This is a genomic window from Micromonospora sp. NPDC002575 (assembly GCF_042889525.1).
GTDB classification, from domain to species: Bacteria; Actinomycetota; Actinomycetes; order Mycobacteriales; family Micromonosporaceae; genus Micromonospora; species Micromonospora carbonacea.
On record NZ_JBIARA010000002.1, the window covers coordinates 421,666 to 477,804 of the forward strand.

General features: G+C 75.0%; 50 protein-coding genes and 2 pseudogenes (1 of these 52 only partly in view). 19 read left to right on the forward strand and 33 right to left on the reverse strand.

The genetic code is table 11. The annotated features are described in order from the left end of the window. On the forward strand, positions 1-1,175 hold the 3' portion of the coding sequence (gene ctaD, locus ACFYWL_RS05350) for a cytochrome c oxidase subunit I (RefSeq protein ID WP_386967641.1). 829 nt of this gene lie to the left of the window's left edge; the window shows 1,175 of its 2,004 coding nt (coding positions 830-2,004); its start codon lies beyond the left edge, outside the window; the stop codon is at positions 1,173-1,175. 125 nt (positions 1,176-1,300) lie between these two features. Here ctaD and ACFYWL_RS05355 read toward each other — a convergent pair whose 3' ends face one another. The 4 genes from ACFYWL_RS05355 to ACFYWL_RS05370 form a co-directional block, all read right to left on the reverse strand. Further along, positions 1,301-2,155: a SigB/SigF/SigG family RNA polymerase sigma factor gene (locus tag ACFYWL_RS05355; RefSeq protein WP_074473317.1), complete on the reverse strand. Its 855-nt coding sequence runs from the start codon at positions 2,153-2,155 to the stop codon at positions 1,301-1,303. 278 nt (positions 2,156-2,433) lie between these two features. After that, positions 2,434-3,786: a hypothetical protein gene (locus ACFYWL_RS05360; RefSeq protein WP_386967803.1), complete on the reverse strand. Its 1,353-nt coding sequence runs from the start codon at positions 3,784-3,786 to the stop codon at positions 2,434-2,436. A 166-nt stretch (positions 3,787-3,952) separates the two neighbouring features. Then, the gene (locus tag ACFYWL_RS05365) at positions 3,953-5,713 is read right to left on the reverse strand and encodes a thiamine pyrophosphate-binding protein (protein WP_386967644.1); all 1,761 of its coding nucleotides are present in this window, start codon (positions 5,711-5,713) and stop codon (positions 3,953-3,955) included. Beyond that, complete coding sequence (locus ACFYWL_RS05370) at positions 5,706-6,830, reverse strand: Vms1/Ankzf1 family peptidyl-tRNA hydrolase (protein ID WP_386967647.1); 1,125 nt, start codon at positions 6,828-6,830, stop codon at positions 5,706-5,708. The genes ACFYWL_RS05365 and ACFYWL_RS05370 overlap by 8 nt, the downstream gene beginning before the upstream one ends. Before the next feature lie 189 nt (positions 6,831-7,019). Between ACFYWL_RS05370 and ACFYWL_RS05375 the strand changes: the two genes are divergently transcribed. Beyond that, entirely contained in the window at positions 7,020-7,556 is a 537-nt protein-coding gene (locus ACFYWL_RS05375) for a hypothetical protein (protein ID WP_386967649.1), read from the forward strand. A 35-nt stretch (positions 7,557-7,591) separates the two neighbouring features. On the opposite strand, the gene ACFYWL_RS05380 is transcribed toward ACFYWL_RS05375, so the two are convergent. Continuing rightward, positions 7,592-7,930, reverse strand: a complete 339-nt coding sequence (locus tag ACFYWL_RS05380) for a DUF3817 domain-containing protein (protein WP_386967651.1) — start codon at positions 7,928-7,930, stop codon at positions 7,592-7,594. Between the two features lie 182 nt (positions 7,931-8,112). Here ACFYWL_RS05380 and ACFYWL_RS05385 point away from each other — a divergent pair, with 182 nt between their 5' ends. Next, a complete protein-coding gene (locus ACFYWL_RS05385; protein WP_386967653.1) occupies positions 8,113-9,591 on the forward strand; it encodes a glutamate--cysteine ligase in 1,479 nt (492 codons plus the stop codon). A gap of 68 nt (positions 9,592-9,659) precedes the next feature. After that, positions 9,660-10,082: an SUKH-4 family immunity protein gene (locus ACFYWL_RS05390; protein ID WP_386967656.1), complete on the forward strand. Its 423-nt coding sequence runs from the start codon at positions 9,660-9,662 to the stop codon at positions 10,080-10,082. 80 nt (positions 10,083-10,162) lie between these two features. Here ACFYWL_RS05390 and ACFYWL_RS05395 read toward each other — a convergent pair whose 3' ends face one another. Both ACFYWL_RS05395 and ACFYWL_RS05400 read right to left on the reverse strand, forming a co-directional pair. Beyond that, the gene (locus ACFYWL_RS05395) at positions 10,163-10,735 is read right to left on the reverse strand and encodes a hypothetical protein (RefSeq protein WP_386967658.1); all 573 of its coding nucleotides are present in this window, start codon (positions 10,733-10,735) and stop codon (positions 10,163-10,165) included. Between the two features lie 145 nt (positions 10,736-10,880). Then, positions 10,881-12,647, reverse strand: a complete 1,767-nt coding sequence (locus tag ACFYWL_RS05400) for a pentapeptide repeat-containing protein (protein WP_386967661.1) — start codon at positions 12,645-12,647, stop codon at positions 10,881-10,883. 612 nt (positions 12,648-13,259) lie between these two features. Between ACFYWL_RS05400 and ACFYWL_RS05405 the strand changes: the two genes are divergently transcribed. Then, positions 13,260-13,775, forward strand: a complete 516-nt coding sequence (locus tag ACFYWL_RS05405; RefSeq protein ID WP_386967663.1) for an NUDIX domain-containing protein — start codon at positions 13,260-13,262, stop codon at positions 13,773-13,775. Positions 13,776-13,945: 170 nt separating this feature from the next. Here the strand turns inward: ACFYWL_RS05405 and treZ are convergent, their stop codons facing one another. The 3 genes from treZ to glgX are packed head-to-tail and all read right to left on the reverse strand — an operon-like array spanning position 13,946 to position 20,150. Then, complete coding sequence (treZ, locus tag ACFYWL_RS05410; protein ID WP_386967665.1) at positions 13,946-15,679, reverse strand: malto-oligosyltrehalose trehalohydrolase; 1,734 nt, start codon at positions 15,677-15,679, stop codon at positions 13,946-13,948. Then, positions 15,676-18,027 carry a malto-oligosyltrehalose synthase gene (gene treY / locus ACFYWL_RS05415; RefSeq protein WP_386967668.1) on the reverse strand — a complete coding sequence of 784 codons (2,352 nt, stop codon included), beginning with the start codon at positions 18,025-18,027 and terminating at the stop codon, positions 15,676-15,678. Before treY ends, treZ begins: the two co-directional genes overlap by 4 nt. Positions 18,028-18,029: 2 nt before the next feature. Beyond that, the gene (gene glgX, locus ACFYWL_RS05420) at positions 18,030-20,150 is read right to left on the reverse strand and encodes a glycogen debranching protein GlgX (protein ID WP_386967670.1); all 2,121 of its coding nucleotides are present in this window, start codon (positions 20,148-20,150) and stop codon (positions 18,030-18,032) included. A gap of 322 nt (positions 20,151-20,472) precedes the next feature. On the opposite strand from glgX, the pseudogene ACFYWL_RS05425 reads away from it, so the two are divergent. Continuing rightward, a pseudogene (locus tag ACFYWL_RS05425) lies at positions 20,473-21,892 on the forward strand (glycosyltransferase family 4 protein). 62 nt (positions 21,893-21,954) lie between these two features. Here the strand turns inward: ACFYWL_RS05425 and ACFYWL_RS05430 are convergent. The 4 genes from ACFYWL_RS05430 to ACFYWL_RS05445 form a co-directional block, all read right to left on the reverse strand. Then, positions 21,955-23,238: a citrate synthase gene (locus tag ACFYWL_RS05430; RefSeq protein WP_386967673.1), complete on the reverse strand. Its 1,284-nt coding sequence runs from the start codon at positions 23,236-23,238 to the stop codon at positions 21,955-21,957. 241 nt (positions 23,239-23,479) lie between these two features. Further along, positions 23,480-25,540 carry a sulfatase-like hydrolase/transferase gene (locus tag ACFYWL_RS05435; RefSeq protein WP_386967675.1) on the reverse strand — a complete coding sequence of 687 codons (2,061 nt, stop codon included), beginning with the start codon at positions 25,538-25,540 and terminating at the stop codon, positions 23,480-23,482. After that, positions 25,533-26,963 carry a class I SAM-dependent methyltransferase gene (locus tag ACFYWL_RS05440; RefSeq protein ID WP_386967678.1) on the reverse strand — a complete coding sequence of 477 codons (1,431 nt, stop codon included), beginning with the start codon at positions 26,961-26,963 and terminating at the stop codon, positions 25,533-25,535. Before ACFYWL_RS05440 ends, ACFYWL_RS05435 begins: the two co-directional genes overlap by 8 nt. Before the next feature lie 16 nt (positions 26,964-26,979). After that, entirely contained in the window at positions 26,980-27,129 is a 150-nt protein-coding gene (locus ACFYWL_RS05445) for a hypothetical protein (protein ID WP_386967680.1), read from the reverse strand. Between the two features lie 204 nt (positions 27,130-27,333). Between ACFYWL_RS05445 and ACFYWL_RS05450 the strand changes: the two genes are divergently transcribed. Continuing rightward, entirely contained in the window at positions 27,334-27,735 is a 402-nt protein-coding gene (locus ACFYWL_RS05450; RefSeq protein WP_386967682.1) for a VOC family protein, read from the forward strand. A 10-nt stretch (positions 27,736-27,745) separates the two neighbouring features. On the opposite strand, the gene ACFYWL_RS05455 is transcribed toward ACFYWL_RS05450, so the two are convergent. The 3 genes from ACFYWL_RS05455 to ACFYWL_RS05465 form a co-directional block, all read right to left on the reverse strand. Further along, positions 27,746-28,426 (reverse strand): helix-turn-helix domain-containing protein, encoded by a 681-nt coding sequence (locus tag ACFYWL_RS05455; RefSeq protein WP_386967806.1) that lies wholly within the window; start codon positions 28,424-28,426, stop codon positions 27,746-27,748. Between the two features lie 458 nt (positions 28,427-28,884). After that, the gene (locus ACFYWL_RS05460; RefSeq protein WP_386967685.1) at positions 28,885-30,375 is read right to left on the reverse strand and encodes an ATP-binding protein; all 1,491 of its coding nucleotides are present in this window, start codon (positions 30,373-30,375) and stop codon (positions 28,885-28,887) included. Beyond that, positions 30,353-31,093: a response regulator transcription factor gene (locus ACFYWL_RS05465; RefSeq protein ID WP_386967808.1), complete on the reverse strand. Its 741-nt coding sequence runs from the start codon at positions 31,091-31,093 to the stop codon at positions 30,353-30,355. The genes ACFYWL_RS05460 and ACFYWL_RS05465 overlap by 23 nt, the downstream gene beginning before the upstream one ends. 234 nt (positions 31,094-31,327) lie before the next feature. Here ACFYWL_RS05465 and ACFYWL_RS05470 point away from each other — a divergent pair, with 234 nt between their 5' ends. The 3 genes from ACFYWL_RS05470 (at position 31,328) to ACFYWL_RS05480 (ending at position 33,878) form a co-directional block, all read left to right on the forward strand. After that, complete coding sequence (locus ACFYWL_RS05470) at positions 31,328-32,302, forward strand: serine/threonine-protein kinase (RefSeq protein ID WP_386967687.1); 975 nt, start codon at positions 31,328-31,330, stop codon at positions 32,300-32,302. 11 nt (positions 32,303-32,313) lie between these two features. Further along, positions 32,314-32,739 carry an OsmC family protein gene (locus ACFYWL_RS05475; RefSeq protein WP_386967689.1) on the forward strand — a complete coding sequence of 142 codons (426 nt, stop codon included), beginning with the start codon at positions 32,314-32,316 and terminating at the stop codon, positions 32,737-32,739. Positions 32,740-33,035: 296 nt separating this feature from the next. After that, positions 33,036-33,878, forward strand: coding sequence for a hypothetical protein (locus tag ACFYWL_RS05480; protein WP_386967691.1), 843 nt, complete (start codon positions 33,036-33,038; stop codon positions 33,876-33,878). A gap of 6 nt (positions 33,879-33,884) precedes the next feature. Here the strand turns inward: ACFYWL_RS05480 and ACFYWL_RS05485 are convergent, their stop codons facing one another. The 5 genes from ACFYWL_RS05485 to ACFYWL_RS05505 all read right to left on the reverse strand — a co-directional run bounded on the left by ACFYWL_RS05485 (position 33,885) and on the right by ACFYWL_RS05505 (position 38,399). After that, positions 33,885-34,424: an ATPase gene (locus ACFYWL_RS05485; protein ID WP_386967693.1), complete on the reverse strand. Its 540-nt coding sequence runs from the start codon at positions 34,422-34,424 to the stop codon at positions 33,885-33,887. Between the two features lie 141 nt (positions 34,425-34,565). Further along, positions 34,566-35,012, reverse strand: a complete 447-nt coding sequence (locus ACFYWL_RS05490) for a response regulator (protein WP_386967696.1) — start codon at positions 35,010-35,012, stop codon at positions 34,566-34,568. A 68-nt stretch (positions 35,013-35,080) separates the two neighbouring features. Further along, on the reverse strand, positions 35,081-35,428 hold the full coding sequence (locus tag ACFYWL_RS05495) for an STAS domain-containing protein (protein ID WP_043968663.1): 348 nt from the start codon (positions 35,426-35,428) through the stop codon (positions 35,081-35,083). 87 nt (positions 35,429-35,515) lie between these two features. After that, entirely contained in the window at positions 35,516-36,565 is a 1,050-nt protein-coding gene (locus tag ACFYWL_RS05500; RefSeq protein ID WP_386967700.1) for a B12-binding domain-containing protein, read from the reverse strand. A gap of 94 nt (positions 36,566-36,659) precedes the next feature. Then, positions 36,660-38,399, reverse strand: a complete 1,740-nt coding sequence (locus tag ACFYWL_RS05505; RefSeq protein ID WP_386967703.1) for a SpoIIE family protein phosphatase — start codon at positions 38,397-38,399, stop codon at positions 36,660-36,662. Between the two features lie 266 nt (positions 38,400-38,665). Here ACFYWL_RS05505 and ACFYWL_RS05510 point away from each other — a divergent pair, with 266 nt between their 5' ends. From ACFYWL_RS05510 to ACFYWL_RS05535, 6 genes and pseudogenes are all read left to right on the forward strand, one after another. Continuing rightward, complete coding sequence (locus ACFYWL_RS05510; RefSeq protein WP_386967705.1) at positions 38,666-39,025, forward strand: STAS domain-containing protein; 360 nt, start codon at positions 38,666-38,668, stop codon at positions 39,023-39,025. A gap of 45 nt (positions 39,026-39,070) precedes the next feature. Beyond that, positions 39,071-39,265: a hypothetical protein gene (locus ACFYWL_RS05515; protein WP_386967707.1), complete on the forward strand. Its 195-nt coding sequence runs from the start codon at positions 39,071-39,073 to the stop codon at positions 39,263-39,265. 482 nt (positions 39,266-39,747) lie between these two features. Next, the gene (gene bla / locus ACFYWL_RS05520; RefSeq protein WP_386967811.1) at positions 39,748-40,716 is read left to right on the forward strand and encodes a class A beta-lactamase; all 969 of its coding nucleotides are present in this window, start codon (positions 39,748-39,750) and stop codon (positions 40,714-40,716) included. Positions 40,717-41,086: 370 nt separating this feature from the next. After that, positions 41,087-41,731 (forward strand): annotated as a pseudogene (locus ACFYWL_RS05525) (DUF2267 domain-containing protein); the annotation flags it as partial. Positions 41,732-41,801: 70 nt separating this feature from the next. Then, the gene (locus ACFYWL_RS05530) at positions 41,802-42,593 is read left to right on the forward strand and encodes a spermidine synthase (protein WP_386967709.1); all 792 of its coding nucleotides are present in this window, start codon (positions 41,802-41,804) and stop codon (positions 42,591-42,593) included. Between the two features lie 91 nt (positions 42,594-42,684). Further along, positions 42,685-43,719: an AI-2E family transporter gene (locus tag ACFYWL_RS05535; RefSeq protein ID WP_386967712.1), complete on the forward strand. Its 1,035-nt coding sequence runs from the start codon at positions 42,685-42,687 to the stop codon at positions 43,717-43,719. A gap of 35 nt (positions 43,720-43,754) precedes the next feature. On the opposite strand, the gene ACFYWL_RS05540 is transcribed toward ACFYWL_RS05535, so the two are convergent. The 8 genes from ACFYWL_RS05540 to ACFYWL_RS05575 form a co-directional block, all read right to left on the reverse strand. Then, the gene (locus tag ACFYWL_RS05540; RefSeq protein ID WP_386967714.1) at positions 43,755-45,056 is read right to left on the reverse strand and encodes an NAD(P)/FAD-dependent oxidoreductase; all 1,302 of its coding nucleotides are present in this window, start codon (positions 45,054-45,056) and stop codon (positions 43,755-43,757) included. Positions 45,057-45,158: 102 nt separating this feature from the next. Further along, positions 45,159-46,358 carry an alpha/beta hydrolase-fold protein gene (locus ACFYWL_RS05545; RefSeq protein WP_386967715.1) on the reverse strand — a complete coding sequence of 400 codons (1,200 nt, stop codon included), beginning with the start codon at positions 46,356-46,358 and terminating at the stop codon, positions 45,159-45,161. Positions 46,359-46,614: 256 nt separating this feature from the next. Further along, complete coding sequence (locus tag ACFYWL_RS05550; RefSeq protein ID WP_386967717.1) at positions 46,615-46,977, reverse strand: hypothetical protein; 363 nt, start codon at positions 46,975-46,977, stop codon at positions 46,615-46,617. Positions 46,978-47,089: 112 nt separating this feature from the next. After that, positions 47,090-48,247, reverse strand: coding sequence for a ThiF family adenylyltransferase (locus ACFYWL_RS05555; protein ID WP_386967719.1), 1,158 nt, complete (start codon positions 48,245-48,247; stop codon positions 47,090-47,092). Between the two features lie 138 nt (positions 48,248-48,385). Further along, positions 48,386-48,658, reverse strand: coding sequence for a DUF6510 family protein (locus ACFYWL_RS05560; RefSeq protein WP_386967722.1), 273 nt, complete (start codon positions 48,656-48,658; stop codon positions 48,386-48,388). A 19-nt stretch (positions 48,659-48,677) separates the two neighbouring features. Continuing rightward, positions 48,678-49,424: a ferredoxin reductase gene (locus tag ACFYWL_RS05565; RefSeq protein WP_386967724.1), complete on the reverse strand. Its 747-nt coding sequence runs from the start codon at positions 49,422-49,424 to the stop codon at positions 48,678-48,680. Further along, positions 49,421-50,011 carry a sulfite oxidase-like oxidoreductase gene (locus ACFYWL_RS05570; RefSeq protein ID WP_386967727.1) on the reverse strand — a complete coding sequence of 197 codons (591 nt, stop codon included), beginning with the start codon at positions 50,009-50,011 and terminating at the stop codon, positions 49,421-49,423. Before ACFYWL_RS05570 ends, ACFYWL_RS05565 begins: the two co-directional genes overlap by 4 nt. Positions 50,012-50,085: 74 nt before the next feature. Beyond that, positions 50,086-51,105 carry a TerC/Alx family metal homeostasis membrane protein gene (locus ACFYWL_RS05575; protein ID WP_386967730.1) on the reverse strand — a complete coding sequence of 340 codons (1,020 nt, stop codon included), beginning with the start codon at positions 51,103-51,105 and terminating at the stop codon, positions 50,086-50,088. 262 nt (positions 51,106-51,367) lie between these two features. On the opposite strand from ACFYWL_RS05575, the gene ACFYWL_RS05580 reads away from it, so the two are divergent. After that, entirely contained in the window at positions 51,368-52,567 is a 1,200-nt protein-coding gene (locus ACFYWL_RS05580) for a CaiB/BaiF CoA transferase family protein (RefSeq protein WP_386967733.1), read from the forward strand. Positions 52,568-52,652: 85 nt separating this feature from the next. Here ACFYWL_RS05580 and ACFYWL_RS05585 read toward each other — a convergent pair whose 3' ends face one another. Beyond that, positions 52,653-53,066, reverse strand: coding sequence for a DUF2267 domain-containing protein (locus tag ACFYWL_RS05585; protein WP_386967736.1), 414 nt, complete (start codon positions 53,064-53,066; stop codon positions 52,653-52,655). 184 nt (positions 53,067-53,250) lie between these two features. Between ACFYWL_RS05585 and ACFYWL_RS05590 the strand changes: the two genes are divergently transcribed. Both ACFYWL_RS05590 and ACFYWL_RS05595 read left to right on the forward strand, forming a co-directional pair. Next, on the forward strand, positions 53,251-53,520 hold the full coding sequence (locus ACFYWL_RS05590) for a DUF2795 domain-containing protein (protein WP_386967738.1): 270 nt from the start codon (positions 53,251-53,253) through the stop codon (positions 53,518-53,520). Between the two features lie 47 nt (positions 53,521-53,567). Then, a complete protein-coding gene (locus tag ACFYWL_RS05595) occupies positions 53,568-54,206 on the forward strand; it encodes a DUF1345 domain-containing protein (RefSeq protein WP_386967741.1) in 639 nt (212 codons plus the stop codon). 215 nt (positions 54,207-54,421) lie between these two features. Here ACFYWL_RS05595 and ACFYWL_RS05600 read toward each other — a convergent pair whose 3' ends face one another. Both ACFYWL_RS05600 and ACFYWL_RS05605 read right to left on the reverse strand, forming a co-directional pair. Continuing rightward, on the reverse strand, positions 54,422-55,084 hold the full coding sequence (locus ACFYWL_RS05600; protein WP_386967742.1) for a hypothetical protein: 663 nt from the start codon (positions 55,082-55,084) through the stop codon (positions 54,422-54,424). A 76-nt stretch (positions 55,085-55,160) separates the two neighbouring features. After that, on the reverse strand, positions 55,161-56,132 hold the full coding sequence (locus ACFYWL_RS05605; RefSeq protein WP_386967744.1) for a pirin family protein: 972 nt from the start codon (positions 56,130-56,132) through the stop codon (positions 55,161-55,163). Positions 56,133-56,139 lie beyond the last annotated feature (7 nt).

Sequence of the window (56,139 nt, forward strand, 5' to 3'; positions counted from 1 at the left end):
AGGTCTACATCGTGGCGTTGCCGTTCTTCGGCATCATCACCGAGATCATCCCGGTCTTCTCCCGCAAGCCGATCTTCGGCTACACCGGTCTGGTGCTGGCCACGATCGCGATCACCGTGCTGTCGATGAGCGTCTGGGCGCACCACATGTTCGCCACCGGCCGGGTGCTGCTGCCGTTCTTCAGCATCCTCAGCTACCTGATCGCGGTGCCCACCGGGGTGAAGTTCTTCAACTGGATCGGCACCATGTGGAAGGGGCAGATCACCTTCGAGACGCCGATGCTGTTCGCCGTCGGCTTCCTGGTCACGTTCCTGCTCGGCGGGCTCACCGGGGTCCTGCTGGCCAGCCCGCCGGTCGACTTCCACGTCACCGACACGTACTTCGTGGTGGCGCACTTCCACTACGTGCTGTTCGGCACCATCGTCTTCGCCGCGTTCGGCGGGGTCTACTTCTGGTTCCCGAAGATGACCGGGCGGCTGCTCGACGAGCGGCTGGGCAAGCTGCACTTCTGGACGATGTTCGTCGGCTTCCACGCCACGTTCCTGGTGCAGCACTGGCTCGGCAACGAGGGCATGCCCCGCCGGTACGCCGACTACCTGCCCAGCGACGGCTTCACCACGCTCAACATGATCTCCACGATCGGGTCGTTCGTGCTCGGCGCGTCCACGTTGTTCTTCATCTACAACGTGTGGAAGTCCTGGCGGTACGGGGCGATGGTGTCGGTCGACGACCCGTGGGGCTTCGGCAACTCGCTGGAGTGGGCGACGACCTGCCCGCCCCCGCTGCGCAACTTCGACCGGATGCCCCGGATCCGCTCGGAGCGCCCCGCCTTCGACGCCAAGTACGGCCGCCTCGTCGCCGACCTCGGCCGGGACCTGCCGCAGCGGACCACGAAGCCGCCGCAGAGCCTCGCCGAGGAGTTGCACCACGAGCGGCACGTGCCCGAGTCGCCGGCGGCCGAGGGCGCGCACGGCGCCCGGGAGGCCGTCGAGTACCAGCCGGCGCCGCAGTCGGGCGCGCGCCCGGTGGACGTGCCGGAGCCGGAGGAGGTCCGCCGGCCCAGTTTCGACGCCACCGACGAGCCTGAGGTGGGCGGGCTCGGCGCGGAGCGGGCCCCGCAGGAGAACGAGCGGTGGCGGCACCCGCACAGCCGCGGCGACTCCACGGAGCACTGAGCCTCCCCCCTCCCCCTCCCCCCTCCCCCTCCCCCCTCCCCCCGACCACGCGACAGGCTCCGGGGTGGTGTGAGAAGGGTGACCCTCTCTACCTCAGGCGTTAACAGGGGGCCCTTCCTTGCGCCTCAGCCGCGCTTCGTCACCGGTTCCGTCTCGGCCGGGCCGTTCTGCCACGGCGGCGGGGCGTCGGCCAGCATCGCCTGCCGCAGCCAGGTCAGCGCCCGCGACAGCAGCCGGGACACGTGCATCTGGGAGATGCCGAACCGGGCGGCGATCTCGGCCTGGGTCTGGTTGCCGTAGAAGCGCATCGCCAGGATCCGCCGTTCCCGCCAGGGCAGCCGGTGCAGCAGCCCGCTGACGGTCACCCGGTCGTCGACCGACTCCAGCGCGTTGTCGCTCTCGCCGACCAGGTCGCCGAACTCGGCGGAGCTCTCCCCGCCGACGGGCGCGTTGAGCGAGGCCGGGCTGTAGCCGGCCGCCGACTCCAGCGCCGCGAGGATCTCCTCCTGCGGGGTCTCCAGCCGCTCGGCCAGCTCGGCGACGGTGGGAGCCCGGGACAGCTCGCTGGTCAGCGCGGCGGTGGCCTGGCCCACCTCCAGGATCAGGTCGCGCAGCCGGCGGGGCACGTGCACCCCCCAGGTCCGGTCCCGGAAGTGGCGCTTGATCTCCCCGACGATGGTGATCGCCGCGTACGCGGTGAACGAGCCCCGCTCCGGGTCGTACCGGTCGACCGCGTTGACCAGCCCGAGGCGGGCCACCTGCTCCAGGTCCTCCAGCGGCTCGCCGCGCCCCCGGTAGCGGCGGGCGAGCCGGCCGGCGAACGGCAGCGCGAAGCGCACCAGGTCGTCGCGGGCCTCCTGCCGCCGCTCGGGGGGCAGGCCCTCGATCCGCGCCGCGTACGCCAGCGCCGCCGCGTCGAGGTCCTCCAGCCCCCGGTCGGTGGGGGGTGGTGCCGTGGTCGTGCTGGGCTGTCCGAACATCCGCGCCTCCCTCAGGAAGGTCCCCCGCCCGGGTCGGGAAACCGGACGTGCGCGTGGTCGAGCCACGCACCGGGCCGGAAGTGGGTCACCCGACGGGATCCGTCGAGGAGCGGCGACAGCGGGCTACAGCAGCCTGCCCGGCCGTCGCAGCCAGCGGTGTTCCCGCTCCGTAGGTACTCAATCACGCCGGGGCGGGTTCACGAGGATGTTTCGGCCGGCCGGTGCGGCCGGCGGCGGCGCGCCGGCCGGGGCTGCCGGCGGCGCGGCGGACGAACCGGTCAGCAGACCACCAGGCCCTGCCGGGCGCCGCCGACCCGGAACGCCTCGACGGCGGTCGCGGCGGGCAGCGGCGGCGGGGCCGGCAGGTCGTACGGCTGGGCGCGGAGCACCTCGGTGGCCCGGCGCGTGGGCACCGCCGCGACCGGGTAGCCCCGGGCGGCGGTGCGGTCCAGGGCCCGGCGGCGGCGGCCGAACGCGGCCACGGCCAGCCACTGCGGCAGGCCCGCGAGGGCCGGCGAGCGCATCCCCGGCGACTCCGGGAGCACGTCCACGGAGCTGAACGGCTCGCTGCCGGCCAGCCACCACTCGGCGGCGTCGACGCTGCGCCGGGTGGCGTTCTCGCACCAGTACGGCACCAGCCCCGCCCGCACCACCTGCCACGGGTCGAGCAGCCGCCCGCACTCCACGACGAGGCGGTCGCCCGTCTTGCCGGCCCGCCGCAGCCACCCCCGGTACAGGTCGGCGACGGCGGCGCTGAGCGCCTCCGGGCGGGGGAAGAGCACCCGGTGCACGCCGTTGCCGCGCCGGCCGGCCCAGTCCCGGACGGCGAGTTCGAAACCGGGCTCCACGCCGTGCTCGGCGTAGCCCTGTGGGCACGAGACCTCCGGGGGCTGCCAGCGGGCCCCGTCGCCGCCGACGGAACGGAGCACCTGGCGCAGGGCGTGCGAGTCCGGGTGGAAGTCCACCGGGTCCAGGCCGCTGGCCGGGGAGCCGGCCTGGAAGCTGTGCCCCCGCCCGGCGTCGTACACCGGCCAGGTGCGGGCGTCGCGCAGCAGCAGCACCGGGGCGTCGGGCGCGAGGCGGTCGGCCAGGAACCGGGCGTACGCCGTCGGCAGCGACTGCCAGCGCACCGTGAGGGAGACGGTCACCCCGGACAGCGGGCCCCGGCTGGCCGGGCAGTGCACCTGGCGCACGTGCACGTCCGGGTTGCCGGCCAGCAGCCGGCCGGCGAGCGCGGCGCCGTGGTCGAGGGCGGCGCCGGGGCGGTCGACCGCACCCCCGGTCCAGTGCACCGTCGTCTCGAACGCGGCGGGCAGCCAGGGCACCCCGAGCGCGACCGCCAGGTGCACCGCCGCCCCGTGCGGCGAGCCGAGCACCACCCCGGGGTAGCACCGGCGCGGGTACTGGTCGACGATCCACCGGGCGACCCGGTCGGCGTCGACCTCGGCCGCCTGGTCCGGGGTGAGGGCGACCCGCCCCGCCGCCCGCACGGCCGCGCCCCGGCGCACCGGCTCGGGGGCGCCCGTGAAGCGGGACGGCGCGCCCGTGGCCCGCAGGTCGGCGCAGTCCTCCCCGCGCAGGGCCCGCACCGTGGCGGCGACCATGATCCGGGCCGTGCTGCCCGCCGTCATCACCCGGTCGCCGGCAAGTCCGGCCCCGTCCGCCGTGAGGTCCGGGCGCACCGTGTGCGCCGGTCCCGACCCGCCTCGTTCGCTCACCACGCGGCCCGGCTTCCCGTCCCGATGGGGTCTAAACGGGGCGTCCGCCACCACGCGTGCCCGCTGGGCGGGTCGTCCGCTAAACGAGGTCCTCCGCCTCGACGGCGACCCGGTTGTCGAGCATCCGCCCGTAGACCCGCTGGGCCGCGTCCCCACCGGCGAACAGGCCACGCAGGTCCGCCAGGGCCGGTTCCGGAGGGCGCAGCGCGACGGTCGGGTCGACCACGGCCTCCAGCACGCTCGGCCGGTCCGCCGCGAGGACCTCGTCCCACGCCGCGCCGACCAGTTCCGGCCGGTCCACCCGCACCCCGTGCAGACCGAGCAGGCGGGCCCAGCCGGCGTACGGGACGTCGGGCCGCCGGTCGAGCACCCCGGCCGGCGGGCGGCCGTCGCCCACGCCCGAGCTGTCGCGGTTGTTGAGCACCAGCACGACCAGCCGGGGGTCGGACCACTCCCGCCAGTGGTGGGCCACGGTGATCAGCTCGGCCAACCCGTTGAGCTGCATCGCGCCGTCGCCGGCGAGGGCGAGCACCGGCCGGTCGGGGCTGGCGAGCTTCGCCGCCACCGCGTACGGCAGGGCGCAGCCGGTCGACCCGAGGGTGCCGCAGAGGTGCGCGGCCACCCCGGGCGGCAGCTCCAGGTGCCGGGCGTACCAGTAGACGACCGAGCCGACGTCGACGGCCACGGCCGCCTCGCGGGGCATCCGGGCGGAGAGTTCGTGCAGCACGAGCTGCGGGTTGATCGGCCCGGCGGGTTCGGCGGCGCGGGCCGCCGCTGCCTGCCGCCACCGGTCCACCGACGCCTCCACCGTCTCCCGCCACGCCCGCCGGGGCCGGTCCGGGACGCGGTCCAGCAGGGCTCGCAGCGTCTCGGTGGCGTCGCCCACCAGCGGCACGTCCACCGGGTAACGGTTGCCGATCCGCCGGCCGTCGATGTCGATCTGGACGGTGCGGACCTGGCCGGGCAGCGGGTAGTAGTCGGTCCACGGGTCGTTGGTGCCGACCAGCAGCAGGGTGTCGCAGCCGCCCATGAGCTGGGCCGCGGCGCTGGTGCCCACCTCGCCGAGCACCCCGGCGTGGAAGGGCAGCCGCTCGTCGAGCACCGGCTTGCCGAGCAGGCTGACGGCCACCCCCGCGCCGAGCCGGTCGGCAAGCGCCACGATCTCGTCGGCGGCGCCGTGACCGCCCTGCCCGACCAGGATCGCGACGCGCTCGCCGATGCCGAGCAGCGACGCGGCGGCGGCCAGGTCGGCGTCGTGCGGCAGCACCCGTGCCAGGGGCTCCCCCGGCGTCGCCGACATCACGCCGGCGAACTGCGGGACCAGGTCGGGAACCGGGGCCGCCTGCACTTCGCGGGGCAGCACCACGCAGGTGGGGCTGCGGGTGGCGGCGGCGGTGCGGAACGCCTGGTCCAGCACGGCCGGCACCTGGCCGGGGGTGCGTCCGTAGCGGACGAACTGGTTGCAGACGTCGCCGAAGAGGCGGCTCAGGCCGATCTCCTCGTGGGCGCCGCCGAGCGGGCCGACGACGTCCTCGCCGACGATCGCCACCACCGGCTTGCTGTCCAGCTTGGCGTCGTACAGGCCGTTGAGCAGGTGCACCGCGCTGGGGCCCTGGGTGGCCAGGCAGACCCCGATCTCGCCGGTGAACTTGGCGTGCCCGCTGGCCATGAACGAGGCCGTCTCCTCGTGCCGGGCGGGGACGAACTCCGGGTCCCCGCCCGCGCGGTCCAGGGCGGCGACCAGCGGGGCGACGGCGGCGCCCGGGCACCCGAAGGCGCGCGGCACCCGCCAGGCCCGCAGCCGCTCCACCACCAGGTCGGCGACCGTACGCTCAGCCATCTGACCGGCCGGGGGTGGCGGCGTCGACGTAGCGCAGCACCGCGCCCACCCCGTCGGTCAGCTCGGGCGCCTCGTCCGGCGCGAGCACGGTCAGCTCCGCGTCGGTGCCGACGAGCGCCCGGACCAGGGCCGCGTCGGCGCGTACCCGCTGCGGGTCGGCCACCGACACGGCGGTGAGCTGGCCCGGTTCGGTGGCGATGTCGGTCGGCTCGGGGCCGACCCAGAGCTGGGCCGTCGACGACGGGTCGTCCACGATCAGCATCGTGTCGACCTGGTTGCGGCGCAGCGCGGACACGACCGCGTCGAGGCCCGCCCCGACGTCCTCCTGGACGCCGAAGCGGTCCAGCGCGGCGGTGACCCGCTGGTCGGCCACCTCGGCGATGGTCTGCACCGTGACGTCGTCCATCAGCGCCGGGTCCGCCCCGGCGTGCCGCGACCCGGCGTCGGTGCGCACCAGCACGTCCTGCCAGCGCTCCGGCAGCTGGGCGGCGATCATGCCGGTGGCCCGCACGTCGCCGGCGACCACCACCACCTCCGCGCCGACCTTCTCGGCCAGCTCCGCGGTGGCCGCCGCGGCGTCGCCGGCGTTGTGGTGCCACGCCTCCATGGCGGCCCGCTGGTAGCGCGACTGCGACCAGCCGCCCGGGTTGACGCGGCGCAGCGGGAAGTCCTCCCGGCCGGTGACGTGGGCGCGGCGGGGCACCCCGCCGGCGCTGATGGCCACGGCGTCCGCGCCCCTGCGGTCGGCCAGCACCCGCACCCAGGCGACCTGCTCGCCGCGCTGGGCGAGCAGCGGCATGGTGTGCGGCAGCTCCGACACGGTCGCCAGGTCCCGCAGCGGCGGGGCGGACAGGTACTCGGTGAGCACCGCCCGGCCCCGGGTGGCGAACGCGGCGATGCCGTAGTCGCCCGGCATCGGGTCGTGGCCGCGGACGACCCGCTCGACGGCGTCCACGGTCTGCGCGTCGGCGTCCTGCTCCAGCAGGCGCCCCTTGAGTGCCCGCCAGCGCAGGTCCAGCGCGGGGCGGGCGTCGTGGGTGTCCCGGGAGGCGTCCAGATAGACCGAGCACCACGGCCCGGGACGGTCGTAGAGCGGGCGCAGGAAGGACAGCTGCATGCTCGACCCCTTTCCGGCTCGGCCCCCCGCTTACCCGCGCCGGTCGCCTTGTCACCTGACCCGGTGGTCCCGTGCGCGAGCGCGCCACGAACATGACTCGCGTTCATTCATGTCGTTCCGCCGCGCCGCCGGATACGATCGGTGTAGCGAATCGGACTCTCCGTGGTGAACGACTCTCGGTGGTGGACAATGGACGGCGACCTCGACTACCGGCGAATCGCTCGCCCGACGCAACGGATCGTCACCGGCCGCGTCGTCCGGTTGCTCGACGGCTACCCGCGTGAGCTGAAGATCGGCCAGCCCGTGCTCGTCGCCGTGGTGACGGCCGCCAGCGTGATGGGGCTGCTGCTGCTGGCGTTCCGCTCGCTGCTGTCCAGCGGCGGTGGCGGCGCCCGGCGCACCTGGAAGGAGCTGCGCAAGGGGCCGGAGTTCCTGGTCACCCCGCTGCGGCTGCGCGACTCCAACGACCAGCTGTGCGAGGTGGAGCTGCACGGGCACCTGGCGCAGAGCGCGCTGCACCCGGCCGACTGGGTGCAGATCACGCTCAAGCCGCAGGATCCGGACCTGCCGCCCCGGGTCGAGCAGATCGTCAACCTCACCACCGGGCAGCTGCTGCGTCCCCGCCACGCCACCGTGTGGAGCCACCTCGGGCCGCCGCTGCTGCTCCAGGCCATCCTGGGGGCGCTGCTGATCCTCGTGGTCGGCGCGGTCGTCCTGCTCACCTGAGGCCCGCGGCGGTCGGCACGACGCGCGCCGGGCGGTCAGCCGACCGGGATGCGGGGGCGGTCGGGTTCGGGCGCGGTGCGCAGCATGCCCCGGCGGGCAGCCCAGCGTTCGAAGACCAGGGTGGCGAACGGCGGCACGGAGCAGGCCAGCGCCACGAGGGTCGGCCACGTCCGCCACCGGTGCAGCCGGGCGACGGCCAGCACGAGCACACCGTACGCGACGAACAGGCCGCCGTGGATCGGGCCGAAAATCTTCACGCCGATCTCGTTGCCCGGCGGGCCGTACTTGACGGCCATGCCGACCAGCAGGGCCAGCCAGGAGCACGCCTCGGCGACCGCCGCCACGACGAACAGCTTGGTGATCTTCTCGCGCATCGCCACTCCCCCACCGGTTGCCGGTCATGCTAGCCAGCCCGACGGGCGGCCCGGCGGCGCGGGCGGCGGAGGCGACGGGGATCACGCGGCCCGCAGGTGGGTACGTAGAGGGACCTTCGGGTCTTCCCCGGGCCGCCGCCGCGTGCGAGGTTGGGGGAACCAACGGTGACAGGGCGGTGACCATGGGCGAGGAAGTCGCGGCGCGCACCTTCAGTCGGGAGGACCGGGCGCGCTATCGGGAGAAGGTGCACCGGTGCCTGGACGTCTTCGCCGAGATGCTCCGGGAGTCCCGATTCGACGTCGAACGGCCGATGACGGGCGTGGAGATCGAGCTGAACCTGGTCGACGACGGGTCCATGCCGGCGATGCGCAACGCCGACGTGCTAGCCGCGATCGCCGACCCGAGCTTCCAGACCGAGCTGGGGCAGTTCAACGTGGAGATCAACGTCGCGCCGCGCCGGCTGGCCGGCACGGGCACCGCCGCGTTCGAGGAACACGTGCGGGCCAGCCTCAACGCCGCCGAGACCAAGGCCCGGGTCGTCGGCGCGCACATGGTCATGATCGGCATCCTGCCGACGCTGCGCCCGGAGCACCTGACCGCCGAGACGCTGTCGGCCAACCCGCGCTACCAGCTGCTCAACGAGCAGATCTTCGCCGCCCGCGGCGAGGACCTGCGGATCTCCATCAGCGGGGTGGAGCGGCTCGCGGTCACCGCCGACACCATCACCCCGGAGGCGGCGTGCACCAGCACCCAGTTCCACCTCCAGGTCAGCCCCGCGCAGTTCGCCGACCACTGGAACGCCGCCCAGGCCGTCGCCGGCATCCAGGTGGCCCTCGGCGCGAACTCGCCGCTGCTGTTCGGCCGGGAGCTGTGGCGCGAGACCCGCATCCCGCTGTTCCAGCAGGCCACCGACACCCGGGCGGAGGAGATCAAGGCCCAGGGGGTACGCCCGCGGGTGTGGTTCGGCGAGCGCTGGATCACCAGCGTGTTCGACCTGTTCGAGGAGAACGTGCGCTACTTCCCCGCGCTGCTGCCGGTGTGCGACCCGGAGGACCCGGCCGAGGCCCTGGCCCGGGGCGACGTGCCGAAGCTCGCCGAGCTGCGGCTGCACAACGGCACCGTCTACCGCTGGAACCGACCGGTGTACGACGTGTACAAGGGCCGCCCCCACCTGCGGGTGGAAAACCGGGTGCTGCCCGCCGGCCCGACGGTGCTCGACACCGTCGCCAACGGCGCGTTCTACTTCGGGCTGGTCCGGGCCCTCGCCGAGTCGGACCGGCCGCTGTGGTCGCAGATGTCGTTCAGCGCCGCCGAGGAGAACTTCAACGCCTGCGCGAGGCACGGCATCGACGCCCAGGTGTTCTGGCCCGGCCTCGGCTACCTGCCGGTCACCGAGCTGGTGCTGCGCCGGCTGCTGCCGCTGGCCCACCACGGCCTCGACCGCTGGGGGCTGGACCCGGCCGAGCGGGACCGGCTGCTCGGGATCATCGAGCAGCGCTGCCTGACCGGCCGCAACGGCGCGACCTGGCAGGTGGAGACCCTGCACCGGCTGGAGTCCGCCGACCACCTGGACCGGCCCGAGGCGCTGCGCGAGGTCGTCCGCCACTACGTGGAGCTGATGCACAGCAACCGCCCGGTCCACGAGTGGCCGATCCCCTGACCGGCCGGGACCGGGACCGGGCCAGGAGCACCGGCCGGCGGGCCCGCGCCCAGCGCTAGGGTGAGGCGGTGCCGACCACCGACGCGGCGATCGACGCCGCCCTCGCCCGGCTGCGGTCCCTCGGGGAGCAGCTTCCCTACCCCGGCGTCTGGCTGCCGGCCGTCCGCGCCGAGTCGACCGGCCTCGTCCTCGCCGAGGACGAGGGACTGTCCCGCCTCGTCGTCGACCCGGCCACGGGCGTCGTGTCCCTCGTCGACGACGACGGCGCCGAGCCGGTGAACTCCACCCTGGACGCGCTCGTCGCCTGCGCCGAGGCGTATCTGGTAGCCCGTGTCGAGGCCGACGCGCTGCCCGACGACGCCGACGACGACCTCGAGGCGGTCGGCGAGCGGCTCACCGACCGGTTCCGGCAGCTCGACCCGGCGTCGGTGGGCCACGAGAACCGCTTCTGGTCGGTGGCCGCCGAGGAACTCGGCTACGGGATGACCTGACGGGTCGACCTCCCCCGGCGGCAACCCCGGCCTGCCGGGTCGGCGATCCGACGATCTGACGGGTCGGCGCCTCCTGCTCGCTACGCGACGGGCGCGTCGACCATCGGCTCGTACCGGTCGCCGGCGTCGCTGACCGGGCGGTAGTCCTCGTCGGCCGCCAGGCGGTGCAGCGCCTCCAGCAGCCCGTCGGCCTCCGGCAGGTCGAGCGCCTGCCGCAGCCGCGCCCGTTCCGCGTCCAGCTCCGGCCAGTCCTCGCGGATCTCCTCGTCGGCGCGGGCCAGCCACTCCCGCAGCCGCGCGCCGCCGTCGTCGCCGTACGGGACCGTCGTCGCGTCGTGGATGCTGGAGAGCCCGACGACGAGGGCGAGGGCGGCGCGCAAGTCGGCCGCGATCAACCCGCCCTCCCCCTCCGAGCCGACGTACAGCACGGGACGGTTGACGCCGGTGCCCACCAGCATGAAGGCCCCGCCCGTGGCATCCCCGGCGATCATCTCCAAGGGCTCGCCGCTGGGCAGGTGCACCGCCTCCGGCGGCCCGTCGGCCACCCGGTCCAGGTCGAAGTCGAACCGGCGCAGCAGGTCGACGATCCACGCCTCACCGGCGATCCGCCCCAACAACAGCCCCTCGGCCCCCACGGCCCTCTCATCCACCACGCCGAGACGATACCCACCCCGGCCCCGCCCCGGGGCGGGGCGGGGCGGGGCGGCGATCTTGCACTTGCGGCCCTCGGTTCGCCCGTTATCGCCGTTATGCGGGGGCCGCAAGTGCAAGATCGCTGAGAACGGGGGGGTGCGGGGGTCAGGACGGGGTGGGGGTGGGGGTGGGGGTGGGGAGGTCGTGGGTGGCGTGGAAGACGACCGCGCCGAGGACCTCCGCCGGGGCGCGGAATCTGTCGAGGCGTGCCCCGGCGAAGGTGACGTCGCCGTGGAACGAGGCGCGCCCCTCGGGGCCGCCGAGGCGGAACGCGGCGCCCTCGAACGTGGACCCGTCGAAGCGGGTAACGCCGTGGAACTGGGCGGCCGTGAAGTCCGCGTAGTCCACCAGGCAGCCGCTGAGGTCAAGGTCGACGAGGGTCGCCCCGCACAGCAACAGCCTCATGCCCGCCCAGTGCGCGGAGCTGGAAGCAGGACCGCCCGGCTCATCCGCCCTGCCCGCGCTGCCCACCCTGCCTGGCCCATCCGGCCTGCCCGCCCCGCCTGGCCCATCCGCCCTGCCCGCCCCGCCTGGCCCATCCGGCCTGCCCACCCCGCCTGGCCCCGGGCGCAGGCAGGCAGCCTCGCCCGGCCCCGGGCGCAGGCGCGCGGCGAGGAGCCGCTGCGCGGCGCGGCGCAGCTCCACCTCGCCGGCCTGCGCGGCGGTCAGCTCGCCGGTCACGGGGAACGGCAGCGGCGCACGCAGGTAGCCGCAGACGGTGTCCACGACCCGCTGGCGCAGCTCCGGTCGCGCGTCGCCCAGCTCGCCGAGGACGCGCAGCCCGACCCGGCGTACGTCGGGGTCGGGGTGGGCGAGCTGGCGGGCGTACGGCGCGACGGAGCCGTCGGGCACGAGCACCGCCGCGCCGCCCGGGGCGGTCGAACCCTGCGGACCGGCCGGCGCGGCGGCCAGTTTCTCCGCCCCGGCCAGCCCGTTCGCGCCGTCCGGGGCGGGGCCCGGGGTCCAGCCCAGCGGCCAGCACACCGGTTCGTCGTCGGCCGAGCCGGCCCACCGGGCGTCGGTGAGGTCGACGGCGGGCTGGTCCAGGTGCACCGGCCCGCCGAACCACGCCCCGCCGAAGGCCGCCCCCGCGCCGAAGCGCGCGTTGTAGAACCAGGCGGGGCCGACGAAGCGGGCCCGCCGGAACGACACCGGGCCGACGAAGCGGGCCCCGTCGCCGCCCTCGGTCCACTCCTGGTAGTCGCCCATCAGCACCGCCACGGGCCAGCCGGGGTCGTCCTCGTTCGGCTCGTCCCACTCGGCGGGCCGGACCTCCTCGATGGTGTCCCAGGCCGGGTCGTCCTCCCAGAGTTCCTCCTCGCCGCGCCCGAACCAGGCCAGCCCGCCGAACGCGGCGCCCGCAAAGCTGGCCGGCCCCCGGAACCGGGCGCGCCCGAACACGGCGTCGGCGGCGAACTCGGCGTCGTCGAAGCGGGCCTCGCCGTGGAAGAGCGCGCGGGCGAAGATCGCCTGACTGGCGAACCGGGCCCTTGCGAACGAGGTCGCCCCGAGGAACCGGGCGTCGTCGAACCCGGCCCCGGCCAGCGCGCAGCCGCCGAGGTCGGCGTCGACGAGGGTCGCCCCGGCCAGCTCGACGCCGACCGCCGGCACGCTGGCGTCGGGCCGGAGCAGCCCGGCGAGCACCCGCCCCGCCGCCCGCCGCCCGTCGGCGTCCGGGCCGTCGGCAGGTACGCCGACGCTCGGGGTACGCAGGTAGGCGCACACCGCGTCGGCGGCGTCCTGCCGCAGCGCGGGATCGGCCGCGCCGAGCTGCGCCAGCCGCCGCAGGGCGGCCTCCCGCTGCCGGCCCGCCGCCGCCAGCACCTGCCGGCCGACCGCCCGGCACTCGTCGACGCCCGCCGCATCGCCCATTACGCGCCCCCTCCACACCCGACGGCCGCCACGCGCACCGGCCCCGCCCGCCGGGCCGACCCCGACGTGCCGGCGCAGGATAGCCGGCGCGACCGACACCTGCGCAGGCCCCGGGAGAGGTGGGACCTGCGCCGCGCCCACGGGCACCGGCCGGGCCGAGAGCCGGTGTCGGGCAAAGGCCGCGCTCGATCGGGGATCGAGTGGCCTCGCTCCGCTGGGGATGCCACTCGATCCCGAATTGAGCACGATCTTTCGCCCTGAGCTGTCTGAGCACCCTTCGCCTGTTCGGGCCCGCCCTTCGGCATGCACCCGACGCGGTTGCTCTCGCCAACCAGAACGTACGGACACGTGCTCTGCACACCGCACTCATCGCCACGACCCACGCCCGCTCCGGAGACCTCGAAGCGGCCTGTAACTGGGGTGGCGAACTGGCGCTGTGCATGCCGGCGGTTCGCTCTGCTCGCGTCACATACCGGGTCAGCGAACTCATGACCACGCTGAATGCCCACAGGACGGTGCCTCGGGTCAAGAAACTCCTGCACACCCTCGCGGCTCCGACAGCGCTCGGGTAGCGCGGTCCAAGATCGGGAGCTGTCGGCTAGCGTCACCAAGGTGACCTGGACGGAGCCCGCCACCTGGTATGCCAACCTGCCCGCCTTCTACGCCGCCACAGCCGCTTTCATCACCAACTCCGCAGGCCACATACTGCTGGTCAAGCCCACCTATCGCGATCACTGGGCCTTCCCCGGCGGATATCTGGAAGACGGAGAGTTTCCGCATGTGGGATGCTCCCGGGAAGTCCAGGAGGAGTTGGGCTTTGCCGTAATGGTGGGAGATCTCCTCGTCGTGGACTGGGCTTCCCCTGCCGGGGACCGGCCACGCTCCCTCATTCACTTCACCTTCGACTGCGGAAATCTCAGCGATCGGAACGACTTCGACCTGCCCGGACAGGAACTGGAAGACGTTGCCTTCTTCCCGCCCAGCGACGCCAAACGGCACCTCCCGGACAGCGTTTCCCCACGGATAGATGCGGCGGTAGGAGCCCGCAGCAGGCTAACCCCGGTCTACCTCACCGATGGCCGTGCTCCCCACTACCGAGCCCTGCGGCGGGGAGCACAGGAAACATGAAGCCCCGCGCTTCGCCATGTGCTCCTGTGGACCGTTCACTCCGGGCAGGGGGTCTGGCCCGGGGCAGCGCGGTGATCAAGAGGAAAACGTCATCGTCGAGATCAACTCTGACGTTTTCCTCTTGATCACCGTAGGCGGGCGAGTGCGTGGGGGAAGCCCCGAACGGGCCCTCACAGGGCGACCACCGCTGCCGATTCCGGGGGGAGTTCGATGCGGTCGCGGGTCACCGAGACGCCCTCCTCCGTCGCCAGCAGCACCCGCCGCGCCACCCCCGGCAGGGTGATCCGCTGCGGCCGGCCGGCGAGGTTCGCCACCACCATCCGCTCGCCCCGGCGCATCACCAGGAACTGGTCGCCGTGCCGGACGTCCACGGCGTCGAGCCGGGGGTCGGACAGGTCGGGCTCGCTCTTGCGCAGGGCGATGAGCCGGCGGTAGAAGTCGTACATCCGGCGGTGTTCGGGCTTGTCCAGCTCGGCCCAGTCGAGCCGGGAGCGCAGGAACGTCGCCGAGTCCTGCGGGTCCGGCACGTCGCCGGGCGGCCAGCCGTGCGCGGCGAACTCGCGCCTGCGTCCGGTGGCCACGGCGGTGGCCAGCTCCGGCTCGGGGTGGCTGGTGAAGAACTGCCACGGGGTGCTGGCCGCCCACTCCTCCCCCATGAACAGCATCGGGGTGAACGGGCCGGTGAGCAGCAGCGTCGCGCCGACCCGCAGCAGCGCCGGGGACAGCGTCGCGGAGATCCGGTCGCCGGTGGCCCGGTTGCCGATCTGGTCGTGGTTCTGCAGGTACGCCACGAAGCGGTGCCCCGGCACGCGCTGCCGGTCCACGGGGCGGCCGTGGCTGCGCTCGCGGAAGCTGGACCATGTGCCGGCGTGGAAGAACCCGCCGGTCAGCACCTGCGCCAGGCACTCCAGGGAGCCGAAGTCGGCATAGTAGCCCTGCCGCTCCCCGGTGAGCAGGGTGTGCAGGGCGTGGTGGGCGTCGTCGTTCCACTGGGCGTGCAGGCCGTACCCGCCGGCCTCGCGGGGCGTGACCAGCCGCGGATCGTTGAGGTCGGACTCGGCGATCAGCGACAGCGGCCGGCCCAGCCGGGTCGACAGGGCCTCCACCGCCACCGCGATCTCCTCGAGCAGGTGGGTGGCGCGGGTGTCGGGCATGGCGTGCACGGCGTCGAGGCGCAGGCCGTCGACGTGGTAGTCGCGCAGCCACATCACGATGCTGTCGACGATGTAGCGGCGCACCTCGTCGGAGTGGCGGCCGTCGAGGTTGACGGTGCGGCCCCAGGTGTTGCTCCGCTCGGTCAGGTACGGCGCGAACATCGGCGCGTAGGCCCCGGAGGGCCCGAAATGGTTGTAGACGACGTCGAGGATCACCCCCAGTCCCTTGGCGTGGGCGGCGTCGACGAACCGTTTCAACCCGTCGGGGCCGCCGTAGGGTTCGTGCGGGGCGAACCAGCAGACCCCGTCGTACCCCCAGTTGTGCTCGCCGTTGAAGGCGTTGACCGGCAGCAGCTCGACCAGGTCGACGCCGAGGTCGACGAGGTGGTCGAGGCGCTCGATCGCCGCGTCGAAGGTGCCCTCGGGGGTGAACGTGCCGATGTGCAGCTCGTAGAGGATGCTGCCGGGCAGTTGGCGGCCGGTCCAGCCGGTGTCGCCCCAGCGGTGGGCGGCGTGGTCGTAGCGCCGGCTCGGCCCGTGCACCCCGGCGGGCTGCCAGGGCGAGCGGGGGTCGGGCAGGGCCCGGTCGTCGTCGCCGAGGACGAACCCGTAGTCGGTGCCGGGGCCCGCGTCGGGCACCTCGACCCGCCACCAGCCGCCCGGCTCGGGACGCATCTCGTGGTCGGCGTCGCCGGCCAGCCGCAGCCGGACCCGGGCGGCCCCGGGCGCCCACACGGTGAACTCGGTCATGCGGCAGCCTCCACGGAGTCGGTGGGTGCGAGGAGGGCGACGGGGAGGGTGTCGAGCAGATCGTCCAGCAGCAGCTCGACCCCACTGTAGACCCGTCCGGTGAACACGTCCGTAACACTGCCGCCGGCCAGCGACAGCCGGGTGCCCCGCCAGCCGCCGGTGCGGGCCAGCCGCAGCGGCAGCCGGGTGGCCACGGCGACCGCCCCGGCGCGGTGCGGCCCGCCGGGAGGAGAGCCGGCCCGGTCGAAGGCGACGACGTGGGCGGCGGCCGGCCCCCGGGCGGGCACCGGGCGGTAGCCGGCGAACAGCTCGGGGTGGTCGCGGCGCAGCCGCAGCGTCCGCGACACCACGAGCAGCTTCGCCGCGCCGGAGGCGTCGACCGAGGGCCGCAGGCCGGCGTCGAGCCGGGCCAGCTTCTCCCGGCGTACGGAGAAGTCGACCGGGCGGCGGTTGTCCGGGTCGACCAGGGAGTTGTCCCACAGCTCGGTGCCCTGGTAGGTGTCGGGCACCCCGGGCATGGCGAGCTGGACGAGCTTCTGCCCCAGCGAGTTGGCCCAGCCGGCGGGGGTGATCTCGGCGGCGAAGGCGGTCAGCTCGGCGTGCAGCTCCGGGTCGTCGTACATGCGGTCGACCAGGGCGTGCATGGCGCGCTCGAAGCCGGGGTCGGGGTCGGCCCAGCTCGTGGCCACCGACGCCTCCCGGGCGGCCTTCTCGGCGTACGCGTGCAGCCGCTCCCGCTCGATGGGCCACGCGCCGATGGCGGTCTGCCAGAGCAGGTGCGCGAACGCCGGGTCGGGCAGCGGCGCGGCGGCCGTCCACCCGGTGACCAGCTCGGCCCAGCGCCCGGGCAGCTCGGAGAGCACGGCGAGGCGGGCCCGGACGTCCTCGCCGCGCTTGGTGTCGTGGGTGGAGAGGGTGGTCATGGCCGCCGGCCAGCGGACCTGCCGGGCGGCGGCGAACCGGTGGAACTCCGCCGGCGGGGTGCCGAAGTGGGCGGGGCTGCCGCCGACCTCGTTGAGCGCGACGAACCGGCTCCACCGGTAGTAGGCGGTGTCCTCGACGCCCTTGGCCATCACCGCGCCGCTGAGCTGCGGGAAGCGTACGCCCAGCTCGTCGTCGGGGTCGCGCAGCCGGCGGGTGACCGCGTCGAGGGCCGGGGCCAGGTCGGGGCGGCGGCGGCCCGCCTCGGCGCGGGCGGCGGCGAGGTGGCGGGCCCCGTGCGGCGGGTAGCCCCGGTAGACCGGGAAGCAGGCGGCCAGCTCCGCCAGGGCGGCGCGGGCGGAGTCGGGGGCGAGCTCGGGGGCGAGGGCGGCGAGCCGGGTCAGCTCGGCGGCGAGCAGCCGGGTGGCGGCGGCCAGCTTGGTGGCGTGGGTGAGGTCCTGCCAGGAGGTGTGCCGGCCGGTGAGCCGGGCGTCGAGGGCGGTGAAGTCGGCCTCGGCGTCGCCGTCGACGAAGAGGCCGCCGACGGCGGCGAGGGCGTCGTAGCCGGTGGTGCCGTCCACCGGCCAGTCGGGCAGCTCCTCGCCGTACTCCAGGATCTTCTCCACCAGCAGCCACGCCTGCGGCGCGGCGGCGCGCAGCCGGGCCAGGTAGCCGGCGGGGTCGCGCAGCCCGTCGGGGTGGTCGACGCGGATGCCGTCGACCTCGCCGGCCGCCGCCCACCGCAGGACCTCCGCGTGGGTGGCGGCGAAGACCTCCGGGTCCTCCACCCGCAGGCCGGCGAGGTCGGCGACGGCGAAGAACCGGCGGTACGTCAGCTCGCGGTCGCCGCGCCGCCAGGAGACCAGCTCGTAGTGCTGCCGGTCGTGCACCTGCCGGGGGCTGCCGTCGCCGGTGCCGTCGGCGATCGGGAAGCGGTGCTCGTGGTAGCGCAGCTCCCCGTCGGCGATCGTGAGGTCGTCGAGGGCGTCGGGGGTGTCGGCGAGCACGGGCAGCAGCAGCCGGCCCCGGTCCCAGTCGATGTCGAACCAGCGCGCGTACGCCGAGTCGCGGCCCCGGCGCAGCACGTCCCACCAGGCGGGGTTGGCCGCCGGCCGGGCCACCCCGGCGTGGTTGGGCACGATGTCGACGACGAGGCCGAGCCCGGCGGCGCGCAGCGCCCGCACCAGCCGCACCCGGGCGGCCTCCCCGCCCAGCTCGGGGTTGACGGCCCGGTGGTCGACCACGTCGTAGCCGTGCTGGGAGCCGGGGGTGGCGGTGAGCAGCGGGGCGCTGTAGAGGTGGGTGACGCCGAGGTCGGCCAGGTAGCCGGCGAGGCCGGCGGTGGTGTCGAGGTTGAAGCCGGGGCGGACCTGCACCCGGTAGGTCGAGCCGACCCGGGCGGCCGGGGCATCGGAGGTGGGGGGCACCGTCAGACCGTCCTCTCCAGGACCACCAGGCAGCGGTCGGGCACGCAGATGGTGCCGGCCGCCTCGACGAGGGTCGGCTTCTCCGGGTCCGGTTCGGCGGTGCTGATCACCTGTTCCCAGCGCTGGCCGAACTCCTCGCCGGGCAGGGTGAAGTCGAGCGGGGCGTCGTGGGCGTTGAAGCAGAGCAGGAAGGACGAGTCGCGGTGGCGCTGGCCGTACTGGCCGCGTTCGCGGATGCCGTCGCCGTTGACGAACAGGGCCACCGAACGGCCGAAGTCGTTGCCCCAGTCCTCGCCGGTCATCTCCCGGCCGTCGGGGGTGTACCAGGCCAGGTCGGGCAGCCCCGAGCCGGCGGCCCGGCCGCCGACGGGCAGGCCGGTGAAGAAGCGGCGGCGGCGGAACACCTGGTGGCGGCGGCGGAAGTCGACCAGCTTCCGGACGAAGTCCAGCAGCGGCTCGTCGGCGTTGTCCCAGTCGACCCAGGCCAGCTCGCTGTCCTGGCAGTAGGCGTTGTTGTTGCCGCGCTGGGTGCGGCCCAGCTCGTCGCCGTGGCCGATCATCGGCACGCCCTGGGAGAGGATCAGGGTGGCCAGGAAGTTGCGCCGCTGCCGCTGGCGCAGGGCCAGCACGCCGGGGTCGTCGGTCTCCCCCTCGACGCCGCAGTTCCAGGACCGGTTGTGGCCCTCGCCGTCGCGGTTGTCCTCCCCGTTGGCCTCGTTGTGCTTGTCGTTGTACGACACCAGGTCGTTAAGGGTGAACCCGTCGTGGCAGGTGACGAAGTTGATGCTGTGGAACGGGCGGCGGCCGTCGTCCTGGTAGAGGTCGGCGGAGCCGGAGATGCGGGAGGCGAACTCGGCGAGGGTGGCCGGCTCGCCGCGCCAGAAGTCGCGCACCGTGTCGCGGTACTTGCCGTTCCACTCGGTCCACAGCGGCGGGAAGTTGCCCACCTGGTAGCCGCCGGGGCCGACGTCCCACGGCTCGGCGATGAGCTTGACCTGGCTGACCACCGGGTCCTGCTGGACCACCTCGAAGAAGGTGGACAGCCGGTCGACCTCGTAGAACTCGCGGGCCAGGGTCGCGGCGAGGTCGAACCGGAAGCCGTCGACGTGCATCTCGGTGACCCAATAGCGCAGCGAGTCCATGATCAGTTGCAGGGAGTGGGGGCTGCGCACGTTGAGGCTGTTGCCGGTGCCGGTGTAGTCGACGAAGTAGCGCCGGTTCTCCTCGGAGAGCCGGTAGTAGCTCGGGTTGTCGACGCCCTTGAAGCTCAGCGTCGGGCCGAGGTGGTTGCCCTCGGCGGTGTGGTTGTAGACCACGTCGAGGATGACCTCGATGCCGGCGGCGTGCAGCGTCTTGACCATGCCCCGGAACTCCTGCACCTGCTGGCCCAGGCCGCCGAGGGCCGCGTACCCGTGGTGGGGGGCGAAGAAGCCGATCGTGTTGTAGCCCCAGTAGTTGCGCAGCCCCAGGTCGGCCAGCCGGTGGTCGTGCACGAACTGGTGCACCGGCATCAGCTCCACGGCCGTGACCCCGAGCCGCTGGAAGTATTCGATCATGACCGGGGAGGCGATGGCCGCGTACGTGCCGCGCAGCTCCTCGGGGATGTCGGGGTGGCGCATGGTCAGCCCCCGCACGTGCGCCTCGTAGATCACCGAGTGGTGGTAGGGGGTGCGCGGCGGCCGGTCGTTGCCCCAGTCGAAGTACGGGTTCACCACCACCGACTTCGGCATGAACGGGGCCGAGTCGGTCTCCGACATCCGGTTCTCGTCGCCGCCCACCTCGTAGTCGTAGACGGCCGGGTTCCACTCGACGTCACCGTCGACGGCCTTCGCGTACGGGTCGAGCAGCAGCTTGTGGGGGTTGCAGCGGATGCCGTTCGCCGGGTCCCACGGGCCGTGGACCCGGTAGCCGTACCGCTGCCCCGGCTCGATGCCCGGGAGGTAGCAGTGCCAGACGTACGCGTCGACCTCACGCAGCTCGACGCGGCGCTCCGCGCCGGTGTCCCACTCGTCGAACAGGCAGAGCTCGACACGCTCGGCCACCTCGGAGAAGATCGCGAAGTTGGTGCCCATCCCGTCGTGGGTGGCCCCCAGCGGGTACCGCTCGCCCGGCCAGACCTGCATGTCGCTCCTCAGCCCATGATGATGATCGCCCCGGACGGGGCCGTGCCCGCCGGGTGCGCACGCCGCTAATGCCCCGCCGTCGGTCGGCCCAATCCACCCGTTGGTGCCGTAACCGATTCCGCCCGCCTGATGCCGACTGGACCTTTGGGTGGTGTCCGTCACCTTGGGCCCTCTCGGGATGCGGTTCGGGCCCGGATGCCCTTTCCTTGATGCGGGTGCGTGCGGAGGCGCGCGTTCCCGCTCGGCCCTCGGCCACCCCACCTTGCCCTGTCACGCCGCCATCGTTGCCGGCGCGTTCCACCCTGCACGGACGGAGTTCGATGTGACGACCCTGCGGGCCGGCGAGCAGACCGCCACCGCCACGGACCGGCTCTGCCGGCCCAGCACCACCTCACGGTCCCAGATCCCGCAGCCGGCGCTCCCGCAGCCCCACGGCTGCGGGGTGCCCCCGCAGACCCGCCGCATCCTCATGCTCTCCTGGGAGTACCCGCCGGTGCTCGTCGGCGGCCTCGGCCGCCACGTGCACGCCCTCTCCGTCGCCCTCGCCGCCGCCGGCCACGAGGTCACCGTCGTCACCCGCCACGCCGACGGCGCACCCCTGGAGGAATACGCCGACGGCGTCCGCGTCCTGCGCGCCGCCGAGGACCCCGTCGCCTTCCCCCTGGCCACCGGCAGCCTCCTCGCCTGGACCATGGCCTTCAACCACACCCTCACCCGCGCCGCCCTGCGCGCCACCGAATCCGGCGCCTACGACGTCATCCACGCCCACGACTGGCTCGTCGCGCACACCGCGATGACCCTGCGGGACCACCTCGACATCCCGCTGGTCAGCACGATCCACGCCACGGAGGCGGGCCGGCACCAGGGCTGGCTGCCGCAGGAGATGAACCGCACCATCCACGGCGTCGAACAGTGGCTCAGCTCCGAGTCCAACCGGGTGATCGTCTGCTCGGGATACATGCGCGACGAGGTCGGCGCGCTGTTCGACGTGCCGGCCACCCGGGTCGACGTGGTGCCCAACGGGGTGGAGCCGCACCGGTGGAAGGCGCCGACGTCGGCGGTTGCCTCGGCGCGGGCCCGGTTCGCCGGCGACGGCCCCCTGGTCACCTTCGCCGGCCGGCTGGTCTACGAGAAGGGCGTGCAGCACCTGCTCGCCGGGCTGCCCCGGCTGCGGGAGCGGCACCCCGGGCTGCGCGCGGTGATCGTCGGCGACGGGCCGTACAAGCCGGCGCTGGAGGCCGAGGTGCACCGGCTGGGCCTCGACGGCACGGTCAGCATGCCGGGCTTCCTCGGCGGCACCGACCTGCCTGCGGTGATGGCCGCCTCGGACTGCTTCGCGGTGCCGAGCATCTACGAGCCGTTCGGCATGGTCGCCCTGGAGGGGGCGGCGGCGGGCGCGCCCCCTGGCGGTCGCCGCGACGGGCGGCCTGGCCGAGATCGTCGAGCCGGGCGTCACCGGGATGACCTTCGCCCCGCAGGACCCGGCGGGGCTGACCGAGGCGGTGCACGCCCTGCTGTCGGACACCGAGCGCGCCCGGGCGCTGGCCCGCCGGGCCCGGACGATGGTCCAGGAGCAGTACGGCTGGGCGGCCATCGCACGCCGCACGGCCGACACGTACGCCTCGGCGATCGCCAAGGCCCCGGCGTTCACCGCCGAGCGCGCCGAGCGGCGGATGAGCGGGGCCGGCGCCCCGCGGCAGGTCGCCGAGGGCAACCTGCTGGCCGCGGCCGGCCTGCGCTGAGGCGCAAGGAAGGGCCCCCTGCCATCGCATTCCGCATGGCAGGGGGCCCTTGTTAACAAGCGTCAGCGGTCGGCGGGCCGCTCGTACGCGCGCTCCGGATAACCGGTGTAGAGCTGCCGCGGGCGGCCGATCTTGGTCTCCGGGTCGCCGAGCATCTCGCGCCACTGGGCGATCCAGCCGGGCAGCCGGCCGAGGGCGAACAGCACGGTGAACATCTTCGTCGGGAAGCCCATGGCCTTGTAGATCAGGCCGGTGTAGAAGTCCACGTTCGGGTAGAGCCGGCGGGAGACGAAGAAGTCGTCGGCGAGGGCGATCTCCTCCAGCTGCATCGCGATGTCCAGCAGCGGGTCCGGCTTGGCCATCCGGCCGAGGACGTCCTGCGCGGCCTTCTTCACGATCGCGGCCCGGGGGTCGTAGTTCTTGTAGACCCGGTGGCCGAAGCCCATCAGCTTGACGCCGTCCTGCTTGTCCTTGACCTTGCGGACGAAGGACTGCACGTCGCCGCCGTCGGCCTGGATCTTCTCCAGCATCTCCAGCACGGCCTGGTTGGCGCCGCCGTGCAGCGGGCCGAACAGGGCGTTCACCCCGGCCGAGACGGAGGCGAAGAGGTTGGCGTTGCTGGAGCCGACCAGCCGCACGGTCGACGTGGAGCAGTTCTGCTCGTGGTCGGCGTGCAGGATGAACAGCATGTCCAGCACCTTGGCCATGACCGGGTCGACCTCGTACGGCTCCGCCGGCACGCCGAACGTCATCCGCAGGAAGTTCTCCACGTAGCCCAGGGAGTTGTCCGGGTACAGCAGCGGCTGCCCGATCGACTTCTTGTAGGCGTACGAGGCGATCGTGGGGACCTTCGCCATCAGCCGGACGGTGGACATCTCGACGTGGTCGGAGTCGAACGGGTCCAGGCTGTCCTGGTAGAAGGTCGAGATGGCGCTGACGGCCGAGGAGAGCACGGCCATCGGGTGCGCGTCGCGGGGGAAGCCGTCGAAGAAGCGGCGCATCTCCTCGTGCAGCAGGGAGTGCCGCCGGATCCGCTCGCTGAACTCGTCGAGCTGCTGCTGGCCGGGCAGCTCACCGTAGATGAGCAGGTACGAGACCTCCAGGAAGGAGGACTTCTCGGCCAGCTGCTCGATCGGGTAGCCCCGGTACCGCAGGATGCCCGCGTCGCCGTCGATGTAGGTGATCGCGGAGGAGCAGGCCGCAGTGTTCACGAAACCGGGATCGTACGTGGTCATCCCGGTTTCCTTGAGGAGCTTGCTCACGCCGATGCCGGCGGGGCCCTCGACCGCCGACTGCACCGGCATCGACAGCTGCCCACCGGGGTGATCGAGCTTGACTTCCGTCATGTGTTCCTCGCTTCGCCGGCAGATCTACGTTGAAATTGCCTTCGCTTTTACCGTAAACACGGTTGCGGGGACACCGCCCGTCGTGGTTCCGCAGGTGAGGTATGCGTCACCCGATTCCCGGGAGGTGGGCGCGGAAACCCGGGGGCCGGGAGCCGACCTCGAACGGGGCCAATGTGACAAAAGGCCCCCGATCGCGCACGAAGCGTGATCGGGGGCCCGGTGGGCAGCAGGAACGAAACTCTCAGGAAATACTCAGGTGACGCAGCTCGCCGCCCGTGCCGATCTGGTACAGGTCCACGCGGTTGTCCCCGGCGCGGAACAGCCGGTCGTCGGGGAGGAAGGCCGCGAACCGGCGTCCGCCGACATCCGGCGGCACCACCGGGACGACCGCCCCGATCCGCCCGTTGACGGCGACGGCGAGCAGCGTGCCGTCGCGTACCGAGGCTTCGACCGTGCCCCAGACCAGGGCCGGCAGCTCGCCGGTGTCCGGGTCGACGGCGCGGAAGGCGGCGAGGTCGGCGACCCGCGCCGACCCGCCGGCCGGGCGCTGGCCCACGGTCGTGCCCACCAGCGGGTGCGGCTTCGGCAGCGGCGGCGGCGCGGGCACCCCGCCGGCGATGGTGACCGGTTCCGCCGGCCGGTCGTAGAAGCGCTTGTCGGCGCGCTCGCGCGGGGCCTGCCGGGCCGAGCGCCCGTCGACCCGCCAGGGGATCCGCACGTGCGCGTAGTCGGCGACGGTGGGCAGCAGGTCGACGTGCTCCCAGTTGCGGTCGTCGACCCGGCCGGCGCGCTGGCCGGGCTCCTTGACGAACATCGGCACCCAGGCCACCTGCCCGGCCGCCGCGCGGATCGCGTCCATCCCCCGGCCCTGGGCGCCGTTGTCGAAGCTGACCCCGTGGTCGGCGGTGACCGCCACCAGGGCCCGGTCGTACAGGCCGGTGGCGCGCAGCGTGCGCAGCATCTCGCCGATCAGCCGGTCGGTGTACTCCAGTTGGGCCAGGTGCCGCCGCCGGGCCAGCTCGACCCAGCCCGTGCCGTCGTTGGGCAGATCGTCCGGGGCGGCGTAGCGGGCCCCCGAGGGCAGGAACTGCCACGGCGCGTGCGGCATCAGCAGGTGCAGGAAGTGCAGGGTGGGCCGGTCGCCGGGGCGCAGCCCGGCCAGGAAGCTGGCGAACCGGGCCGGCTGGTTGGCGTTCAGCCGGTCCCAGCGGAACTTCGGGTCGGCGGGGACGGGCTCGGCGGCGTCCAGGCCGGCCTCGGCGGCGGTCTGCTCGCGGTAGGACTCCTCGGGGTCGACGTGGCTGTCCACCGGGGCGGTGACCTGTCCCAGCAGCTTCCCGCTCTCCCGGACCAGGGTGCCGAGCCCCTGCCGGGGGCTGGCCGGCTGGTCGCAGCGGCTGGGCGGGCAGAGCCGGGTGATGCTCTCCTCGGCGCGGATGTCGTACAGGCCGCCGAGGGCGGTGAACAGGTTGTCGGGGTACTGCGAGTAGTGCGGGGCGAGCGGCTTCGCCGGGTAGCGGCCGGTGAGCATGGCCGGCAGCGCGTACGGCGTCCAGCCGCTGACCCCGGTGGCGTTGCGGTACCAGGTGGCGCCGCCGGCCAGCTCGGCGAAGTGCGGGTAGCGGGCGGCGTCGATCCGCCCGTCGGGGCCAAGCAGGGAGACCAGGGGCAGTTCGTCGAGGATCAGCATGACCACCGGCGGGTGCCCGCCCGGGGCGGCCACCCCGGCCGCCCCGGCGTCGCCGCGCGGCAGCACCACCGCCGAGGCCGGTGAGGCGAACAGGAACAGCGCCACGAAGGCCGCCGGCCCGGCCGCGGCCACCCGCAGCGCCAGGCCCGGCCCGCGCCACCGCCGGTGCGCCGCCGCCCCGGCCGCGCCGGCCGCCACGGCGACGACCAGCAGCGGTACGCCCCGCAGCGGCGTCACGTGCCGGCCCACCTGCACGGCGAGGGCGGCCAGCAGCAGGCCGACGAGCACGGTGTGCACCGCCGCGCGGGCGGGCCGCCCCGCCAGCCGGCTCGCCGCGCCGAGCAGCGCCAGCGCCGCCGTGGGCGCGACGGCGATCAGCGCGACCAGGGCCAGGATCTCGCCCCGGGTGGCCCGGTGGAACAGGAAGAAGTCGGGGCTGCGGCCCAGCACGTCCAGCATCGGCTGGGTGACCACCAGCCCGACGAGGGCCGTCACCTCCAGCAGCCGGCGCAGCTCGGCCCGCCACCCGGCCGGGCGTCCGGGGCGGTCCGGGGTCGCCCCGGCGACCGGCGGCGCGGGGGCGGCCGGCGGCGCCAGGGTCACGTCAGCCACCCACCACCGCCTGGTAGAGCGTCCGGGTGCCGCCGGGCAGCTCGACGCGCCGCTCGACGCGGCACCGGGCGGCGAGCAGCCGGGCGAACGCGTCGGGCCGGTAGTCGGGGAAGAGGCCGGCCGGCTTGTTGGCCAGCAGCCGCCGGGCCATCGGGTCCTCCGGGTGGACGAACTCGACCACCAGCCGACCGCCGGGGACGCACGCGTCGGCGAGCTGGTCGACGACCTGGGCCAGCGGCACGTTGCGCCCGATCGCCAGGTGGTGCACGACGGCGAGGGCCAGCACCAGGTCGGCCCGGGCCCGGGTGGCGAACGCGGCCCGCTCGACGCCGCCCCAGCCGCCGCCGGGCGACGGGTCGGCCAGGTCCATCACCAGCGGCAGCACCCGCCGCTGCTCCTCGGCGCGCAGCGCCGCGTACAGCTCGTCGACCACGGCCGGGTCCTGCTCGACGGCGACGACGTAGCCGGCGTACCGGGCGGCGAGGCGGGCGTACCGGCCGTCGTTGGCGCCCAGGTCGAGCACCAGGCCGGGCGGCGCCGCGGCGGTCAGCGCCAGCTCGACGAAGCGCTCCTTGGCGGCGCGGTCGGCGGCGGAGTAGCTGCACGTGCGCTGGTAGTCGGCCCAGTGGCTGCGCCCGCGGCGGGGGCGCAGCCGGCGGACCAGCCGCTCGATCCGGCGTACGGCGGCCAACGCCAGCTCCCGGGAGAAGCCGGCGCCGCGCAGTTGCTCGCGCACCTCGCCGCTGGCGGCGTCGGCGTTGCGCTGCTGCATTGCCGAGTGCAGGTGCACGTGGGTGGGCACGCCGGGCAGCAGCCGCCGGACGCCGGTGAACAGCCGGCGCATCTGCTCCGGCGGGATGCCGTCGACCTGGGCCCGCAGCCAGGGCTGGAAGTCCACGCCGAGGTGCGCGGTGAGCAGCAGCGGGTAGAGCATCGTCTGGCAGAACTGCCGGTAGCCGGCCCAGGGCTCGCCGTCGCGGGCCGGCTCGAACGAGCCGACGTCGATGAAGACCGGGGCGACGCCGCGCCACTGGAGGTTGTAGGCCGAGCCGTCCTTGGTGGTGAAGCCGGCGGCCAGCGCGGCGCGCAGGATCTCCAGGTGCAGCAGGGCCGCGTCGCGCAGCATGCCGAACGACCACTCGTACGGGTGGGAGACGAACGGGATGCGCTCGTGGCGCAGCACCGCGGCCCACCGCGCGCCGGCCGGGTCGGCGAGCTGGGCCGGTTCGACCGGCTCGGTGCCGCAGACCTTGCCGGCGGCGAGCAGCGGCGGGAAGAAGTCGCTGGCGGACAGGGCCCGCCAGTCCTGCGCCGCCCGGGCGTCGAGGCCGCGCAGCACCTCCCCGTCGGCGTGGAAGACGCGGTTGGCCGGGTCGCGGAACGAGCCCGGATCGGCCCGGACGTCGGTGTGCGGGGTGGTCATCGCCGGTGCGCCCCGCTCAGGAACGGTCGGTGCGCTGGCGGCGGTACCGAGCCGTCAGCCGACGCCAGTAGAGCTTCGCGGCCACCGCCGCTCCGGCCGCCCCGCCGACCACCGCCTGCACGATCAGGCTGCCGGATCCCGCGTCCAGGTAGGCCAGGTGCATCACGGCCGCTCCTTCCCCTCGCCGTCTCGGAGCCGGCCCGGGCACCCGCCATCTGGGGTGTTCGTGCCCAAAAGCCGGACTTGTCTCATTGCCACCGTACGCGACGCCCGGCCCCGTCGCGGCCACACCTGCCACTCCGGGCCGCCGATCGGCGCGGTGTCCGTTCCGTTCAAGACGCCCCGGTCACCCGGCCGTACGGTCGGCGGTATGACACCTCGATTCGATCTCGTCGGCACGACGGTCGCCGACATGGCCCGCACCCTCGACTTCTACCGCCGCCTCGGGCTGGACATCCCGGCCGGCGCGGAGGCCCAGCCGCACGTGGAGGTCACGTTGGACAACGGGCTGCGGCTGGCCTGGGACACGGTGGAGACGATCCGTTCCTTCGACCCGGGCTGGACGCCGCCGACCGGCTCGCCCCGGATGAGCCTGGCGTTCCGGTGCGCCGACCCGGCGGAGGTGGACCGCCGCTGGGCCGAGCTGACCGGAGCCGGGTTCCACGGTCACCTGCCGCCGTGGGACGCGGTGTGGGGCCAGCGGTACGCGGTCCTGCACGATCCCGAGGGCAACGGGGTGGACCTGTTCGCCCCGCTGCCGGCCGCCGGCTGACCGGGGCGGCTCAGCCGCGCAGCAGGGCGGCGGGCGGGACGCCGGCCAGGTCGCGCACGTCCCGGCTCAGGTGGGCCTGGTCGGCGTAGCCGCTGGCGGCGGCCGCCTCGGCCAGCGGCGTGCCGGCCCTGGCCAGGGCGAGCGCCCGGCGCATCCGCAGGATGCGGGCGAGGGTCTTCGGGCCGTACCCGAAGAGGGCCCGGCAGCGTCGGTGCAGCGCCCGGGGGGTCAGGTCGACCTCGGCGGCGGCCTCGGCCACCGGCTTCCCGGCGGCGAGCAACCCGGCGACGCGCGCCCCGAGCGGATCGGGGCCGCCGGCCGCGGCGAGCCGGCCGGCGGCGATCGCCTCCAGCCCGACGCCGGTGGGCCGGCCGCCCAGCCGCTCGGCGGCCTCCCGGGCCGCCCGGCCCCACAGCGCCTCCAACGGCACCCGCGCGTCGCGCAGCGCGTCGGCGGGGACGCCGAAGACCGCCGGCCCGACGCCGGGCGGCAGCCGCAGCCCCAGCCACCGCTCCCCCGGCGCGGACACGGTCAGGTGCGCCGTGCGGTCCGGGCCGGCCACCAGCAGCCCGGCGCGGCTGGACCAGAGCAGGTCCAGGCAGCCGTCGGGCAGCACCCGGCCCGGGGTGCCATCGCTGGTGGCGGTCCACAGCACCGCGCCGGGCAGGGCCGCCTGCCGTTCCTGGTACATCCGCCCCAGCATCCCACGCTCCGCGCCTGCGCCTGCGCCTGCGCCTGCCAAGATTCGGTCACGCACCGCGACGGCCGATCCGTTGCGACGCTCCGTCACGCTCTCCCGACCTCGCTCGACGCCCGGCGCCTCCTTTGCTCTGCACCCATATCCGCACCACCCGATCTGAGCTGGCCATTCACTTGATCGGACGGCGCTGGGCGCATCGCCGCCGGTTGCGCAGCATGCATTGTTGCGTATGTGGGTGCAGAGCAAAGGGGTGCGCCGAAGGTGGGGCTCAGCAGCGGGCTGTCACTCGGCGTCATGGCTCGGTGCCGCCATCGCATCACCGGCCCGGGGCGGCCACCAGCACCGTGAGCTCGACCGCGCGGAGTGGGGCCGCCGCGACGGCGTGCAGGGCCGCCAGGTTCGCCCCGGCCGCTCTGCGCGACCCCACTGGCGACGGGGCCGTGGGCGGCCTATGCGGTGGCTGTGGGGTCCGTGAACGCCGGTAACACGACGGTGAACGCCGTGCGACCGGGGCGGCTGGACACCTCGACCCGGCCGTGGTGGGCGTCCACCACGGCCGCCACGATGGCCAGGCCGAGGCCGGTGCTGCCGTGGGCGCGCGAGCGGGAGCTGTCTCCCCGGGCGAAGCGTTCGAAGACCTCGCCCTGCAGGTCGGGCGGGATGCCGGGGCCGTCGTCGGTGACGGTGAGCGCGACCCCGTCGGGCTCGGCGGCGAGCCGGGCGGTGACGGTCGTGCCGGGCGGGGTGTGCACCCGGCCGTTGCCCAGCAGGTTCGCCACCACCTGGTGCAGCCGGGCGGCGTCGCCCGGCACCACCAGCTCCGCCTCGGGCAGGTCGAGCTGCCAGCGGTGCTCGGGGCCGGCGACGTGGGCGTCGCTGACCGCGTCGACGACGAGGGCGGTCAGGTCCACCGGCTCGACGGCGAGGGGCCGGCCGGAGTCGAGCCGGGCCAGCAGCAGCAGGTCGTCGACGAGGCTGGTCATCCGGGTGCTCTCCGACTCGACCCGGCGCAGCGCGTGCGCCACGTCCGGCGGGACGCGGTCGCGGCCCCGGCGGGCGACCTCGGCGTACCCCCGGATGGCGGCGAGGGGGGTGCGCAGCTCGTGGCTGGCGTCGGCGACGAACTGGCGTACCCGCGTCTCGCTGGCCTGCCGGGCGGCGAGCGCGGCGGCGACGTGCCCGAGCATCCGGTTGAGGGCGCCGCCGACCTGGCCGACCTCGGTGCGCGGGTCGGTGTCGGCGGCCGGCACCCGCACCGACAGGGCCACCTCGCCCCGGTCCAGCGGCAGCTCGGTGACGCGGGTGGCGGTGGCGGCGACCCGACGCAGCGGGCGCAGGGTGGCCTGGACGATGAGCGCGCCGAGGCTGCCGGCGACGAGCAGGCCGGCGGCGGCCACGGCGGCCTGGGCCAACACCATCCACCAGACCGTCTCCTCGACGCTTCCCAGCGGCAGGGCGAACACCAGTGTCTGGCCGTCGACGTACTGGCGGGCCACCGCCCGGTAGTCACCCCGCTCGCCGAGGTCGACGGTGCGGGGGCGGCCGTCGGGCGTGAGCCCGGCCAGCGGGGCGGCCGTGCCGGTGGCGAGCTGTTCGGTCGCGTCGGCCGAGGTGCGGATGGTCGCCGACTGGATGCGGCCGTCGGCGATTCGCGCGGCGATCGACCCGGCCGGGAGGCCGGGCGGCAGCTCGACGGGGCGCGGCGACGGCGGCGGGTTGCTGAACCACGACGGCCGGTCCCCGGGACGTCGGCGCTGGTCGAAGGTGAGCTGGTCGTCGACCTGGGCGATCAGGAAGTGGTGCAGCGCCACCGTGGTCAGCGCGCCGATGCCGACGCTGACGAACGCGAGCAGCGCCACCACGGTGACCACCAGCCGGGTGCGCAGGGACCAGCCGGCCAGCCACCGGCGCGCCCGGTCAGTCGGCCGGCTTGAGGACATACCCCGCGCCGCGCAGCGTGTGGATCATCGGCGCCCGCCCCGCGTCGATCTTCTTCCGCAGGTACGAGATGTAGAGCTCGACGACGTTGGCCTGCCCGCCGAAGTCGTAGTTCCAGACGTGGTCGAGGATCTGCGCCTTGCTGAGCACCCGGCGGGGATTGCGCATCAGGTAGCGCAGCAGCTCGAACTCGGTGGCGGTGAGGGTGATCAACCGGTCGCCGCGGCGCACCTCGTGGCTGTCCTCGTCGAGGCTGAGGTCGCCGACGGTCAGCACGGCGTCCTCCCGGGTGGCGATCGCGAAGCCCGAGCGGCGCAGCAGCGCCCGCAGCCGGGCGATCACCTCCTCCAGGCTGAACGGCTTGGTGACGTAGTCGTCGCCGCCGACGGTGAGCCCGGCGATGCGCTCCTCCACGGCGTCGCGGGCGGTGAGGAAGAGCACCGGCACGGTCGGGGTGTGCTCGCGCAGCCGGCGCAGCACCTGGAAGCCGTCGAGGTCGGGCAGCATCACGTCGAGCACCACCGCGTCCGGCTGGAACTGGCGGGCGGTGCTCAGCGCCGCCATCCCGTTGCCGGCGGTGCGGACCTGCCAGCCCTCGTAGCGCAGGGCCATGGAGAGCAGGTCGGTGAGCGTGGGCTCGTCGTCGACCACCAGCACCCGGACGGGTTCCCCGTCCGGTCGGCGCAGCTCGATGCGGCCCTGCGCGGCCTGCCCCTCCATGACCATGCCCCCATCGTGTGCGTGCCCGCTGTGCCCCACCCCAGCGGATCCTGTGTACCAGCTGTGGGAGCCTTCCGCGGCCCGACCGGATCGACCGCCCGGCTCCGGCGGCGCTGTGCGAACCGGGTCGCGGCCCGCACCGGCGCGGTTTGCCCAGCTCGGGGGCCGGGTATCGGGGCAGGCAGCGCCGGCGTTGACGGGCGGCGTGCGGGCGCGAGCGACGAGGAGCGGTCGATGAGGACGCTGGACGGGCGGTACCAGCTCGAACAGCGCATCGGCGTCGGCGGGATGTCCGAGGTCTGGCGGGCCCACGACGCCGTGCTGGACCGGCCGGTCGCGGTGAAGCTCATCTCCCCCGGGCGCGCCGAGGAGGTCCCGGTGGAGCGGATCCGGGCCGAGGCCCGCTCGGCGGCCCGCCTGGTGCATCCGAACGTGGCCAGCGTGCACGACTTCGGCATGTCCTCGACCCTGCCCGGCCGGCCGGTGCCGTACATCGTGATGGAGCTGGCCGAGGGGGAGACCCTGGCGGCGCACCTGCGCGCCGGGCCGCTGGACTGGCGCATCGCCGTACGGGTCTGCGCCGAGATCGCCGCGGCGCTGGCCGCCGCGCACGCGCACGGGATCGTCCACCGGGACGTGAAGCCGGCCAACGTGATCCTCACCCCGTGCGGGGTGAAGGTGCTGGACTTCGGCATCGCCACCCCGGCCGGGATGCCCGACGAGACGCCGGCGGGCATCGTGGTGGGCACCCCCGCGTACCTGGCCCCCGAGCAGCTCGACCGCCAGCCGGCGACCCCGGCCGCCGACATGTACGCCCTCGGCGTGCTGCTCTACTACAGCCTCGCCGGGCGGCTGCCGTACCCGGCCGACAGCACCACCGAGTTGCTGGGGGCGCGCCGCCGCCGGCCGGCCGAGCCGCTGCCGCCGGTCGACGGCCTGCCGGCGGAGGTCGCCGGGCTGTGCCGGCAACTGATGGCCGACGATCCGGCGCAGCGGCCGAGCAGCCTGATGGCGGCGCTGCTGCTGGCCGAGGCGGTCGACGCCCGGGTGTACGTGCCGATGCTCGCCACGGCACCGCCGAGGCAGCGCGACGGTGGTGGGGTGTCCCCGTGGACCCGGGAGGCGGCGGCCGAGGCGACGCAGGCGGCGACGGCAGGCGGGAGCGGCGGTTTCGCCGGGCTCGCGCCGGGTAGCCGGGCGGGTGACTGAGGGGGGACGCGATGCCGGATCCGAGTTCCTGGCTGCACGAGGCCACCGCCACCGCCGAGAGTGGTCACGTCCGCACCGACGACGGCGGGCTGTCCACCGCGCTGGCGTCCCCGCTGGCGCCGCACTGCACGGGGCTGACGCCGGAACAGCTGCTGGCGGCGGCGTTCGCGTCCTGCCTGCACCACGCCGCCGTGGAGGCGGCCGGGCAGATCACCGACGAGGCGCACACGGTGCAGGTGCGCGCGGAGGCCCGGCTGGGCCGCGACGACGACGGGCGCTACCGCGCCGACGTGCACGCCTCGATCTCCTCCGCCGGGCTGAGCCGGCAGCAGCTCGCCGAGCTGGTCGCGCACGCCGACCAGTTGTGGCCCTTCTCCAGCGGCGACAACAGCCGGCACCGGCTGACGGTCACGCCGGCGGAGAACGGGCGCGGCTGAACCCGTCCGCGGCGCCGGGGGCCGGCGTCGGCCGGCCCAGGTCGGCTCGTCCGGTCGGTCAGCCGCGCATCGCCCGAACGCCCGAGCCCGGAGGAGGCTCACGACCAGGCGGCCCGCCCACCATCGGGACGCCTTTCCCTACGGCGAATCAGGAATACCGCACATGAGGCATTAGCGAGGTCGGCCCGGGTTGCCGCCCTTCTCGCGGCGATCGCCCGGGTGGAAACCCGCAAATTGTGACGCATGCCATCAACCACCCCGGTGGCAGGGCGAGGCCGGCTGTCTAGCCTCGGCGGGTGCATCCCTACGACTCCGCCCAACCGAAGCAGGCCCACGACCGACCGGGTGGCCGACCGGCCGATGCCGGGTCCGCCGAAGGGGTGATCGGCCGGCACCGGCGTCCCGAACCGCCCCGGCGCGCGCTGCTGACGTCGACGCGGGTGCGCGCGGCGCTGGTCACGGGGGTGAGCTGCTGCCTCGGCGTCGCCGCGTTCGCCGGCGCCCGACAGGCCGACGGCCCCGCGGAGCCGGTCCAGGGCGCCCTCGCCGATCGGGCCACGGCCGCCGCCGAGGCCGAGCGGCGCGCCTCCCGCTCCCTCGACCGCTCCCCCGCGGCGCCGGTGACCGTCTCGCCCAGCCCGACGGCGAAGCCCAGCCCGAGCGCCACCCGCAAGCCGAAGCCGAAGCCCGCCAGGCCGGCGCGCCCCCGCCCCGTCGCCGGGCTCAGCCAACTCCAGATGGACAACGCGAAGACCATCGTCGACGTGGGCCGGGAGATGAAGCTGCCCCGGCAGGGCCTCGTCGTCGCGGTGGCCACCGCCATGCAGGAGAGCAACCTGCACAACCTGGCCAGCGACGTGCTCCCCGAGTCCGCGAACTACCCGCACCAGGGCAGCGGCTCCGACCACGACTCGGTCGGGCTGTTCCAGCAGCGCCCCAGCAGCGGCTGGGGCACCGTCCGGGACCTGATGCGCCCCGCGTACGCCGCCCGCGTCTTCTACGAGGCGCTGCTGGAGGTGCCCGGCTGGGAGGAGATGAGCCTGACCGCCGCGGCCCAGGCCGTGCAGATCTCGGCGTACCCCGACGCGTACGCGCAGCACGAGGAGCGGGCCACCACGGTGGTGGCGGCGCTGACCTGAGCCGGCTCAGGCGACCCGGCTGCCCCAGTCGCCCGGCGGCTCGACGTTGACGCCGGCAGCGGCGACCCGGGTCGTCGGCACCCCGCCGTTCGGCACCGCCGCCGCGGCCGTGGGCGTGTCCGCCGCCACCGCCGGCCCGGCGAGGATCTCGTCCACCCGGGCCTCCCGCCGTCGGCGCGCGGCCAGGGCCGCCTCGAAGTCCCGGCGGGCGCTCAGCGCCTCGGCGTAGACCTGCTCGCGGACGCGCCGGGCCTCCTCGCGGGCCGCGTCCAGCTCGAACCGGGCCTGCGCCAGGATCTCGGCGGCCTCTCGTTCGACGTCGCCCAGCGCCGCCCGCGCGCCGTCGACCCCGGCGGCCAACTCGGGCCGATGCTCGACCAGGTCGCACAGGCGGGTCGCCTCGTCCCGGAAACGGTCCCAGTCCCGGACCGACCCGGCGGCGCCCTCGGCACCCGCTGCCAGCCGACTCAACCGGACCGCCAACTGATCGAGGCAGGAGTCGACCTGCCGCCGGTCGTAGCCGAACTCCACGACGGAGAACCTCATACTGTCGCCCCCAGGCAGCCGATGTTTCTTCCCCACCTGTCGATCCTCGGCGGCGCGGGCGGGCGGCGAGGGCGTTCGGGAAAAATGTTCAGCATCCGAGCGGCGACGCCGCGCCCGGGGGGTCGGCCGGGGTCGCGGGCGTCAGGCCCGCTTGGGCAGCACGACGACCCGGCCGAAGAACTCGTCGATGCGGCGCACCACGTCGTTGAAGTCGTCCAGGTCGATCGGCTTGGTCACGTACGCGTTGGCCTGGAGCGTGTAGCTGCCCACGATGTCGGTGTCGGCGTTGGAGGTGGTGAGCACCACGATCGGGATGGTGCGCAGGTCGTCGTCCTGCTTGACCTCGCCGAGCACCTGCCGCCCGTCCATCCGGGGCATGTTCAGGTCGAGCAGGATCACGTCCGGCCGGCGGGCCTCGGTGTGGCGGCCGGACTGGCGCAGGAACTCCATCGCCTCCTGGCCGTCGCTGACCACGTCGATCACCTTGTCGACGTCGGAGTCGGCGAGGGCCTCCTCGATCATCAGGACGTCGCCCGGGTCGTCGTCGACCACGAGGATACGAACGGGGCCGGGGGTGCTTCCAGCCATGGGAACCTGCCTCGGGTCGACGCGGACGACGACCTCGCGGTCGCCTGCTGGCGGGGAAATCTAGCCCATCACGGTGCGGACCGCGCTGTCGGGTGGCCCGTGTCGGGCGGGTAGCCCAGCACCTCGGCCAGCCCCGTCAACCGCAGCACCCGTTCGACCCGGCCGGTCGCTCCGGTGACGCGCAGCCACCCGCCCCTGGCGGTGGCCCGGTTGTCGCCCCGGACGAAGGCGGCGATGCCGGTGGAGTCGCAGAAGGTCAGCTCGGCGAGGTCGACCAGCAGGTGCCGCTCCCCCTGCTCGGTGAGGCGGTCGAGCACCGCCGTGAGCTCCGGCGCGGTGCTCATGTCGAGTTCGCCGGCGAGTCGCAGGCACGCCCCACCGCCGTCCCGCTGGGCGTACGTGACGGTGAACGTCAACGTGGTCCCTCTCGCTCCCACCGCAGCCGGATGCTTGCAGTGGAGCAAGTATAAGCAGGGGGGTCGCCGACGCCCGGCAGACCACGGTCACCGCGCCGACGCGCCCGCCCGCTGGGCGAGCAGCGCCAGCCCCGCGTCCAGGAAACCCGCCGCGCGCGGAAAGTCCCGCAGCTCGCCCGCGTAGTGGTCGAGGGTGAGGGCGATCGCCGGGGCGGGCACCCCCCGGCTGACCAGGATGCCGGTCAACCACTCGACGAACTCGGTGAACAGCGTGCCGTCGTCGACGAAGACGGCGGCGGCGAGGAAGTCGACGATGTGGCCGAGGTCGCCGACGGTCGCGTCGAGCTGGACCGCGTCGTACCCGCGTACCCCCGGCATCCGCGCACGCAGGTCGGCCAGGGCGCTGTCGATCAGCGCGGGCCGCCGCTTGACGAGGCTCGGATGCTCGTCGTCGGCGAGGTGGGCCAGGTCGGCCAGGGGGACGCGGCGCAGGGCCCGCTCGTCGGCGACCAGGTCGGCCGCCCCCGGCGCGTCGGGCGCCCACGCCACCCCGAGGCGACGGGCCCACCGCCCGTCGCGGCCGAAGCCACGACCGCCGACCACCACCGGCACGTCGGAGCGGCGGCACGCCTCGACCATGCGGTACGCGTGCGGCAGCCGCATCGGCAGCGCGCAGGCCAGCGCCACGGCGTGCGCGTCGTGCCGGTGCAGGTACGACACCAGGTGCGCCGCCGGGACGCTGGCACCGAGGAACGTGACGTGCCAGCCGCGCAGCCGCAGCACCTCCGCGACCAGCCGGGGCGGCAACGCGTGCCACTCGCCGTCCATGCAGGCCACCACGATCCGTCCCCGGGTGGGGCGCGGATTGGCCCGGGCCGCGACGGCGGCCACCACCCGCTCGCTGATGTGGGTCGCCGCGTGCTCCTGGGCGACGCTCCACACGTTGCTCGCCCACCTCTGACCCACCTCCACCTGCGCCGGAGCCACCAGCTCCAGCAGCACCCGTTCGGCCGGCACCCCGGCGTCGACCAGCCCGAGGGCGGTCTCGATCGCCGCGTACTCGTCGGCGGACTCCAACGCCAGCAGGAAGCCGGGGCAGGCGTCGGCCGGCGAGCCGACGGCGGCGGGGACGGTCACGCGCTGGTCTCCTTCGAACGGTCGGCAGGGCGGGCGGTGAGGGCGGGCGGTCAGGGCGCCGGTGGGGTGCCAGGCGGTGGGGGCGGGCGGGCGGTCAGGGCAGGGTCGGCACCGCGTGCAGGTGCCGGGCCGCTCGGCGGTGCGGGCCGGTCGCCCGCAGCGCGAGCACCGCGATGTCGTCGTGGTCGCCGTGGGCCAGCCAGTCGCAGGTCACCTGCTCGACCCGTTCGGCCAGCGCCGGGGCGGGCATCCGGTGGCATCCGCCGAGCGCGTGCAGCAGCCGGTCGCCGCCGAACTGCTCGTCGCCGCGCCGGCCGCCCCGGGCCTCGGTCACCCCGTCGCTGTAGAGCAGGCACGTCTCGCCCGGCGCCAGCTCGACGGTCACCTCGCCGACGCGCGGGTCGGGCACCACGCCGATCAGCATGCCGCGCAGGCAGACCGTCTCCACCTCGCCGGAGGAGCGCAGCACAAGCGGGGGCAGGTGGCCGCCGCCGGACATGGTCAGGGTGAGGCCACCGTCGCGCCGGGGACGCACCACGCCGAGCACCATGGTCGCGAAGCGGCCCTGCCCGTGCGCCAGGGTGGCCTCCAGCAGCGCGTCGTTGAGCAGCCGCAGCAGCCGGGCGGGGTGCGACTCCACCCGGTGCAGCGCCTGTAGGCACTGGCGCAGCTGGCCGGTGAACACGGCCGCCTCGACGCCCTTGCCGGAGACGTCGCCGAGGAAGAACACCGCGCCGCCGTCGGGCAGCCGGTGCGAACCGTAGAAGTCGCCGCCGATGCGCAGCCCTGCCTGCGCCGGCCGGTAGGCCGTGCCCCACTGCACGCCGGCCACCTCGGCCGGTTCCACCGGCAGCAGGCTGGCCTGGAGGGTGTCGGCGACCTCGGCCTGGTCGCGGTAGAGCGCGGCGGTGGCCAGCGCCGCGCCGGCCCGGGCCGCGAACGCGCGGACCAGGTCGACGTCGGCCTCGTCGTAGTAGCGGGCCGAGCGCCGGGCGACGAGCAGCGCCCCCGCCGGCAGGTCCCGCCCGGGCAGCGGCACCACGCGGGCGCTGACGTCGACGGCGTCCAGGCCGGGCAGCCAGCCCGCCTCGACCGCCTGCTCGACCAGCCAGTCCAGCGCGTGCGGCTCGACGCCGGTGAGCCCCTCGTCGATGGCCGTTGGCAGGTCGACGGCGTTGAGCATGCCACTGTCCACGCTCGGCGCCTCGTCGTCGGCCCGGACGGCCCGCCACCAGCGGGCCCGGCCGGACCGCGGGGCGAGCACCAGCACGGCCACCTCGGCGAGGGTCGGCACGGCGAGCCGGACCACGGCGGCGGCGGCCCGGTCCGGGTGCAGCGGGTTGCCGAGCTTCTCCCCCACCACGGCCAGGAAGGCCGAGCGGGCCCGCTCGGCCAGCAGCGCGTCGGCCCGGGTGACGCTCTCGGTGACGTCCTCGACGTAGCGACAGCTCCGGGCGCCGGACAGCGCCACCTCGCGGACGCGCAGCCGGCGGCCACGGTGGCCGAACTCGCCCCCGGCCGGCGGCGTACGCAGCCCCGCCACCCCGGACGCGACGAGCAACTCGCCGACGGTCACCTCGGGCAGCAGCCGCTCGGCGACCGGGCTCAGTTGACGCACCACGCCGTCGGCGTCGCAGACGATCAGGCCCTCGCGGAAGTGCTCGACGACCTCCGCCCAGTCGGGCGCGGGCGGGCCCCGGTCGGGGGCCAGGGGCGGCAGCGCCGCGGGAGGCCGCGCCGGCACGTCGGCGGGCCACGCCGGGGCCCGGGCGGCACTCGGCGTGGAGATCCGTCCGTCGCCCGGGTCCCAGTCCCTGACGTCGGCAGCAGCCACCAGCTGAGCCCCACTCCCTCTCGACACCCGCCCGACACCCACGGGCCACCGGAAACGGCGTATGTGGTCCAATCTCCTCACCCCACCCTACGCCGGTCCACCGGCACCGCCACCCCACGCTGCGCTGAGCTGCCCGAATCGGTCTCGACGGGCGACACCGGCCGGTGATTGTTACGATCCGAGGCGAACCTGCCCGACCGGCAGCCCTGCGGAAAGGCGTGATCGTGGTACCCCAGGGGAGGAAACCCGAGGCGACACCGCTGACCATGTCCATCGATCTGACCGACCCCGGCGCGCCCCTCATCCGGGTCGGCGGCGACCTCGCCTTCACCACCGCCGCGCCGCTGCGGCACGAGGTGGACAGGCAGCTCGCCGAGCGCCCGGCGGTGCTCGTGCTCGACTTCGCCGACCTGCAGTTCATCGACAGCACCGGGCTCTCGGTGATCGTGCACGCGTGGCGGGAGGGGCAGCAGAGCGGCACCGTCCTCCGGCTGTGCTCGACACCCCGGTTCCTGGACACCATCCTCGACATGACCGGCGTGACCGGGCTGCTCGCCCGCCCGCTGCCCGACAGCGAGCAGGCCGCCGGAGCGCCCGGTCCGCACCGGTCGGCGACATCCGCCTGAACGCCTTCGCGTTTGTCGATCACCGCAGGCTGGACACATGCAGACATGCCAGCCCCGCTGTCGACCATCGAGGTGAGCCGGCTCGCCGCCGGGCGCGCCCGGCTTCGGCTGCTGGGCGAACTGGACTACGACACCGCGCCGGAGCTGCACTGGAAGCCGCCGATCGGCTGCGCGGGGACGGCTGCACCGAGCTGGAGATCGACCTCGGTGGGGTCGGTCTCTGCGACTCCACCGGCTTGAGCCGCGCTCGTGGTGATCCACCGCGACGGCACCGGGCCGATCCAATTGACCGGCACGAGCAACCAGCTCCAGCAACTGCCCGATCGCACGGGCCCCACCGAGATGCTCGCCACCACCCACCACGCCCCACACCCACCCACCACACACCGCCGCCGCCACCGAAACGGCCCAACTAACCCCCACTCCCCCTGCCTGCCCGCGTCCTCGCCGCCCCGCCCCGCCCCGCCGCCGCACCCCGCCGCACCCCGCCTCGCCCCGCCGCCTCCGGCCCAGTGATCAAGAGGTTTGCGTCACCGCAAAGATCAACTTTGACACAAACCTCTTAATCACCGGGCCGGAGGCGGGGCGGGGGGAGGCGGCGGGGGCGGGGTGGGTTGGTGGGCAGGGTGTGGGCAGTGGGGGGCGGGGATCGCGGCACAATGGGGTGAAGCCGGCGTTCGCCGGCGATGGGGAGGAGCCGCGTGACCGGGGTCCGTCGGAAGATGTCCGTGGCAGCGGTGCTCGCGGCGGGTCTCGCCGCTGGCTGCACGTCGGCACCGCCTCCGGCCGCGCCCGGCGCCACCGCCCCGCCGAGCGCCACCGCCACGCCGAGCGCCACCGCCACGCCGAGCGCCACGGCCAGCGCCACGGCCGCTCCCGAGCCGACCGCGTCCCCCGTTCCCCCACCGGCCGAGCTGACCGCCCTGGAGCGGCGGTTCGACGCACGCCTGGGCATCTACGCGGTCGACACCGGCACCGGCCGCACGCTCGCCCACCGGGCCGACGAGCGGTTCGCGTACGCCTCGACGGTCAAGGCCCTCGCGGCCGGCGCGCTGCTCGCCGCGACGTCGGACGCGGACCTGGACCGCGTCGTCCGCTACGACCGGGCCGACCTGGTGCCCCACTCGCCGGTGACCCAGCGGCACGTCGCGGACGGGCTGACCCTGCGCGCGATCGCCGACGCGGCGGTGCGCCACAGCGACAACACCGCCGCGAACCTGATGTTCACCGAGCTCGGCGGCCCCGCCGGGCTCGCGCGGGCGCTGCGCGGCATCGGCGACACCGTCACCAACCCGGTGCGCACCGAGACGAGCCTCAACGAGGCCGCGCCGGGCGACGCCCGCGACACCAGCACGCCCCGCGCCATGGCGGGCTCCCTGCGGGCGTACGCGCTCGGCGACGTCCTGTCCGCCGCCGACCGCAGCGTGCTGGTCGACTGGCTCCGGCGCAACACCACCGGGGCGACGCTGATCCGGGCCGGGGTGCCGGCCGGCTGGCAGGTCGGCGACAAGACGGGCGCGGGCGGGTACGGCACCCGCAACGACATCGCGGTGCTGTGGCCACCCGGCGGCGCCCCGATCGTGCTCGCCGTCATGTCCCGCCGCGACGCGAAGGATGCGCAGCCCGACGACGCCCTGGTCGCCGAGGCCGCCCGGGTGACCATCGACGCGCTACGCGGCCCCGGCTCCTGAGGGAGCACGAATACGGGGCCTGTGCCGACCGGCCCCGTGCTGTACGCCGATCTTGCACTTCGGGCCCCACCGATGGGCGATTTCATCCGCTTTCGCGGGGCCGCAAGTGCAAGATCGCGCAGGGTGGGCAGGGGTTCAGGGCGGGACGCCGAGCCTGCGGCCGGCGAAAGCCGACAGCCCGGCCACCCCGACGGCAGGCGCGGCAGACCTCGCACACGGCCCGTGGGGTGGCACCGGGTCGGGCGTGCCTCACCCGGGCCGGGTGAGGCACGCCCGCCGACCCGTGGCGGGGCTCCGGGCCGTTTCGGGTCCGACCGGGCCGGGAACGCGACCGCCGAGACAGCAGACCGGAGAAGGAGCGAGGTGTGTCATGCGCAAGCAGATGGAGGGGGACAACCAGCGCCGCCGGGCACTCGCGCGCCAGGCCCGGGAGCGCGGCCGGCAGGCCAGCGAGACCGGTGCGAGCCTGAGCGCCTCCAAGCAGCTCACCCACCTGGACCAGGGCAAGCGGGCCGGACCTCCCCCGGCCGGGCGGCACAAGCCGGACAGCACCCGGGGCGGCCCCGCACCGCCGCCGGCCGCCCAGCCCCGGCCCGAACGGACCCGGCCCGAACGGGGCGCCGGTGGGGCGTTCGCGGCGACCGGGATCGGCTACCGGGAGCTGGTCGACGACGTGGGCCGGCGGGCCGGTGTCGACTTCGACACGGCGAAGGTCGCGGCCGAGGCCACGGTGCTGACCCTGGCCTGGGCGCTGGAGCAGGGCGCGCGGGAGCGGCTGCTCCGGGCGGTGCCCGTGAAGCTGCACGACGTGGTGCCGGTCGACGGCATCGAGCGCCACCATGACCTGCCGGGCTTCGTCGGCGAGGTGGCCCGGCTCAGCGGCCGTACCCCGGAGCAGGCCCGGCGGCAGGCGGAGGCGACGCTCACCGCGCTGGCCGACCGCGACGGCGACCTCGTCGCCGCGCTGCGGGTGCCGGACGGGCTGCGGGACCTGCTCGGCCCGGCGGCCGGCGGCTGAGCGCGCGGGCCGGCGGGCCGCCACGCCCGCCGGCCCGGCCGGTGCGCCCGGCGGCTACGGTGCCGGAATGGACTCCGCCGCCGAGGGGCTGGAACTCGTGGCCGACCCGGCCCGCCGCACCGGGCGCACGCTGCTCGCCGGGGGCGTCGCCCAGTCCTACGTCGACGTCGCCGACCCCCGCCACCTGCACTTCGAGTACGTCCGCCAGATGGCCGCCGTGGTCGATCTCGCCGCGCCGCCCGGCGCTCCGGTCGACGCGCTGCACCTCGGCGGGGGCGCGTTGACCCTGCCCCGCTACGTCGGGGCGACCCGGCCCGGCTCGGCCCAGCTGGTGGTGGAGCGCGATCCGGCCGTCGTCGAGCTGGTCCGCCGGGAACTTCCCGCGCCACCGCCGGGGGTACGCGTCGACGTCGCCGACGCCCGCGCGGCGGTGCGGGCGGCCCCGGCGCAGGCGTACGACCTGGTCCTCGCCGACGTCTACCGGGCCGCCCGGATGCCGGGGCACGTGGCGAGCGTCGAGTTCGCCGCCGAGGTGGCCCGGGTGCTGCGCCCCGACGGGATCCTCCTGGTCAACGTCACCGACCTGCCGCCGCTGGTGTTCACCCGCGCCCGGGTGGCCACCCTGCGGGCCGAGTTCGCCGACGTCGGCCTGCTCGCCGACCGGCGGATGCTGCGCGGGCGGCGCTACGGCAACCTGGTGCTTGCCGCGGCGCGCCGGCCGGGCCGGCTGCCGGTGGGCCGACTGGCGACGCGGGTGGCCCGCGATTCGGTGCCGGGGCAGGTGCTGCACGGCGCGGCTCTCGACGAGTTCGTCGGCGGGGCACGCCCGGCCACCGACGCGGCCCTCGGCGTCGACTGACCGGGCAAGCGGGGGGCGGCGGTTGCCGGCGACCGCCGGGGCCGGCGGCACGGGCGGGTTTCCGGCGTGCCGGCCGGGGTAGCCGCGCCGGATGAGGAGCGCCGAGGACCGGGCGACCGCCCGGCGGGCGGCCATCGTCATCGGCCTGGTGCTGGCGACCCTGCTCGTGCTGGCCCTGGCGTGGGCCACCCGGCGGGTGCTGACGTGGACCGTCGTCGCCGTGTTCTTCGCCGTCGCGCTGAAGCCGCCGGTCGACGCCCTGCAACGGCGTCTCGTGCGGCACCGCGCGATGGCCACGCTGCTGGTCTTCCTGGCCGCGTTCGCCCTGCTCGCCGCGCTGGCGGCGGGGATCGTGCTGCCGCTGCTGGACGAGTTGGGGCGCGCGGCCGACCGGGCGCCGGACGTGCTGCGGGAGACCCGGGCGGGCCGGGGGCCGTTCGGCGAGGCGCTGGAACGGCTGCGGGTGCGGCAGTACGTGGCCGGCCACTCGGCGCAGGTGCAGCAGTACGGCAGCCGGCTGCGCGACCCGACGGTGGGGCTGGTCCGCAGCGTGTTGGAGACCCTCGCCGGGCTGGTCACCGTGGTCGTGCTGGCGTACCTGATGGTGCTGGAGGCCCCGAAGATCATCTCGACGGGGCTGGGGTGGCTCGGCGACGGGCCGGCGCGGCGGGCGCGGCGGGTGGGCCAGGGCGTCTCCCGGGTGGTCACCGGCTACGTGAGCGGGAACCTGCTGATCAGCGTGATCTGCGGCGCGCTGACGTTCCTGGTGTTGGTCCTGACCGGGGTGCCGTTCGCCGGGGTGATCGCGCTGCTGGTGGCGATCGCCGACCTGGTGCCGCTGGTCGGGGCGACCATCGGCGCCATCCTCGCCGGCGGGGCCGGCTTCCTGCACTCCCCCACCGCCGGCATCGTGGTGCTGGTCTTCTTCGTGGTCTACCAGCAGGTGGAGAACCACCTGCTGCAACCGCTGATCATGTCCCGGGCGGTCCGGCTGAACCCGCTCACCGTCCTGGTCAGCGTGCTGTTCGCGGCGGAGCTGGCCGGGCTGGTCGGCGCGCTGCTGGCCATCCCCGTCGTCGGCGTGGGCCAGGTGCTGCTGCGCGAGTTCGCCTCGCGCCGGGGTTAGGCGGGCGCGGGGCGAACTCGCGCGGGCGGGGCGCGTCAGCGGGGGTGGACCGGGACCTCCGGCGACGAGCTCTCCAGCGGCACCGCGTTCGCCGGCACCAGGCCGAGCTGCATCGCCGGGCGGGGCAGGGCGGCGTCGAGCAGCCAGTCCGCACCGACCCGGGCCCGGTTGCCCGGCATCGCCAGCAGGTGGTAGCCCCGCGTGACGGCCTTGGCCGGCAGGCCGGCCAGCGAGACCTTCAGCGGGTTCGCCGCCGCGTCCTTGCCGCCGAGGTCGACCACCCAGCCCAGGTCGTGGTGCTTGTAGGGGCGGCGTCGGCCCTGCCCGTAGGAGGCGGCGATGTTGTGGGCCACCAGCTTGCCCTGCCGCTGGGCGTGCTGGGCCGTCATCGTGCAGATCTTGCCGGGGCGGGTCAAGTCGGGCACCGCCGCGGCGTCGCCGCAGGCGTACACCTCGGGGAAGCCCGGCACGGTGAGGTACTCGTCCACGACGAGGCGACCCTTCTCGGTACGCAGGCCGAGCTCGGCCACGAACGGATCGGGGCGCACACCCACGCACCAGATGAGGCTGCACGTGGGCACGTACTCGCCGTCGGTGAGCATCACCCCGTCGGGGGTGGCCTCCGAGACGGAGGTGCCCATCCGCACGTCGACGCCGCGCCGCCGCAGCACCCGGTCGGCGGTGCGGGACATCCGCTCGTCCAGCTCCGGCAGCACCCGGGGGGCCACGTCGAGCAGCATCCAGCGCGGCCGGACGTCGAGGTGCGGGCGCTGGGCGACCAGCCGGTCGGTGAACAGCTGCCCGTGGGCGGCGACCTCCGTGCCGGTGTAGCCGGCGCCGACGACCACGAACGTGCTGCGCGCCCGCTGCTCGGCCGGGTCGTCGGCCAGCTCCGCCAGCTCGATCTGGCGTACCACGTGGTCGTGCACGTAGAGCGCCTCGGGCAGGCCGCGGAACCCGTGGGCGTACTCGGTCACCCCGGGGATCGGCAGCAGCTTGTTGACGCTGCCGACGGCGAGCACCAGCCGGTCGTACGCGAGCCGGCCGCCGTCGCCCTCCGGCATGGTGTAGCCGACCCAGCGGTTCTGCAGGTCGACCCGGTCGGCCTCGCCGACGACCACCCGGACGCCGTCGAGGGTGCCGCTGAGCGGCACGCTGAGCCGCCCGGGTTCGACCACGCCGGCGGCCACCTCGGGCAACAGCGGCAGGTAGAGGAAGTAGTCGGTCGAGTTCAGCAGCACGATCTCGGCCTTGTTGCGGGCGATCCGGCTCAACGTCTTCGCCGCGTGGTAACCGGCGAATCCGGCCCCCACGATCACCACACGAGGTTTCGTCATGACGAGTGCCGTTCCCGCCCTGGCCGGGGACAAACATGGCGGTACGCACCGGTACGCACCGGAGGGCCGGCCGCGACGGTCGACCGCCGGTCGAGACGGCCGCTAGGGTCCGCCGAGGACGGCGAGCAGCCCCTCGGCGAAGGTGCGCCGCCAGTTGACGTAGTCGTGCCCGCCCCGGTATTCCGCGTAGGTCACCTGGTGGCCGCGCGCGACCAGCAGGTCCCGGAAGCGGCGGTTGACGGAGAGCTGGTCGACCTGCTCGGGGCGGGGCCAGGTGTTCTCCCGGTCCCCCACGTCCAGGTAGAACCGCACCGGCGCGACCGGCCAGCCGGCGTACGCGCGGGTCAGCCACTCCCGCTCGTCGGGCTGCGCCGACGCCGGCCACCAGAAGCTGCCCGACTGGGCGATCACCGCGCCGAACGCCCCGGGGGCGGCCAGCGCCACGTACGCGGCGGCGAGCCCGCCCAGCGACGAGCCCGCGATGACCCGCCGGGCGGGGTCGTCGGTGACCGCCCAGCGCCGCCGGGCCCAGGGCAGCAACTCCCGGGTGACGAACGCGCGCAGCGCGGCCGACGGGCGCAGCTCGGTCATCCGGCGCGCCCCGCTGGGGGCCGAGACGAACAGCGCCAGGGTCGGCGGGATCCGCCCGGCGGCGATGAGGTTGTCCAGCGTCGCGGGCACCCGCAGCAGCGCCCGGGACAGGTAGCCGTCGAAGACCACCAGCAGCGGCAGCGGCCCGGCGGCCGGGACCGCCGGCCGGTAGACCGCGACGCGCCGCCGGCCGCCCCACGCGGCGGTGCGCAGGCTCGTGCCCAGCACGGCGCCCCGGGGCACGCCGGGGTGGTGCCGGATCCAGGGTTCGTCGGGGGCCTTCGGCAGCTCCAGCAGGGACGCCCACAGCTCCCGGTCGCTGGGGTCGGCGGGGTCGGCGGGCAGCCGGAACGGGTGGTGGTTGAGCACGTCGAGGTGGGTGGGGCCCCGGCCGGTGGGGTCGGTCGGCAGCTCCGGCGAGCCGTGCCGCAGGAAGTAGATGGTGCGCAGGTCGACCGGCAGGCGCTGGGAGCCGTGCCACAGGTCGGTGCCCGGGACGCGGCGCAGCGTCAGGTCGACGCCCCAGCCGGTGGTGGTCTGTGCCGCCTGACCGCGCCACAGGAAGGTCACCAGGGCGCTGTCGCCGTCGACCTGCTCGATCAGGGGCGTGCCCCGGGCGGCGACCTCCCGCCAGAAGTCGGCGAGCACCTGCGCGCCGCCAGCGCGCAGGTCGTGCAGCAGGCGGGCGATGCGAGGGCTGGTCTCGGGCACGGCTGGTCCCTGTCTGGTCGATCGGGTCGGAGGGGCGGGGCGGTGGATCAGGGCGGTGGATCGGGTCGCAGGGTCGACGACCGGGGCCCGGGCGGGCTCGGCGGCGGGGCGGGAACGGCAGCCGTCGCCGCCGCGCCGCCGACACCGGCACGCCGTCGGCGCGCCGGCCGGGCCCCGGCTCAGTTGCCGCTGGGGTTGCTCGCACTGGTCGTCTCCACCTTGTCCAGCTTCCGAATGACGATCTGCTCCACGCCGCTCACCTCCCTCCCGTGGACTCGTGACCGGCCGCCCCCGCTCCCGCCGCCGGCACGGCCCGGTGGGCGCGGCGACGGGCGCGCAGCCGCCGCCCGTGCCGCCGCCACCACGCCCAGCCCCACACCGCCCAGGAGCCGCCGAGCACGGCGGCGGTGACGGCCGCGTCGAACCGGTCGACCGGGTCGCCGCCCGGGCGCAGCCCGCCGGCGGCGTCGGCCCGCGGCGCGAGGGTGAACGGCACGGTGACGGTGACGGCCACGGCGAGGCAGGCGGCGGTGCCGACGACCAGCAGCAGCGCGTACCAGCGGACGGCCCGGCGTTCCCGGGCCGGCAGCGGCAGCGGCAGCACGGCGAGCAGCACCACGGCGGCGGCCCGGTCGACCGGGTGTCGACCCGCCCGACGATCCAGTCGTCGCCGTCGGGGCGGATGCGCAGCTCGTGCAGCAGGAGCCGGCAGGAGCCGGCCACCTCGACGCTCACCGGCGCGGCGCCCGGCCGGTGGCGACCACCGCGTCGACGGCTTCGCCGCCGCAGCCGGCCGGGCAGCGCGGGTGCGGCGGGTGGGCGATGAGGAAGTGCTGGTCGGCGGCGACCAGGTTGATCCCCTGGAGCTGGCCGGGGCGCACGGCCGGAACGCCGGTGAGCAGCGCCGACGCCAGGTGGGCGGCGAGGTGGCCGGAGAGCCCGGCGGAGGCGGCGCTGACCGCGCTGCTGCTCTCCCGCTCCACCGTGTACTCGGCGGCCGGGTCGTCGCGGCGGCGCTTGTCGTGCTCGGCCAGCCAGAAGCACTCGTAGCAGGGCCCGAGCCCGGGCAGGTAGGCCGCCGCCGTCACCACCGGCCCGTGGTAGCCGGCGTCGACCCACGGCGTGCCGGTGTCCAGGCAGACCCGGTTGGCCCAGGCCCGGATGGCGCCCGGCCGGTCGGCGCAGAGCACCAGCACGTCGCGGTCGGCGGCCAGCCGCCGCAGGTCGGCCGGCCCGCGCACCTCCGCCCGCTCGCCGGTGACCTCGATGTCGGAGTTGAGCCGGCGCAGCCGGGCGACGGCGGCGTCCACCTTCGGCCGGCCGATGTCGTCCTCGACGTACACGGTCTGGCGGTTGAGGTTGGACAGCTCGACCACGTCGGGGTCGACGCAGTGCAGCCGCCCCACGCCGCTCGCGGCGAGGGCGAGCGCCGCGGCCCCGCCGGTGCCGCCCAGCCCGACGACGACCGCCCGGGCCCGCTTCAGGGCGACCTGCGGCTCCCACGAGGTGGCGCGCGGGACCAGGTCGATCCACCGGTGGAAGCGCCGGCTGCGGTCGTAGCGTTCCCGGTCGCGGTCGGTGAGCTCCGGCGGGTCGGGGGCCGCCGCGTCGTCGAGGTACCCGGCGGCGGCGAACTGGTCCAGCGCGGCGCGCACCGCCCGCGCCGTCTCGGTGGGGTGCGCGGCGAGGACCCGGGCGACGATCTCCTCGGCGCTGCGGGTGCCGTCGGCGGCGCGCAGCGTCGTCCAGATCGCCCCGGTGGTGTCGAGCACCTCGGCGGCGATGCCGTAGACCGAGCCACCGATGCGGACCCGCCCGCCGGGCAGCCGGTGCAGGCCGTGCTCGGGTTTCACCTGCGGATACCACCCGGACGTGATGAGTGAAGCCATCGATCCTCGCCCCCGTACGGCAGATCGCTGTCTTGGCGATCAGCCTGGCGGACGGCGGCGGCGAAAGCAACACCCCGTGCCCGAATGGTTACCCGGCGGTAGGCCCACGCTGCCCACGGGCCCGCGCAGCGGCCGTGGCTAGGCCGGCGGCAGCGGCACCTGGAGGAAGGTGGTGCCGCGCAGGTCGAGCCAGGCCCGGTCGGGCCCGCGCACCAGGCGCAGCATCACCTCCGCGCACGCCGGGCAGCGGGCCACCAGGCCGGGCGCATGGGAGTAGACCCGCAGGCCCGCCATCGGACCGGTCGCGCCGCACGACGCGCAGCGCCCGGTGGCCGCGCTGACGTCCACCGCGAAGACCTCCCGCAGTGGGCCGTCGAGCATGTTGCCGTCCAGGTAGGACAGTTCGGTCACGGGGTCTCCTCGTCGACTGTCAGCCGGTGGGGCCGAAGCGTTCGGTGCGGACCCGGCGCGGCTGGTGACCCAGCCCCACCAGCAGGTCCGCCACCGTCTCCACGAAACCGGTCGGGCCGCAGACGTAGCACAGCGGCTCCAGCTCGGCCGGCCAGCCGTGGGTGTTCACGTCGGCCAGCCCGATGCGGTGCGGCTCGCCCCGCCATTCCTGCGGCGCGGCCCGGGTGTAGACGTACGCCACGTCGAGGCCCTGGTCGTCGCGGGCCCGGCGGCGCAGCTCGTCGGCGTAGAACACGTCGGCCGGGGTCCGCACGGAGTAGATCAGCCGGAACGGGGCCCGGCTGCCGGCGGCCCGGCGGGCGCGGACCATCGCCATCAGCGGGACCACGCCCGAGCCGCCGGCGACCAGCAGCACCGGCGCGGTCTCGGCCGGCCGCCACACGAACCACCCGCCGACCGGGCCGCGCACCTCCACCGGGTCGCCGGCCGCCCAGGTGTCGATCAGGTACGGCGAGACCTCCCCGTCGGGCACGCGCTGCACGGTGAGCGCGACGCGGTCGCCCTCGGCGGGCCCGGCGAGGGAGTACGACCGGGCGGCCTGGTAGCCGTCGGGGGCGGTGAGCCGCACGTCGACGTGCTGGCCGGGCAGGTGGCCGGGCCAGCCGGGGACGTCGAGCACGAGGGTCTGCGCGGTCGGCGTCTCGGTGCGGCGCTCGACGAGCCGGGCCACCCGCCAGCCCAGCGGGGCGGCCAGCGGGGCGCTCAATCGCCGGCGTAGCGCTGCTCGCGCCACGGGTCGCCGTAGTCGTGGTAGCCGGCGGTCTCCCAGAAGCCGGGGGTGTCGGTGACGCCGAGGCGGATGCCGCGCACCCACTTCGCGGACTTCCACAGGTAGAGGTGGGGCACGAGCAGCCGGGCCGGTCCGCCGTGCTCGGCGGGCAGGTCCCGGCCGTCGTAGGCGTGCACCACCCAGGCGCGTCCGTCGCGCAGGTCGGCCAGCGGCAGGTTCGTGGTGTAGCCGCCGTAGGAGTGGGCCAGCGCGTACGTCGCGTCGGTGTCGACGCCGTCGAGCAGCACGTCGAGCGAGACGCCCTGCCAGGTGGTGCCGAGCTTGGACCACCGGGTCACGCAGTGGATGTCGACGGTGGGGGTCTCCTGCGGCAGGGCGGTGAACTCGGCCCACGTCCAGCGGTGCTCCGCGCCGGTCTCGGTGGTGACGACGAACTCCCAGGCGTCCGGCCGCACCTTCGGCGTCGGGCCGGCGGAGAGCACCGGGAAGTCCTCGGTGAGGTACTGGCCGGGCGGCAGGGCCGGCCCCCCCGAGCGGCGTCGGCCCTGGAAGCCTGGTGACACGATTCCCACCCGTCAGTCGTACCACCTGCGCGAGTGCGGCGGCGCCGTTCGCCCGGACCCGCGCGCCCGCGCCGTCAGTGCCGGCCGGCGACGACCTCCTTGTCGCCCGGCGAGGCGTTGCGGGTGGCCCGCAGGCTGGTGAGCGTGACGACCACCAGCACGCCGATGATCACGCCGAGCGAGGCCAGGGTCGGGATCTCCGGCACGCCGGCCCAGATGCCGTGCGCCCAGTGCAGGCCGAGCTTGACGCCGATGAAGGCGAGGATGATCGCCAGGCCGTAGCTGAGGTGCACGAGCCGGCTGAGCGCGGCGTGCAGCACGAAGTAGAGCGCCCGCAGCCCGAGCAGCGCGAAGGCGTTGGTGGCGAAGACCAGATACGGGTCCTCGGTGATGCCGTAGACGGCCGGCACCGAGTCGACGGCGAAGACCACGTCGGTGGCGAGGACCGCGACCACCACGAGCGCGAGGGGGGTGAGCGCCCGGCGGCCGTGCTGCCGGACGGTCATCCTGGTGCCCTGGTATTCGTCGACGACCGGCATGAACCTGCGCAGCAGCTTCACCGACCGCATCGTGTTGATGTCCACCTCCTGCTCGTGCCCGGAGAGGGCGTCGCGGAGCAGCTTGACGGCGGTGGCGATCAGGATGATGGCGAACAGCAGGAAGGCGAAGTCCAGGGTCTGCAGCGCCGCCGCGCCGAGGGCGATGAAGACGGCGCGCAGCACCAGCGCACCGGCGATGCCGTAGAGCAGCACCCGCTGGGCGAGCACGGCCGGCACCGCGAACGCGGCCAGCAGCAGCATGAAGACGAAGAGGTTGTCGACCGAGAGCGACTTCTCCACCAGGTAGCCGGTGAGGTATTCCACGCCCTGCTGGGAGCCGTAGCGCGACCAGATCCACGCGCCGAAGGCGAGCGGGAGGGCGACGTAGAACGCCGACCAGCCGAGCGCTTCCTTGATCGACACCTCGTGGGGTCGGCGGGTGACGAGGAAGTCCAGCACGAGCAGCGCGAGCACCCCGGCGATGGTGACCGCCCAGAGGGTGGGCGTGCCGATCGAGGACAACGTGCCGGCAGCAAGAAGGGATGATTCGGTCATATCGGGTCTCCTCGAACACCATGTCATGTTCGAGGTCTCCTTCACCCACGATCGGCGTGGGCAACCACCCGAGGCGCGCCCCGGGCACGCCGTACTGACCGGAATGGTTCGTGGGAAGTACTCCCCTCGTGGGACCAGGTTAGGCCAGCCCCGGGCGACTCGCCAAGCCGACACCGGCCCGTCACCAGGGGTGATGCCCCCGTGGCTCTGGCGGTCCGTCCCGGCCTGTCCCGGGACGCCCGCCCGCGCCTATGGTGTCCCGGTGAGCGAGCACGCGAACCACCCCGGCGCGGACCACACGGCCGCCGGCCCGGCCGGCCCGCTCACCGGGATACGGGTGGTCGAGCTGGCCGGCATCGGGCCCGGCCCGTTCGCCGCGATGATGCTGGCCGACCTGGGTGCCGACGTCATCCGGGTGGACCGGGCCACCGACGTCGACCCGGCCGCCTTCGGCACGCCGCACCCGGACCTGCTCAACCGGGGCCGCCGCTCCGTCGCCGTGGACCTCAAGTCGGCCGGGGGCCGGGAGGCGGCGCAGGCCCTCGTCGGCGGCGCGGACGCGCTCATCGAGGGCTTCCGCCCCGGGGTGACCGAACGGCTGGGCCTCGGCCCCGCCGACTGCCTCGCGGCCAACCCCCGCCTGGTCTACGGGCGGATGACCGGCTGGGGGCAGGACGGCCCGCTGGCCCCGTACGCCGGGCACGACATCGACTACCTGGCGCTGACCGGGGCGCTGCACGGCATCGGCCGGGCCGGGGAACGCCCGGTGCCGCCGATGAACCTGCTCGGCGACTTCGGCGGCGGCGGGATGATGCTGGCCCTGGGCGTCGTCGCCGCCCTGTACGCCGTCCGCGCCGGCGCGCCGGGCCAGGTCGTCGACGCGGCCATCGTGGACGGCGTGTCGGTGCTCTCCACAATGATCCACTCGCTGCGCGGGGTCGGCAGGTGGCGCGACCCGCGCGGGGTGAACCTGCTCGACGGCGGCGCGCCGTTCTACGACACGTACGAGTGCGCCGACGGCCGGCACCTCGCGGTCGGCGCCCTGGAGCCCCGCTTCTACGACGAGCTGGTCCGCCGCACCGGGTTCCCGCTGCCCGGCGACGACGCGCCGGAGCGCGCCGACCCGGCGAACTGGCCGGCCCTGCGGGCCGCGTGGGCCCGGCTGTTCCGCACCCGCACCCGCGACGAGTGGACGGCCCTGCTCGGGGACTCCGACGCCTGCGTCGCGCCGGTGCTCGACTGGCGGGAGGCCCCACAGCATCCGCACCTGGCGGCCCGGCGCGTGTTCGTGGAGCACGCCGGGGCGACCCAGCCGGCCCCGGCGCCCCGGTTCTCCGGCACGCCGACGGCCCTGCGCCGGCCGCCCCCGCACCCCGGCGAGCACACCGACGAGATCCTGACCGAGGCCGGCTTCACCGCCGAGCGGATCGCCGCCCTGCGCGCCGCCGCCGCGGTCGCCTGAGGTGCAAGGAAGGGCCCCCTGTTAACGCATTCTGTTGTACAGGGGACCCCTCCTAACAGCTCCTCCCAACAGCCACGCCGGCCGGTCAGGGCCGGCGCGGGACCGCCGCGCCCGGCGCGAGCGCCGGCTCCACCATGTCCCGGTAGTCGCGCGGCATCTGCACCACGATGTCGTCGAACTCCCCGCCGGTCACCGCCTCGCGCAGCGTGGTGAACACCGCCCGGACGGCCTCCCGGGCGGCCCGCTCGTCGAGCCCGGCCCGCTGGCCGACCCGGGCGACGAACTCGGCCGCGCCGAACCGGTCGGCGGCCTCGGTGTCCGGGCTAGGCCGCAGGACCAGTTGCAACGGCCTCGGTAGCTGCGCCGCGAGGTCGAGCACCTCGCCGCCGGTCAACCGCTCGGCGAGCGTCTCCAGCGTGGCCCGGGTCAGCTCGACGGCCCGGTCGCCGGGGACCCGCGCCCGCAGGGCCACCTGGTCGACGAAGGTGTCGTAGTTCATGACGGCGCTCCTTCCGCTGCCTCGGGCGGTCGCGTGCCCGCAGGAGGAGGGTCGCGTACCCGCCGGGCGGGGGTGGAAACGGCCCGGCCACGTCGATCGCGGGCCCCGCGCGGGCGTGGGTGGCCGCACGGTGGGTAACCGCGGCCGGTCGGGAACCCCGATCGCGGCGACGAGGAGCGCACCCATGGCGAGCTACGACGACGTCCTGCAGTACCTGTCCAGCCTCGACTACCCGGCGGACAAGGCCGACGTGGTCCGAGAGGCGGAACGGGAGGGCGCCCCGCCGGACGTGCTGCGCGCGCTGCGGGCCCTGCCCCCCGTGGACTACGCCAACGGCGCCGAGGTGGCCCGGTCCGCCGGCATCGAGGCGGCCCCCGAGGCCGGCCCGGCGCAGCGGGCGGCGCAGGCCCGGGAACCGCACACCCGGGTCGCGCAGCACCTGCGGCGCATCTGACCACAGGCCGGCGACGCGGGCGAGTGGGTACGCGGCCGGTGCGGCGCGTGGACGGGCACCTCCCGGCGGTGGCGCAGCTGCTCGTGATGGGGCTGGTCGGGCTGCTGGCCGGTGGCCTGTTCGCGCTCGTCGGCCCGCCACGACTCGGCCCCCTCGTCGGCTGGGACGCGGCGGCGCTGAGCTGGCTGGTGCTGGTGTGGCGCACGCTGTGGCCGCTGGACGGCGACAGCACCGCCCGGCTCGCCGGCCGGGAGGACCCGAGCCGCGCCGTGCGCGACGTGCTGCTGCTGATCGCCTGCCTGGCCAGCCTGCTGGCGGTGGCGGTCGTGCTGCTGTACGCGCACAGCGCGCCGCCGGGGCCGGGCCGCGACGCGTACGGCGGGCTGGGCGTGGTGAGCGTGCTGCTGTCCTGGCTGGTGGTGCACACCGTGCACACCGCCCGGTATGCGCGCATCTACTACTCGGGGCCGGACGGCGGGGTGATGTTCCACCAGCGGGAACGGCCCCGCTACTCGGACTTCGCCTACCTGGCGTTCACCGTGGGGATGACCTTCCAGGTCTCCGACACCAACCTGACCAGCAACGAGATGCGTACCACCGTGCTGCGGCACTCGCTGTTGTCGTACCTGTTCGGGGCGGTCATCATCGCCGCGACGGTGAACCTGGTGGTGGGCTTGGCCGGCTGAGTGGGCAGCCGCGACAGACGGGCGCCCCGGGCCGCGAACCGCGACCCGGGGCGCCACGCAGAACCTGTGCCCCGGCGGTGAACGCGGCCCGAACCGGACCGCACCGCCGGGCGGCCACTCCCAACCGATGAGGACGGGAGTCAACTGCCGAGATCATCATAGCCGCGCCATCATCCGAACGGTCAGTTTTGCGGAAAACTGTGGGCCAGCGCACCTCAGGTGAGCTCGGCGTACCGCTGCTCCAGGTCCACCCGGGCGAGCGCGCCGACCAGCCAGGCGAGCCGCTCCGACTCGCCGCCGCCCGCCAGGACGGCCAGGTCGGCCGGCGACCGGCCCAGCCCGAGGCGGCGGGCCGCCGCCAGCGCCCGCCTGTCCGCCACCGGGGCCACCTCCCGCCACAACGCCTGCGCCTCGCGCAGGAACAGCTCCACCGCCTCGGCGTCGACGCCCGGCAGGGCGGACAGCATCGTCCGCTCGGCGGCCGGGTCGTGGTGGGCCGCGCCGCGCAACCGGCGCAGGTCGCCCCGGTAGCGCTCCACGACCGTACGGGCCAGATCGCCGAGGCCCTCGGCGAGCGCATCGACGTCGCCGCGCAACCCGGCCTCGCGCAACACGCGCACCCGGTCGGCGTGCAGCGACCGGGCCAGCCGGGCGGCGCTGTCCCAGCCAGAGTCGCGCAGCGCCTCCGCGGCGGCGACGGCGCGCCGGAAGTCACCCCGGCGGGCGAGCAGGACCGACAGGGTGAGCAGCTGGAACAGGCTGGACGGGTTGTTGGTGACCCGGAAGCCGTACTGCTCGGCGAAGCCGCGCCCGTCGCCCGCCAGGCGGCGTGCCAGGCGCTTCTTGTCCGCGGTGCTGGAGATCGTGGTGGTCGGCATGCCGGCGACTACCCGCGTCGCCGCCGGACACGCCTGGCGACCGCCGCCCGGTGCCCCCGTGGCGGGGGCTGGCGGCTCAGCGCAGGATCTCGCCGTGCCGGGTGCGGGCCAGCAGCCGGGTGGTCGGCAACGCGGGTGCCGGCAGCGGCGGGGCCGCGTCGTCCGCCACCACCCCGAAGCGGCGGCCGGCCGCCCAGTCCTCGCGGGCCGCGGCGATCTCCTCGTGCGACCGGCCGACGAAGTTCCACCACATCACCAGCGGCTCCTCGAACGGCTCGCCGCCGAGCAGCAGCAGGCGGCTGCCCGGGGCGGCGGCGACGGTCAGGCTCTCCCGCCCCAGGCCGAGGTAGAGCAGCGCCCCCGGCGTCACCGACACGTCACCCACCTCGGCGGAGCCGGACATGGCCAGCAGCGCGTACTCGAAGTCGCGGCGCAGCGGCAGCCGGGCCGGCGTCGCGCCGCGGGCGGTGAGCTGCGCGCCGAGCAGCGGGGTGTGCGCCACGGCCGGGGAGCGTTCCCCGCCGAGCTCGCCGACCAGCAGCGTGACGTCGGTGTCCCCGTCGCGCCACACCGGCAGGTCCTCGTGGTGGGCGAAGCCCGGCCCGCCGGCCCGCGCCGGGTCCGGCAGGGCCACCCACAACTGCACGCCGTGCATCACCGGCGGATGCGCCGCCGGCGACCGCTCCGAGTGCGCGATGCCGTGACCAGAGGTCATCACGTTGAGCTGCCCCGGGCGGATCGGCTGCACGTTGCCGAGGCTGTCCCGGTGCACGATCTCCCCGTCGAGCAGCCAGGTCACCGTCTGCAGGCCCGTGTGCGGGTGGGGCGGCACCTCCATGCCGGGGCGCTGCGCGACGTCGTCCGGGCCGAAGTGGTCGACGAAGCACCAGGCCCCGACCATCCGCCGCTGGCGCTGCGGCAGCAGCCGGCGCACCGTCGTGTAGCGGCCGAGCGGCACGTCGTGACCCGGCAGCAGCACGCTGCCCGGGTCGGCGGGCGCCACGCCCGGCGGGCGGGTCTGCGCCGGCAGAGATTCCGTACGATCCACCGCCCGA

Bases quoted from the DNA above. Each gene is read 5' to 3' on its own strand.
- ACFYWL_RS05355 (WP_074473317.1), bottom strand. From the start codon at position 2,155: ATGTTCGGACAGCCCAGCACGACCACGGCACCACCCCCCACCGACCGG.
- ACFYWL_RS05360 (WP_386967803.1), bottom strand. From the start codon at position 3,786: ATGACGGCGGGCAGCACGGCCCGGATCATGGTCGCCGCCACGGTGCGG.
- ACFYWL_RS05365 (WP_386967644.1), bottom strand. From the start codon at position 5,713: ATGGCTGAGCGTACGGTCGCCGACCTGGTGGTGGAGCGGCTGCGGGCC.
- ACFYWL_RS05370 (WP_386967647.1), bottom strand. From the start codon at position 6,830: ATGCAGCTGTCCTTCCTGCGCCCGCTCTACGACCGTCCCGGGCCGTGG.
- ACFYWL_RS05375 (WP_386967649.1), top strand. From the start codon at position 7,020: ATGGACGGCGACCTCGACTACCGGCGAATCGCTCGCCCGACGCAACGG.
- ACFYWL_RS05380 (WP_386967651.1), bottom strand. From the start codon at position 7,930: ATGCGCGAGAAGATCACCAAGCTGTTCGTCGTGGCGGCGGTCGCCGAG.
- ACFYWL_RS05385 (WP_386967653.1), top strand. From the start codon at position 8,113: ATGGGCGAGGAAGTCGCGGCGCGCACCTTCAGTCGGGAGGACCGGGCG.
- ACFYWL_RS05400 (WP_386967661.1), bottom strand. From the start codon at position 12,647: ATGGGCGATGCGGCGGGCGTCGACGAGTGCCGGGCGGTCGGCCGGCAG.
- treZ (WP_386967665.1), bottom strand. From the start codon at position 15,679: ATGACCGAGTTCACCGTGTGGGCGCCCGGGGCCGCCCGGGTCCGGCTG.
- glgX (WP_386967670.1), bottom strand. From the start codon at position 20,150: ATGCAGGTCTGGCCGGGCGAGCGGTACCCGCTGGGGGCCACCCACGAC.
- ACFYWL_RS05430 (WP_386967673.1), bottom strand. From the start codon at position 23,238: ATGACGGAAGTCAAGCTCGATCACCCCGGTGGGCAGCTGTCGATGCCG.
- ACFYWL_RS05440 (WP_386967678.1), bottom strand. From the start codon at position 26,963: ATGACCACCCCGCACACCGACGTCCGGGCCGATCCGGGCTCGTTCCGC.
- ACFYWL_RS05450 (WP_386967682.1), top strand. From the start codon at position 27,334: ATGACACCTCGATTCGATCTCGTCGGCACGACGGTCGCCGACATGGCC.
- ACFYWL_RS05455 (WP_386967806.1), bottom strand. From the start codon at position 28,426: ATGTACCAGGAACGGCAGGCGGCCCTGCCCGGCGCGGTGCTGTGGACC.
- ACFYWL_RS05460 (WP_386967685.1), bottom strand. From the start codon at position 30,375: ATGTCCTCAAGCCGGCCGACTGACCGGGCGCGCCGGTGGCTGGCCGGC.
- ACFYWL_RS05465 (WP_386967808.1), bottom strand. From the start codon at position 31,093: ATGGAGGGGCAGGCCGCGCAGGGCCGCATCGAGCTGCGCCGACCGGAC.
- ACFYWL_RS05470 (WP_386967687.1), top strand. From the start codon at position 31,328: ATGAGGACGCTGGACGGGCGGTACCAGCTCGAACAGCGCATCGGCGTC.
- ACFYWL_RS05475 (WP_386967689.1), top strand. From the start codon at position 32,314: ATGCCGGATCCGAGTTCCTGGCTGCACGAGGCCACCGCCACCGCCGAG.
- ACFYWL_RS05485 (WP_386967693.1), bottom strand. From the start codon at position 34,424: ATGAGGTTCTCCGTCGTGGAGTTCGGCTACGACCGGCGGCAGGTCGAC.
- ACFYWL_RS05490 (WP_386967696.1), bottom strand. From the start codon at position 35,012: ATGGCTGGAAGCACCCCCGGCCCCGTTCGTATCCTCGTGGTCGACGAC.
- ACFYWL_RS05510 (WP_386967705.1), top strand. From the start codon at position 38,666: ATGTCCATCGATCTGACCGACCCCGGCGCGCCCCTCATCCGGGTCGGC.
- ACFYWL_RS05515 (WP_386967707.1), top strand. From the start codon at position 39,071: ATGCCAGCCCCGCTGTCGACCATCGAGGTGAGCCGGCTCGCCGCCGGG.
- bla (WP_386967811.1), top strand. From the start codon at position 39,748: ATGTCCGTGGCAGCGGTGCTCGCGGCGGGTCTCGCCGCTGGCTGCACG.
- ACFYWL_RS05530 (WP_386967709.1), top strand. From the start codon at position 41,802: ATGGACTCCGCCGCCGAGGGGCTGGAACTCGTGGCCGACCCGGCCCGC.
- ACFYWL_RS05535 (WP_386967712.1), top strand. From the start codon at position 42,685: ATGAGGAGCGCCGAGGACCGGGCGACCGCCCGGCGGGCGGCCATCGTC.
- ACFYWL_RS05540 (WP_386967714.1), bottom strand. From the start codon at position 45,056: ATGACGAAACCTCGTGTGGTGATCGTGGGGGCCGGATTCGCCGGTTAC.
- ACFYWL_RS05555 (WP_386967719.1), bottom strand. From the start codon at position 48,247: ATGGCTTCACTCATCACGTCCGGGTGGTATCCGCAGGTGAAACCCGAG.
- ACFYWL_RS05575 (WP_386967730.1), bottom strand. From the start codon at position 51,105: ATGACCGAATCATCCCTTCTTGCTGCCGGCACGTTGTCCTCGATCGGC.
- ACFYWL_RS05585 (WP_386967736.1), bottom strand. From the start codon at position 53,066: ATGAACTACGACACCTTCGTCGACCAGGTGGCCCTGCGGGCGCGGGTC.
- ACFYWL_RS05590 (WP_386967738.1), top strand. From the start codon at position 53,251: ATGGCGAGCTACGACGACGTCCTGCAGTACCTGTCCAGCCTCGACTAC.
- ACFYWL_RS05600 (WP_386967742.1), bottom strand. From the start codon at position 55,084: ATGCCGACCACCACGATCTCCAGCACCGCGGACAAGAAGCGCCTGGCA.